This is a genomic window from Aeromonas sp. 84A (assembly GCF_051919345.1).
GTDB classification, from domain to species: Bacteria; Pseudomonadota; Gammaproteobacteria; order Enterobacterales; family Aeromonadaceae; genus Aeromonas; species Aeromonas veronii.
On sequence record NZ_JBQBEW010000001.1, the window covers coordinates 230,001 to 287,292 of the forward strand.

At 58.7% G+C, this 57,292-nt stretch carries 51 protein-coding genes (1 of these 51 running past the window's edge); 28 read left to right on the top strand and 23 right to left on the bottom strand.

The window, feature by feature from the left end:
* Positions 1-373 precede the first annotated feature (373 nt).
* The 4 genes from hemG to pepQ are packed head-to-tail and all read right to left on the bottom strand — an operon-like array spanning position 374 to position 4,339.
* Entirely contained in the window at positions 374-898 is a 525-nt protein-coding gene (gene hemG, locus ACTG20_RS01125; RefSeq protein ID WP_005339483.1) for a menaquinone-dependent protoporphyrinogen IX dehydrogenase, read from the bottom strand.
* Between the two features lie 7 nt (positions 899-905).
* Positions 906-2,363 carry a TrkH family potassium uptake protein gene (locus tag ACTG20_RS01130; protein WP_005339482.1) on the bottom strand — a complete coding sequence of 486 codons (1,458 nt, stop codon included), beginning with the start codon at positions 2,361-2,363 and terminating at the stop codon, positions 906-908.
* 36 nt (positions 2,364-2,399) lie between these two features.
* The gene (locus ACTG20_RS01135) at positions 2,400-3,017 is read right to left on the bottom strand and encodes a YigZ family protein (protein ID WP_043825947.1); all 618 of its coding nucleotides are present in this window, start codon (positions 3,015-3,017) and stop codon (positions 2,400-2,402) included.
* Positions 3,017-4,339, bottom strand: coding sequence for a Xaa-Pro dipeptidase (gene pepQ, locus ACTG20_RS01140; protein ID WP_194494593.1), 1,323 nt, complete (start codon positions 4,337-4,339; stop codon positions 3,017-3,019). The genes ACTG20_RS01135 and pepQ overlap by 1 nt, the downstream gene beginning before the upstream one ends.
* A gap of 191 nt (positions 4,340-4,530) precedes the next feature.
* On the opposite strand from pepQ, the gene ACTG20_RS01145 reads away from it, so the two are divergent.
* The 6 genes from ACTG20_RS01145 (at position 4,531) to ACTG20_RS01170 (ending at position 13,691) form a co-directional block, all read left to right on the top strand.
* Positions 4,531-6,468, top strand: coding sequence for an acetoacetate--CoA ligase (locus tag ACTG20_RS01145; protein WP_194494592.1), 1,938 nt, complete (start codon positions 4,531-4,533; stop codon positions 6,466-6,468).
* 204 nt (positions 6,469-6,672) lie between these two features.
* Complete coding sequence (gene fadB, locus ACTG20_RS01150) at positions 6,673-8,820, top strand: fatty acid oxidation complex subunit alpha FadB (protein WP_194494591.1); 2,148 nt, start codon at positions 6,673-6,675, stop codon at positions 8,818-8,820.
* A 21-nt stretch (positions 8,821-8,841) separates the two neighbouring features.
* Positions 8,842-10,005, top strand: a complete 1,164-nt coding sequence (gene fadA / locus ACTG20_RS01155; protein WP_194494590.1) for an acetyl-CoA C-acyltransferase FadA — start codon at positions 8,842-8,844, stop codon at positions 10,003-10,005.
* Positions 10,006-10,283: 278 nt separating this feature from the next.
* The gene (locus ACTG20_RS01160) at positions 10,284-11,006 is read left to right on the top strand and encodes a response regulator (protein WP_005339475.1); all 723 of its coding nucleotides are present in this window, start codon (positions 10,284-10,286) and stop codon (positions 11,004-11,006) included.
* The gene (locus tag ACTG20_RS01165; protein WP_162518398.1) at positions 11,003-12,448 is read left to right on the top strand and encodes an ATP-binding protein; all 1,446 of its coding nucleotides are present in this window, start codon (positions 11,003-11,005) and stop codon (positions 12,446-12,448) included. The genes ACTG20_RS01160 and ACTG20_RS01165 overlap by 4 nt, the downstream gene beginning before the upstream one ends.
* 4 nt (positions 12,449-12,452) lie before the next feature.
* A complete protein-coding gene (locus tag ACTG20_RS01170) occupies positions 12,453-13,691 on the top strand; it encodes an ABC transporter substrate-binding protein (protein WP_194494589.1) in 1,239 nt (412 codons plus the stop codon).
* A 75-nt stretch (positions 13,692-13,766) separates the two neighbouring features.
* Here the strand turns inward: ACTG20_RS01170 and ACTG20_RS01175 are convergent, their stop codons facing one another.
* Positions 13,767-13,958 carry a hypothetical protein gene (locus ACTG20_RS01175; RefSeq protein WP_005339471.1) on the bottom strand — a complete coding sequence of 64 codons (192 nt, stop codon included), beginning with the start codon at positions 13,956-13,958 and terminating at the stop codon, positions 13,767-13,769.
* Between the two features lie 169 nt (positions 13,959-14,127).
* Between ACTG20_RS01175 and tusA the strand changes: the two genes are divergently transcribed.
* Together tusA and ACTG20_RS01185 are read left to right on the top strand one after the other, a co-directional pair.
* Positions 14,128-14,373 (top strand): sulfurtransferase TusA, encoded by a 246-nt coding sequence (gene tusA / locus ACTG20_RS01180; protein ID WP_005339470.1) that lies wholly within the window; start codon positions 14,128-14,130, stop codon positions 14,371-14,373.
* Between the two features lie 21 nt (positions 14,374-14,394).
* Positions 14,395-14,742 (top strand): RidA family protein, encoded by a 348-nt coding sequence (locus tag ACTG20_RS01185; protein ID WP_005355943.1) that lies wholly within the window; start codon positions 14,395-14,397, stop codon positions 14,740-14,742.
* Between the two features lie 135 nt (positions 14,743-14,877).
* Here ACTG20_RS01185 and ACTG20_RS01190 read toward each other — a convergent pair whose 3' ends face one another.
* Both ACTG20_RS01190 and ACTG20_RS01195 read right to left on the bottom strand, forming a co-directional pair.
* On the bottom strand, positions 14,878-15,534 hold the full coding sequence (locus ACTG20_RS01190) for an OmpA family lipoprotein (protein ID WP_005339468.1): 657 nt from the start codon (positions 15,532-15,534) through the stop codon (positions 14,878-14,880).
* 129 nt (positions 15,535-15,663) lie between these two features.
* Complete coding sequence (locus ACTG20_RS01195; RefSeq protein WP_194494588.1) at positions 15,664-16,236, bottom strand: DNA-3-methyladenine glycosylase I; 573 nt, start codon at positions 16,234-16,236, stop codon at positions 15,664-15,666.
* 222 nt (positions 16,237-16,458) lie between these two features.
* Between ACTG20_RS01195 and glyQ the strand changes: the two genes are divergently transcribed.
* The 3 genes from glyQ (at position 16,459) to ACTG20_RS01210 (ending at position 20,242) form a co-directional block, all read left to right on the top strand.
* Positions 16,459-17,382 carry a glycine--tRNA ligase subunit alpha gene (glyQ, locus tag ACTG20_RS01200; protein WP_005339464.1) on the top strand — a complete coding sequence of 308 codons (924 nt, stop codon included), beginning with the start codon at positions 16,459-16,461 and terminating at the stop codon, positions 17,380-17,382.
* A 9-nt stretch (positions 17,383-17,391) separates the two neighbouring features.
* Positions 17,392-19,461 (top strand): glycine--tRNA ligase subunit beta, encoded by a 2,070-nt coding sequence (gene glyS, locus ACTG20_RS01205; protein WP_194494587.1) that lies wholly within the window; start codon positions 17,392-17,394, stop codon positions 19,459-19,461.
* A 127-nt stretch (positions 19,462-19,588) separates the two neighbouring features.
* A complete protein-coding gene (locus tag ACTG20_RS01210) occupies positions 19,589-20,242 on the top strand; it encodes a hypothetical protein (RefSeq protein ID WP_194494586.1) in 654 nt (217 codons plus the stop codon).
* On the opposite strand, the gene ACTG20_RS01215 is transcribed toward ACTG20_RS01210, so the two are convergent.
* Positions 20,186-20,797 carry a biosynthetic peptidoglycan transglycosylase gene (locus ACTG20_RS01215; RefSeq protein ID WP_194494585.1) on the bottom strand — a complete coding sequence of 204 codons (612 nt, stop codon included), beginning with the start codon at positions 20,795-20,797 and terminating at the stop codon, positions 20,186-20,188. The genes ACTG20_RS01210 and ACTG20_RS01215 overlap by 57 nt on opposite strands.
* A gap of 590 nt (positions 20,798-21,387) precedes the next feature.
* Here ACTG20_RS01215 and ACTG20_RS01220 point away from each other — a divergent pair.
* Both ACTG20_RS01220 and ACTG20_RS01225 read left to right on the top strand, forming a co-directional pair.
* A complete protein-coding gene (locus tag ACTG20_RS01220) occupies positions 21,388-22,275 on the top strand; it encodes an endonuclease/exonuclease/phosphatase family protein (protein ID WP_194494584.1) in 888 nt (295 codons plus the stop codon).
* Positions 22,276-22,756: 481 nt separating this feature from the next.
* Positions 22,757-23,251, top strand: coding sequence for a DM13 domain-containing protein (locus ACTG20_RS01225; protein WP_194494583.1), 495 nt, complete (start codon positions 22,757-22,759; stop codon positions 23,249-23,251).
* A gap of 74 nt (positions 23,252-23,325) precedes the next feature.
* Here the strand turns inward: ACTG20_RS01225 and ACTG20_RS01230 are convergent, their stop codons facing one another.
* Both ACTG20_RS01230 and ACTG20_RS01235 read right to left on the bottom strand, forming a co-directional pair.
* Positions 23,326-25,590: a methyl-accepting chemotaxis protein gene (locus ACTG20_RS01230; protein ID WP_439987418.1), complete on the bottom strand. Its 2,265-nt coding sequence runs from the start codon at positions 25,588-25,590 to the stop codon at positions 23,326-23,328.
* A 219-nt stretch (positions 25,591-25,809) separates the two neighbouring features.
* Positions 25,810-26,514, bottom strand: coding sequence for a GntR family transcriptional regulator (locus ACTG20_RS01235; RefSeq protein ID WP_005357335.1), 705 nt, complete (start codon positions 26,512-26,514; stop codon positions 25,810-25,812).
* A 282-nt stretch (positions 26,515-26,796) separates the two neighbouring features.
* On the opposite strand from ACTG20_RS01235, the gene ACTG20_RS01240 reads away from it, so the two are divergent.
* Together ACTG20_RS01240 and ACTG20_RS01245 are read left to right on the top strand one after the other, a co-directional pair.
* Positions 26,797-28,386 carry an alpha-glucoside-specific PTS transporter subunit IIBC gene (locus tag ACTG20_RS01240; protein ID WP_194494594.1) on the top strand — a complete coding sequence of 530 codons (1,590 nt, stop codon included), beginning with the start codon at positions 26,797-26,799 and terminating at the stop codon, positions 28,384-28,386.
* Positions 28,383-29,708, top strand: a complete 1,326-nt coding sequence (locus ACTG20_RS01245; RefSeq protein ID WP_206692012.1) for a 6-phospho-alpha-glucosidase — start codon at positions 28,383-28,385, stop codon at positions 29,706-29,708. Before ACTG20_RS01240 ends, ACTG20_RS01245 begins: the two co-directional genes overlap by 4 nt.
* A gap of 64 nt (positions 29,709-29,772) precedes the next feature.
* On the opposite strand, the gene ACTG20_RS01250 is transcribed toward ACTG20_RS01245, so the two are convergent.
* Positions 29,773-30,777, bottom strand: coding sequence for a substrate-binding domain-containing protein (locus ACTG20_RS01250; protein ID WP_005355925.1), 1,005 nt, complete (start codon positions 30,775-30,777; stop codon positions 29,773-29,775).
* Positions 30,778-31,211: 434 nt separating this feature from the next.
* Here ACTG20_RS01250 and ACTG20_RS01255 point away from each other — a divergent pair, with 434 nt between their 5' ends.
* From ACTG20_RS01255 to ACTG20_RS01280, 6 genes are all read left to right on the top strand, one after another.
* Complete coding sequence (locus ACTG20_RS01255) at positions 31,212-32,333, top strand: branched-chain amino acid ABC transporter substrate-binding protein (protein ID WP_005339442.1); 1,122 nt, start codon at positions 31,212-31,214, stop codon at positions 32,331-32,333.
* A gap of 66 nt (positions 32,334-32,399) precedes the next feature.
* Entirely contained in the window at positions 32,400-33,326 is a 927-nt protein-coding gene (gene livH / locus ACTG20_RS01260; RefSeq protein ID WP_194494582.1) for a high-affinity branched-chain amino acid ABC transporter permease LivH, read from the top strand.
* Entirely contained in the window at positions 33,326-34,594 is a 1,269-nt protein-coding gene (locus ACTG20_RS01265; RefSeq protein ID WP_194494581.1) for a high-affinity branched-chain amino acid ABC transporter permease LivM, read from the top strand. The genes livH and ACTG20_RS01265 overlap by 1 nt, the downstream gene beginning before the upstream one ends.
* Entirely contained in the window at positions 34,591-35,364 is a 774-nt protein-coding gene (gene livG / locus ACTG20_RS01270; RefSeq protein WP_005357323.1) for a high-affinity branched-chain amino acid ABC transporter ATP-binding protein LivG, read from the top strand. Before ACTG20_RS01265 ends, livG begins: the two co-directional genes overlap by 4 nt.
* A 16-nt stretch (positions 35,365-35,380) precedes the next feature.
* Complete coding sequence (locus ACTG20_RS01275; protein WP_194494580.1) at positions 35,381-36,082, top strand: ABC transporter ATP-binding protein; 702 nt, start codon at positions 35,381-35,383, stop codon at positions 36,080-36,082.
* Between the two features lie 3 nt (positions 36,083-36,085).
* Entirely contained in the window at positions 36,086-36,931 is an 846-nt protein-coding gene (locus ACTG20_RS01280) for an AraC family transcriptional regulator (protein ID WP_194494579.1), read from the top strand.
* On the opposite strand, the gene ACTG20_RS01285 is transcribed toward ACTG20_RS01280, so the two are convergent.
* On the bottom strand, positions 36,910-37,602 hold the full coding sequence (locus tag ACTG20_RS01285) for a LysE family translocator (protein ID WP_194494578.1): 693 nt from the start codon (positions 37,600-37,602) through the stop codon (positions 36,910-36,912). The two genes, ACTG20_RS01280 and ACTG20_RS01285, sit on opposite strands and share 22 nt — an antisense overlap.
* A 71-nt stretch (positions 37,603-37,673) precedes the next feature.
* Between ACTG20_RS01285 and glpE the strand changes: the two genes are divergently transcribed.
* Positions 37,674-37,997: a thiosulfate sulfurtransferase GlpE gene (glpE, locus tag ACTG20_RS01290; RefSeq protein WP_005355913.1), complete on the top strand. Its 324-nt coding sequence runs from the start codon at positions 37,674-37,676 to the stop codon at positions 37,995-37,997.
* Positions 37,994-38,827: a rhomboid family intramembrane serine protease GlpG gene (glpG, locus tag ACTG20_RS01295; protein WP_194494577.1), complete on the top strand. Its 834-nt coding sequence runs from the start codon at positions 37,994-37,996 to the stop codon at positions 38,825-38,827. The genes glpE and glpG overlap by 4 nt, the downstream gene beginning before the upstream one ends.
* 66 nt (positions 38,828-38,893) lie before the next feature.
* Here the strand turns inward: glpG and ACTG20_RS01300 are convergent, their stop codons facing one another.
* Entirely contained in the window at positions 38,894-41,338 is a 2,445-nt protein-coding gene (locus ACTG20_RS01300; protein ID WP_194494576.1) for a VolA/Pla-1 family phospholipase, read from the bottom strand.
* Between the two features lie 300 nt (positions 41,339-41,638).
* On the opposite strand from ACTG20_RS01300, the gene ubiK reads away from it, so the two are divergent.
* Positions 41,639-41,896: a ubiquinone biosynthesis accessory factor UbiK gene (gene ubiK / locus ACTG20_RS01305; RefSeq protein WP_005339429.1), complete on the top strand. Its 258-nt coding sequence runs from the start codon at positions 41,639-41,641 to the stop codon at positions 41,894-41,896.
* A 54-nt stretch (positions 41,897-41,950) separates the two neighbouring features.
* Here the strand turns inward: ubiK and ACTG20_RS01310 are convergent, their stop codons facing one another.
* From ACTG20_RS01310 to trxA, 7 genes are all read right to left on the bottom strand, one after another.
* Complete coding sequence (locus ACTG20_RS01310; RefSeq protein WP_194494575.1) at positions 41,951-42,964, bottom strand: GGDEF domain-containing protein; 1,014 nt, start codon at positions 42,962-42,964, stop codon at positions 41,951-41,953.
* A gap of 71 nt (positions 42,965-43,035) precedes the next feature.
* Complete coding sequence (locus ACTG20_RS01315) at positions 43,036-43,167, bottom strand: hypothetical protein (RefSeq protein WP_257124013.1); 132 nt, start codon at positions 43,165-43,167, stop codon at positions 43,036-43,038.
* 16 nt (positions 43,168-43,183) lie between these two features.
* Positions 43,184-43,882, bottom strand: coding sequence for an NAD(P)H-flavin reductase (fre, locus tag ACTG20_RS01320; protein ID WP_005339423.1), 699 nt, complete (start codon positions 43,880-43,882; stop codon positions 43,184-43,186).
* Between the two features lie 146 nt (positions 43,883-44,028).
* On the bottom strand, positions 44,029-45,498 hold the full coding sequence (ubiD, locus tag ACTG20_RS01325; protein WP_005357294.1) for a 4-hydroxy-3-polyprenylbenzoate decarboxylase: 1,470 nt from the start codon (positions 45,496-45,498) through the stop codon (positions 44,029-44,031).
* A 33-nt stretch (positions 45,499-45,531) separates the two neighbouring features.
* Positions 45,532-46,524: a hypothetical protein gene (locus ACTG20_RS01330; RefSeq protein WP_194494574.1), complete on the bottom strand. Its 993-nt coding sequence runs from the start codon at positions 46,522-46,524 to the stop codon at positions 45,532-45,534.
* 108 nt (positions 46,525-46,632) lie between these two features.
* Positions 46,633-47,898 carry a transcription termination factor Rho gene (rho, locus tag ACTG20_RS01335; protein ID WP_005339417.1) on the bottom strand — a complete coding sequence of 422 codons (1,266 nt, stop codon included), beginning with the start codon at positions 47,896-47,898 and terminating at the stop codon, positions 46,633-46,635.
* 204 nt (positions 47,899-48,102) lie between these two features.
* A complete protein-coding gene (trxA, locus tag ACTG20_RS01340; RefSeq protein ID WP_005339416.1) occupies positions 48,103-48,429 on the bottom strand; it encodes a thioredoxin TrxA in 327 nt (108 codons plus the stop codon).
* A gap of 113 nt (positions 48,430-48,542) precedes the next feature.
* Between trxA and rhlB the strand changes: the two genes are divergently transcribed.
* From rhlB to ACTG20_RS01355, 3 genes are read left to right on the top strand one after another with little or no spacing between them, the layout of a single operon-like run.
* Positions 48,543-49,832: an ATP-dependent RNA helicase RhlB gene (rhlB, locus tag ACTG20_RS01345; RefSeq protein WP_139444416.1), complete on the top strand. Its 1,290-nt coding sequence runs from the start codon at positions 48,543-48,545 to the stop codon at positions 49,830-49,832.
* An 11-nt stretch (positions 49,833-49,843) separates the two neighbouring features.
* Entirely contained in the window at positions 49,844-51,334 is a 1,491-nt protein-coding gene (gene gppA / locus ACTG20_RS01350) for a guanosine-5'-triphosphate,3'-diphosphate diphosphatase (protein WP_005355894.1), read from the top strand.
* A 30-nt stretch (positions 51,335-51,364) separates the two neighbouring features.
* Positions 51,365-51,619 carry a Rho-binding antiterminator gene (locus ACTG20_RS01355; protein WP_194494573.1) on the top strand — a complete coding sequence of 85 codons (255 nt, stop codon included), beginning with the start codon at positions 51,365-51,367 and terminating at the stop codon, positions 51,617-51,619.
* A 71-nt stretch (positions 51,620-51,690) separates the two neighbouring features.
* Here ACTG20_RS01355 and ACTG20_RS01360 read toward each other — a convergent pair whose 3' ends face one another.
* Positions 51,691-52,440, bottom strand: a complete 750-nt coding sequence (locus tag ACTG20_RS01360; RefSeq protein ID WP_005355887.1) for a class I SAM-dependent methyltransferase — start codon at positions 52,438-52,440, stop codon at positions 51,691-51,693.
* A gap of 76 nt (positions 52,441-52,516) precedes the next feature.
* Between ACTG20_RS01360 and ACTG20_RS01365 the strand changes: the two genes are divergently transcribed.
* Positions 52,517-53,257, top strand: a complete 741-nt coding sequence (locus tag ACTG20_RS01365; RefSeq protein ID WP_150390054.1) for a substrate-binding periplasmic protein — start codon at positions 52,517-52,519, stop codon at positions 53,255-53,257.
* A 6-nt stretch (positions 53,258-53,263) separates the two neighbouring features.
* Here ACTG20_RS01365 and ACTG20_RS01370 read toward each other — a convergent pair whose 3' ends face one another.
* Both ACTG20_RS01370 and prlC read right to left on the bottom strand, forming a co-directional pair.
* A complete protein-coding gene (locus ACTG20_RS01370; protein ID WP_194494572.1) occupies positions 53,264-55,810 on the bottom strand; it encodes a putative bifunctional diguanylate cyclase/phosphodiesterase in 2,547 nt (848 codons plus the stop codon).
* Positions 55,811-56,017: 207 nt separating this feature from the next.
* A protein-coding gene (gene prlC / locus ACTG20_RS01375) for an oligopeptidase A (RefSeq protein WP_108613498.1) crosses the window boundary here: on the bottom strand, positions 56,018-57,292 show its 3' portion. Its footprint extends 768 nt past the window's final position; the window shows 1,275 of its 2,043 coding nt (coding positions 769-2,043); its start codon lies off the right edge, out of view — the gene reads right to left on this strand; the stop codon is at positions 56,018-56,020.

The window sequence follows — 57,292 nt, forward strand, 5'->3', positions numbered from 1 at the left end:
CATTGAAAATCAAAAATTGTTTTTGATGTTCGATGCTGTGAGTGCCCACACAGATTGCTTGATTCAAATTGTTAAAGAGCGTCACGCTTGTCGCGTTGAGGAGGCGCATATTACGCTTCTCACTTCGAAAGTCAAGCGATTGTTTTCGCTTTTCTTTCGGCGCCCACTTCACCAAGAAGGTGGCTCATCAGTTCGGCGTGTTCCGCCGTGCTGGTAGGGGCGCATTATAGGGAGCCGCGCCGGGATGACAAGAGGAAAACTGCAAAAAATGGCACTTTTTACAGTTTTTCGGTTCAACCGTTGCTTTATTAAACAAAAGCCCCGCATCGGCGGGGCTGTTTCGGGCAAGAAACCCTGAATTCACATCATGCTGCTACCTTTTTGACCAGAATTCGCGGGCAAAGCTGCGCACCTTTTCCCAATCGGTAAATTCAATGTCCTTACTGGTGTCGGTACTGCCACCGGTAATCTTCATGATCAGCTGGATGATGCGCGTCTGCCACCAGTTATAGCGGGAGTACTGCAGCGCACCGGCAAAGACGCCCAGGGTTTTCGGCTTCCAGGGAGAGAGGCGCAGGAACTTCTTCATATAAGCATTGGTTTGCGGCGTCTGCTTCTCTGGCTTGCGGGCCGTCAGGTTGACACAGAAGAAGGCCGCATTGGCCACCTCCAGCTGCTCCTGATGAGCGTGAATAAAGCTGAACAGGCTGGGGTGGAAGTTGCCATAACGGATAGAGGCGCCGATCAAGACCTTGGCATACTTGCTGAGGTTGCACATCGGCAAGGTGTGCAGGTCGTGCATCACCACTTCGCATCCCGGCATCTGCTCCAGCATGACATCGACTATTTTGCGGGTTTGGCCATCCCGAGAGGAATAAAGCACCAGAATCTTGTCCATAACAACCTCAACTACGCCAGAATGCAGGAGTAAACAGTACCAGAAGCGTGAAAATTTCCAATCGGCCAAACAACATGGCCAACACCAGTACCCACTGGGCCGCTGGCGAGATATTGCCGAAGTTGGCTGATACCTCTCCCAGCCCCGGGCCTACGTTGGTGAAAGCCGCAGCCACAGCGGTGAATGCGGTCACTTCGTTCAGCCCCGTCATCAGCAACAGCAGCATGAACATAAAGAAGAGAATAATATAGGTGGCGAAGTAGCCCCACACCGCCTCGACGATACGCTCGGGCACCGCCCGATTCCCCAGCTTCAAGGTATAGATGGCTCTGGGGTGAACCAACCGCTTCAACTCGCGCATCCCCTGCATGAACAGGATCATAAAACGCATCACCTTGATGCCGCCCCCAGTACTGCCCGCGCAACAGCCGATAAAGGCGGAGAACATCAGCAACATCGGCAGGAACGAGGGCCAGTCGGCATAGGTCGTGGTGCTATAGCCGGTGGTGGTACCCAGAGAGACCGCCTGGAAAAGGCCGTGGTTGAGCGCCTCTTGCCAGGTGGCGTAGTGTCCGTGGGTCAGCAAGGCGACAAAGCAGATCATCACCAGAGTCGCCTGAATGGCCAGGAACACCTTGAGCTCCGAATCATAGAGGTAGCGACCGAGCCGCACCGGGCGGTGAGAGAAAACGGTAAAGTGGAGCGCAAAGTTCACGCTGGCCAGCAGCAGGAACACCACGGTAATCAGGTTGATGACCGGACTGTTGAAGAAACCGATGCTAGCATCGTGAGTGGAGAAGCCACCGACCGACAGAGTCGAGAACGAATGGCAGACCGCATCGAACAGCGTCATCCCGGCGAGCCAGTAGGCCAGCGCACAGAGCGCGGTCAGCAGCAGATAGATGAACCAGAGCGCCTTGGCAGTTTCGGCGATGCGCGGCGTCACCTTGGTATCCTTTACCGGCCCCGGGATCTCGGCACGATAGAGCTGCATGCCCCCGATACCCAGCAGTGGCAGAATGGCCACCGCCAGTACGATGATCCCCATCCCCCCCAGCCACTGCAGCAGCTGGCGGTAGAACAGAAACGCCTTGGGCAGATTATCGAGCCCAGTCAGTACCGTTGCGCCAGTGGTGGTCAGGCCGGAAAAAGATTCGAAGAAGGCCTCCGAGACCGACATATCCGGCACATCGCTCATGATGAAGGGCACCGCCCCCACACTGCCCAACACGGTCCAGAACAGCACCACAATCAGAAAGCCCTCTTTCGAGCGCATCTCCTTCTTGTGATAGCGATTGGGAAACCAGAGCACCACGCCGAGCAGCAGGGCGATCAGAAAAGAGCTGACGAACTCGGCACCACCACCATCCCGATAGCCAAAGGCCACCAGTGCAGGCAACAGCATGGTCGAGCTGAACAGCGCAACCAGCAGGCCAACAATGCGAATAATGCTCAGAATGTGCATTACAGCTCCCTTTCCCCAATTAAAGAGCGATGGATTCTAGCCATCTAAGGGGCTGAGGGATACCCGCCCATGAGTCCGGTCGGTCAATTCACGGTCCACCTGAGCCCAAACCGAGGACTCCCACGCCACCTGCAAGGTGACCTGCTGACCGTAATCCGCCGCCAGCAATTCGCCATTATGGCTGCTGATCAGCGACTCGACCGTCCCCATGTCACCGTAATCGCAGTGAATGAGAGAGGGAGTGCGTGGCACCTTGAGCAGGGTGGGCAGTTGCTTGAGGGCGGCACCGACGCCGCCTCCATAGGCTTTGACCAGCCCACCGGTGCCAAGCTGGATGCCGCCGTAGTAACGCACCACCACGGCACAGATTTCACCGATCCCCGAACCCATCAGCTGGGCCAGGATCGGTTTGCCCGCGGTACCGGACGGTTCGCCATCATCGCTGAAGCCGTAAACCTGGCTATCTTGCGGCGCGCCCGCCACAAAGGCCCAGCAGTGGTGGCGAGCGGCCGGATGTTGGCGCTTGATCTCGTTGACCCACCCCTTGGCCGCCTCGACGGTCGGGGTGTGGGCGATCAGGGTAATGAAGCGACTCTTCTTTATCTCTTCGGTCAACTCCAGCGGGGCAGCCGGAATGGAGTACGCTGCCGCCATCAGAGTCCTGCTTGTCTGGTCATGTTTTCCACCCCGTTAGCGTGCAGCACCACGTTGTCTTCGATGCGGATGCCGCCGAACGGACGCAGCGCCTCCACCTTGTTCCAGTTGACCCGCTTGCCCTGTTCGCCCTGACGCAGCGGCTCCAGCAAACTGTCGATGAAGTAGAGGCCCGGCTCGATGGTGAACACCTGACCCACCTCCATCACCCGGGTGCAGCGCAGATAGGGGAACAGCTCGGGCGCCGCCAGGTGGGTGCCGCGCTCATCCTGCATGAAACCGCCCGCATCGTGCACCTGCAAACCGAGGAAGTGGCCGAGGCCGTGGGGGAAGAAGACGTTGGTCACCCCGGTGTTGATCATCTCGTCCACCGACATATCCACCAACTCGGTCGCTTGCAGCAGGCGCGCCAGCTTGTGGTGCATCTGCAGGTGCAGCTCGCTGTAGCGGCGACCCAGTTTGATCTCCTTGATGATTTCCTGCTGCTGCTCGTCGAGGGCTGCAATCAGATCGGCAAACTCACCGCGCCGCCACGCCCAGGTACGGGTGATGTCGGAGGCATAACCGTGGAAATCGACACCGGCATCGATCAGGAAGGAGTGGCGCTCCGCATCGGGCACCCGCACGGCAGACAAGTGGGTGTAGTGAAGGATGGCCGCATTGCGGTTGATGGCAACGATATTGCCGTAGGGCGCCTCATTGGCCCCCTGCCCGACCGCCTTCATGTAGGCCAGATTGATCTCGAACTCGCTCGCCCCCGCCATAAAGGAGTCCTTGGCGGCGATATGGCCGCGCACCCCAATCCGGTTCGCCTCGCGCAGACACTCCAGCTCGTAGGGGGTTTTGTAGGCGCGGTGATAGTGCAGGTAGTTGAGCACAGCCTCTGGATTGGGCTGGGTCAGCCCCAGCAGATCGGCCACTTCCAGATGCCCCCCCAGATAGGCCCACTCCTGCTTGTTGGCAGGTAGATGATCAGCCACCTGTTCCGGCCGGGTCAGGAAGCGGATATCGAAGAACTCGACCCAGAAAGCATTGGGCAACTCCGCCACCTTGTGCCAGAAATCCACTGGACGATAGAACAGCAGGATTGGTTTGTTCACCCCGTCCACCAGCAGCCAGCAGTGGGGATTGTCCAGTACCGGCAACCAGGCCTTGAAGTGCGGGTTTACCTTGAACGGATAATCCTGATCATCGAGGAAGATGCGGTGAGTCTGGCCGGAGTGGATGGCCAGTCCGCTGAGCCCCTGTTGTTGCAGAATGTCGCGGGTGCGCTGCTGCAAGGTATCGAGGTGCTGGGCAAAAAGTTGGCTGTAGCTGCTCATGGCGTCCTGCTCCGAGGTGAATGTGATTGCAGCATAACATCAAGCGCTTGGCGGCTCGACCCGTCAAGCTGCCGCTTCGTGAGGTAACGCATACGTTACAAACGTGTTTGTTATCAACACAAAACCAATCATTAACAAATCAAAAACAATTCAATACACTGCCGGTAGATACATGAAGTCAGGGATTACTCATGGACAACCTCTGCCTGTGGCAACCGGATCCGCTCGGGATGCAGCAATCCAACCTCTACCGTTTTATGGCGGAGGTGAACCGTTTCCACGGCTTGCAGTTGCAGAACTACCCGCAGCTTTATCAATGGTCGGTGGAGAAGACCACCCGTTTCTGGCCGCTGGTATGGCAGCACTGCGGCGTCAAGGGCGAGCTCGGCAACATAGTGGCGGAGAACCGTCAAGATATGCAGCGCACCCGCTGGTTCCCCGATAGCTGCCTCAACTTCGCCGAAAACCTGCTGCGCCGTCAGGACGAGAGCCCGGCCATCATCTCCCGCATCGAAGGGGGTCTAAGCCGTACTCTTAGCTGGGGTGAACTGAGTGATCAGGTGGCCCGGCTGGCTCAGTGGCTGCGTCATCAGGGGATTGGGCGTGGCGATGTGGTCGCCGCCTATCTGCCCAATATACCGGAAACCGTGGTTGCCATGCTGGCAACCACCAGCCTCGGAGCAATCTGGACCTCCACCAGCCCCGACTTTGGCGAGGCCAGTGTGGTGGAGCGCTTCGGCCAGACCCAACCACGAGTGCTGTTTGCGGTGGATGGCTATCGCTACAACGGCAAAGCTATCGACATTCAACAGAAGGTCGCCAGCGTGGTGAGCCAGATCGGCAGCATAGAGCAGACGGTGATGATCCCGCTGCTCGGCAACCCGCTGCAGCTTGGCCACGACTGGCAACAACTGCTGGCGAGCCAGCCGGACGCCGGCCTCCAGTTCGAGCCGATGGCTTTCAACGATCCGCTCTATATCCTCTACTCCTCCGGCACCACCGGCAAACCCAAGTGCATCGTGCACGGCATCGGCGGCACCCTGCTGCAACATCTGAAAGAGCACCAACTGCACTGCGACATCAAGCCGGGGGAGCGGATCTTCTACTTCACCACCTGTGGCTGGATGATGTGGAACTGGCTGGTGAGTGCCCTCGCCTCCGGTGCCACCCTGGTGCTCTATGACGGCTCGCCGTTTTATCCGGACGGCAACGTGCTGTGGGATCTCGCCCATGACGAGCAGGTCAGCTTGTTCGGTACCTCGGCCAAGTATCTCGACGCACTGCACAAGCAGGGTTACGCCCCCATCAAGAGCCACGACTTGCCGCACTTGCGGCTGATCTGCAGCACCGGATCTGTGCTGTCGCCGGAGGGATTTGACTACGTCTACCAGCAGATAAAGCAGGATGTGCAGCTCAGCTCCATCTCCGGCGGCACCGACATCTGCTCCTGCTTCGTCATCGGCAACCCGCTCAGCCCTGTCTATCGCGGCGAGAGCCAGGGGCGCGGCCTCGGCCTCGCGGTGCAGGTATTCAACGAAGCGGGCCAGCCGGTGCAGGGGGAGAAGGGCGAGCTGGTCTGCACCAAGCCGTTCCCGGCTCAGCCCATCTACTTCTGGGGTGACGAGAATGGCGACAAGTACCACGCCGCCTACTTCGAGCGGTTCGACAACATCTGGTGCCACGGCGACTGGATCGAGCTGACCCCGACCGGCGGCATTCTGTTCTACGGCCGCTCCGACGCCACCCTCAACCCGGGCGGCGTGCGCATCGGCACCAGCGAGATCTACCGCTATGTCGAACAGCTCGACGAAGTGGAAGAGAGCATCGTCATCGGCCAGCAGTGGCAGCAGGACGAACGGGTGGTGCTGTTCGTCAAGCTCAAGGCGGGTTGCAAGCTTGATGAGCCGCTGCGCGAGCGGATCCGCCAGCAAATAAAGCAGCACTGCACCGCCCGCCACGTGCCCGCCCGCATCCTGCAGGTGGATGCCATCCCCCGCACCAAGTCCGGCAAGATCGTCGAACTGGCGGTGCGGGAAGTCGTGCACAATCGGCCCGTCAACAATACTCATGCCCTCGCCGATCCCGATGTGCTGAACCAGTATCGAAACCGGCCTGAACTGGCCAGTTGATTACAAACTCACATCTATCCGAGGCGCCGCAAGGCGCCTCTCTTTCGCCCGTTTTGTGATGAAGAGCTTTTACTCGAGATCTGTTAAACAAATGTTTTAAATAGGTGTTGAAAATGTCTCCTTTTGGATCAATAGTGAGCCTCGCCCCCTGCTGGGGATTAAGGAGCACCACTCCCCACTGAGTGGGAACAAGGAGACACTCTCATGATCTACCAAGGCGAAACCCTGTCGGTCAGCTACCTCGAAAACGGCATCGCCGAGCTGAGGTTTGATGCCCCGGGTTCAGTCAACAAGCTGGATCGCGCTACCCTGCTCTCCCTGAGCGAAGCGATCGCCGCATTACAACAAGAACGTGAACTAAAAGGTCTGATCCTCACCTCCGGCAAAGACGCCTTTATCGTCGGTGCCGACATTACCGAATTCCTAGAACTGTTCGATCTGCCGCAAGAAGATCTGCTCGGCTGGCTGAAAAAGGCCAACGACATCTTCAATGCCATCGAAGATCTGCCGGTTCCGACCCTCTCTGCCATCAAGGGCCACGCCCTGGGCGGGGGCTGCGAGACCATCCTCTCCACCGACTTCCGTCTGGCTGACACCAGCGCCAAGATTGGCTTGCCCGAGACCAAACTCGGCATCATGCCGGGCTTTGGCGGCACAGTCCGTCTGCCGCGAGTGATCGGCGCCGACAACGCGCTCGAGTGGATCACCACCGGCAAGGATTACCGTGCCGATGACGCCCTCAAGGTGGGCGCCATCGACGCCGTGGTCGCCCCGGACGCACTGCAGAGCGCTGCGCTGCAGATGATCAAGGACGCCATCGCGGGCAAGCTGGACTGGCAGAGCCGTCGCGCCGCCAAAAAAGCGCCGCTGCGCCTCTCCAAACTGGAAGCCATGATGAGCTTCACCACCGCCGCCGGCATGGTTGCCGCCGTAGCGGGCAAACACTATCCGGCGCCGATGACCGCGGTGAAAACCGTCGAGGCCGCCGCAGGTATGGGCCGTGACGAGGCGCTGGCCGTTGAGGCACAGGGCTTTATCAAGCTGGCCAAGACCGATGTCGCCAAGGCACTGGTCGGCATCTTCCTCAACGATCAGCACATCAAGGCACTGGCCAAGAAGGCAGCCAAGCAAGCAAGCAAGGCCACTGGCCACGCCGCCGTACTGGGTGCCGGCATCATGGGTGGCGGCATCGCCTACCAGTCTGCCAGCAAGGGCATTCCGGCGGTGATGAAGGATATCAACGAGAAGGCGCTGGCACTTGGCATGGGCGAAGCCACCAAGCTGCTCAACGGCCAGCTCGAAAAGGGCCGCATCGATGGCATCAAGATGGGCCAGGTGCTCTCTGCCATCACTCCGACCCTCAGCTATGACAACGTCAAGCATGTGGATGTGGTGGTCGAAGCCGTGGTCGAGAATCCCAAGGTGAAAGCCGCCGTACTGGGTGAAGTGGAAGGGATCATTGGCGAAGACGCCGTGCTCGCCAGCAACACCTCCACCATTCCCATCTCCCTGCTGGCCAAGGGGCTGAAGCGCCCGCAGAACTTCTGCGGCATGCACTTCTTCAACCCGGTGCACCGCATGCCACTGGTGGAGATCATCCGCGGCGAGCAGACCTCCGATGAAACCATCAACCGCGTGGTGGCCTATGCCGCCGCCATGGGCAAGTCCCCTGTGGTGGTCAACGATTGCCCGGGCTTCTTCGTCAACCGGGTGCTGTTCCCCTACTTCTTCGGCTTCAACAAGCTGGTCGCCGATGGCGCCGACTTCGCCGCCGTCGACAAGGTGATGGAGAAAGAGTTCGGCTGGCCCATGGGCCCCGCTTACCTGCTGGATGTAGTCGGTATCGACACCGGTCACCATGCCGGTGACGTGATGGCGCAGGGCTTCCCGGCGCGCATGAGCAAGGAAGGTCGCACTGCCATCGACGTGATGTACGAAGTGAACCGCTTCGGTCAGAAGAACGGCAAGGGCTTCTACGCCTACGAGCAGGACAAGAAGGGCAAGCCGAAGAAGGTGGCTGACGCAGCTAGCTACGAGCTGCTGGCCCCCATCGCCAAGCCGAAACAGGATTTCGACAAGGACGCCATCATCGCCCGCATGATGATCCCGATGATCAACGAGGTGGTGCTCTGTCTGGAAGAGGGCATTGTCGCCACGCCAGCCGAAGCCGACATCGCGCTGGTCTACGGTCTGGGCTTCCCTCCCTTCCGCGGCGGCGTGTTCCGCTATCTGGACACCATTGGTCTGGATCGCTACGTGGCCATGGCCGACCAGTATGCCGACTTGGGCCCGCTCTACCGCGTCAGCGACCGCTTACGCGAGATGGCTGCCCAAGGCAAAACCTTCTACTGATTGCGGAAAGGAGATCCATTCATGAAAGACGTAGTCATTGTCGACTGTATCCGGACCCCGATGGGCCGGTCCAAGGGCGGCGCCTTCCGCAACGTGCGTGCAGAAGATCTGTCCGCGCACCTGATGAAATCCATCCTGCTGCGCAACCCCAACCTCGACCCGAACGAGATCGAGGATATCTACTGGGGCTGCGTGCAGCAGACCCTGGAGCAGGGCTTCAACATCGCCCGCAACGCCGCACTGCTGGCCGGTATTCCGAAGCAAGTGGGGGCGGTTACCGTCAACCGCCTGTGTGGCTCCTCCATGCAGGCGCTGCACGACGCCTCCCGCGCCATTCAGGTGGGTGATGGGGATATCTTCATCATCGGCGGCGTTGAGCACATGGGCCACGTGCCGATGAGCCACGGCGTTGACTTCCATCCCGGCATGGCCAAGTCGGTGGCGAAAGCCTCCGGCATGATGGGGCTGACCGCCGAAATGCTCGGCAAGCTGCACGGCATCAGCCGTCAGCAGCAGGACGAGTTTGCCGCCCGCTCCCACCGCCGCGCTCACGCCGCCACTGTGGAAGGACGCTTTGCCAAGGAGATCGTCGGGCTGGAAGGCCATGACGCCAGCGGCGCCCGCTTCTTCTACGACTATGACGAGGTGATCCGTCCGGAGACCACGGTCGAAACCCTGAGCCAACTGCGCCCAGTGTTTGACCCGGTCAACGGCACCGTCACCGCCGGCAGCTCCTCGGCCCTATCCGATGGCGCCGCCGCCATGCTGGTGATGAGCGCGGATCGCGCCAAGGCCCTCGGCCTCATACCGCGAGCCAAGGTACGTGCCATGGCCATCGCCGGCTGTGACGCCGCCATCATGGGTTACGGCCCGGTGCCGGCGACCCAGAAGGCGCTCAAACGTGCTGGCCTGACTGTTGGTGATATCGACCTGTTCGAGCTGAACGAGGCGTTTGCCGCCCAGTCTCTGCCCTGCGTGAAGGATCTGGGTCTGCAGGATCAGGTGGACGAGAAGGTAAACCTGAACGGCGGCGCCATTGCGCTGGGTCACCCCCTCGGCTGCTCCGGCGCCCGCATCTCCACCACCCTCATCAATCTGATGGAGGAGAAGGATGCCACCCTGGGGGTTGCCACCATGTGTATCGGTCTGGGTCAGGGCATCGCCACCGTGTTTGAACGGGTGTGATAACCAGCCGGATCGACGGGATGCACTACTGAGAGTTGTCCCTTTTCGGGGCCAGTCTGACTGGCCCCTTTTCAAGTCTGTGACGATCGCCACACGGGGTGCTCGTCAGTGGTCAGAAGCTGTCTGTTGGCCGTCCCGTTTGGGTCGGCCTTTTTTCGTTTTAATCTTATCAATAGGCTGTTATTGCCTTAAACCTCACATTAGATGGGGGGCTTGCTTGCTTTTTACTCCCCCGACAGGTTCAATCTGCACAAAAAAATGGGTGGATGCACATACATATGTCAATGAGCAAACAACTGCTGATCGTCGATGACGACCAAGAGATCCGCGAGCTGCTCAATGAGTACCTGACCCGGGCGGGCTTTCAGGTATTGACGGCAGCGGAGGGCAACGAGATGCGTCAGCAACTCGCCCAGCACAGCCCGGATCTGATTATTCTGGACATCATGATGCCCGGTGAGGACGGTTTTACCCTCTGCCAGCAGATCCGTCGTGACTCCCAGGTGCCCATCATCATGCTGACCGCCGCCTCCGACGAAGCGGATCGGGTGATCGGCCTGGAACTCGGCGCCGATGATTATATCGCCAAGCCGTTCAGCCCCCGTGAACTGCAGGCCCGCATCAAGGCGCTGCTGCGCCGCGCCGAATTCCGCCAGCCGGAAAAAGAGAAAGAGCCGAGCCGCCGCCTGCGTTTTGCCGAGTGGACCCTCGACACCCTGAGCCACCAGCTGACCCATGATGATGGCAGCCTGCTGGATCTCTCCGGCAGCGATGCCATGCTGCTCGGGATGTTCCTGCAACAGCCCGGCGTGGTGCTGGATCGCGACACCATCTCGGATGCCACCCGCGGCCGCGAAAGCCTGCCGATGGAGCGCGGCATCGACGTACAAATCAGCCGTCTGCGCCAGAAGCTGGGCGACAACGGCAAGAGCCCGCGCATCATCAAGACCATTCGCGGCAGTGGCTACATGCTGATTGCCGAGGTGCACGAGCTGCCATGAGCAACAAGTGGTCCTGGGGGGCGCTGGTGCCCCGCTCCCTGTTGTCACGGATGATCCTGCTGCTGTTGCTGGCCATCCTGCTCTCCCAGACCATTCTGACCGGCATCTGGATGCAGCAGATCCAGAAGCGGGAGCTGGAGGGGATGCTCAGCACCACCCGCAACCTCGCCATGTCTGCCGCCTCCACCGTCAACTTCTTCAAATCCCTGCCGCTGCAGTATCGCCATATCGCGCTGGACCAGCTGCGCAACATGGGGGGCAGCCGCTTCTTCGTCTCGCTCAACGAGGAAGAGATCCACATCAACGCCATCCCCGACAGCGAACGCAAGACGCAGGTGCTGGAGGAGGTGCAGGGAGTGCTGACCCGCAAGCTCTCCGACGCCATGGCGATCAAGGTGGATTTCTCCCGGCCCGACGACCTCCACGTCTTCAACAACGACACCCTGCTGGCGGATCTCCCCTCCTCCTGGGCCCGCTACACCCTGTCGCTGGAGCCGCTCAATCCACCGGTACTGGTGACCCAGATCGAGATTGAAAAGGGGGAGTGGCTCTATCTGGCGGCCCTGCTGCCCGCCCCCTACATGACCCTCGACGATACCGTGATGCCGAGCAACCAGGTGCGCTTCATCGCCCTGATGACGGTGTTCCTCTGCTTCTTCACCTTTATGCTGGTGCGCTGGCAGACCCGCCCGCTGCGCCGTCTCGCCAAGGCGGCGGTGAATCTCGGCAAGGATATCGATCAGCCTTCGCTCAAGGAGGAAGGAGCATCGGAAATCGTGGCGGCCACCCGCGCCTTCAACATCATGCAGCACCGCATTCGTCGCTATATCGACGATAGAGAGCGGCTGTTCAGCTCCATCTCCCACGACCTCAAGACCCCCATCACCCGACTGCGACTGCGGGTCGAGCTGCTCGATGACGAGGTACAGATCGCCAAGTTCAACAAGGATCTCGACGAACTGGAGCTGATGGTGAAAGGAGCGTTGCAGACGGTCAAAGAGACCGACATTCACGAGAATATCGAGGAGATCGACATCAACGCCCTGCTGGAGCAGATGGCGGAGTCGATGAACCTGCACGACGAGCGGCTGATCATCGAAGGGCACTGCAAGTGGCCCTATCGCGGCAAGCTGCTGGCGCTCAAACGCTGCATCGGCAATCTGGTAGACAACGGCATCAAGTACGGCCAGCGGGTACGCATCATCATCATGGATGACGAGGAGATGCTGATCCTCTTTATCATGGATGAAGGCCCCGGCCTGCCGGACGATCAGTTCGAGCGCATTTTCGAACCCTATTACCGGCTCAGTACCGATCAGGCTGGCACCGGCCTCGGCCTTGGCATCGCCCGCAACATAGCCCACGCCCACGGCGGCGATCTGGTGCTGGAAAACCGTCCGCAAGGTGGCCTGCAAGCCACGCTCTCCCTACCAAGGCAGTAACCTTATGAAGTGGTTGTCTTTTTCTGTCATCGCCCTGCTCTCAGCTCCCGTTGCCGCCTCCCAGGTGGAAGTGCTGCACTGGTGGACGTCCGGCGGCGAAGCGAAAGCGGTCGAAGTGCTCAAATCCGAGTGGACCAAACAGGGCAACCAGTGGAACGACTTTGCAGTGCAGGGCGGCGGCGGCAAGAGCGCCATGACGGTATTGAAGAGCCGGGCATTGGCGGCCAACCCGCCCGAAGCGGCCCACCTCAAGGGCTATGAGCTCAAGGAGTGGGCCGGACTCGGCTTCCTGCGCGATCTCAGCCCGATGGCCGAACACCTCGGCTGGTACAGTCAGATGCCGCCCATGGTGCGGGCCACCCTCAGCCAGAATGGCGCCCTGATGGCGGTGCCCACCGGCATCCACCGGGTCAACTGGCTGTGGCTCAACCGCAAGATCTTCGAGCGCAACAAGCTGACTCCACCCACCGACTGGGCCCAGTTTGTTACCGTCTCCGACCAGCTTAAAAAACGGGGCATCACTCCGCTCGCCATTGGCAACGAGCCCTGGCAGCTGGCAGTGTTGTTTGAAACGGTGGCACTCGGTGAGGGGGGCAAGGAGTTCTACCGCAAGGCGTTCCTCGAGCAGGACCGCGCCACCCTGACCGGCCCCGACATGGTGCGGGTGTTGACCCGTTTCCAGCAGCTGCGCGCCTATGTGCCGCAAAAATACGCCGGACTGAAATGGCATCAAGCCACCAATCTGCTGGAGAGCGGTGGCGCCGCCATGCAGGTGATGGGGGACTGGGTGAAGGGTGAACTTAGTGCCGGTAACTACCGGCCGGGTGAGGATATCGCCTGTCTGCCTAGCCCGGGCAGCGCCGGACTGTTCAGCTACAACCTCGACTCCATCGCCATGTTCAAACAGCGGGATCCGGCCCAGCTGCAGGCGCAGGGGGATCTGGCCCAACTGCTGATGACGCCGAAATTCCAGGAGGAGTTCAATCGGGTGAAAGGGTCTATCCCGGCGCTGACCAATCCCGACATGAGCAAGTTCGACCGCTGCGCCGTCCGCTCCTATCAGGATTTCCTGCTGGCGGAAAAGCAGGACAACCTGCTGCCCAGCATGGCGGAAGGGATGGCGACGCCGACCAATATGCGGCAGGCGATCCTCGATGTGCTGAGCAACTTCTTCAACGACCCCAAGGCCAACCCGGAGCAGACGGCGCTGCATCTGGAGCGGGCCATGCGCTCGACCCGCTGATCCGGGCACATTGCCAAACGGCAGAAATGACAAAGGCGGAATTGCTCCGCCTTTGTTGTTGAATCGTCATCCGATTCAGGATTGATCGTTCTCGTCCTCATCCTCGTCATAGTAATCGCTGAGCTCGATCCAGAGCCCCAACCCGACCATCACCATGGAGCCGAACCAAGTACCGGTATTCCCGATCGGGCTGCCCATCACTATCATGGCGAAGGACAAGAACCCCATGCCTGCATAGGCTTGTAATCTGCCGTAGGAGACCTGCATATTCACCTCCTTGTTGAATATGGTTCAATTTTTATATTACTCGTCCGGCGCAAGCTGGATAGGGCCGAATAACATTTCGGTTACATATGCTGGTGAATGGGTCGTTTGTTTGATTATTTTTTAGCCCTGAGTATCATTGGCAGCCGAATAGGTTGAAGGTTGATAATAGATGAGTGATTTATTCTGCGGCGCAACCCACGAGTTGGACGCAATCGGGCTTCGTTGCCCGGAACCCGTTATGATGGTTCGCAAGAAAGTGCGGCTGATGGCGGATGGCGAGACCCTGCTGGTCAGCGCCGACGATCCTTCAACCACCCGCGACATCCCCAGTTTCTGCCGCTTTATGGATCACACCCTGGTCGCCAGCGAGACAGAGCAGGCCCCCTACCGCTATCTGATCCGCAAGGGTCAATAAGCCCCCGTACCGGAGCACTCCATGACAACCATTACCCGAATCGGCACCACCCAGCGTTGGTCAGACGTGGTCATCCACAATGGCACCCTCTACGTGGTGGAAGTGCCCGTCAGCGAAGAGGCCGACATCCACCAGCAGACCCGCGAAGTGCTGGCAAGCCTGCAGCGCCTGCTGGAAGCCAACGGCTCCGGCGTAGACAAAATTCTGATGGCCAATATCTATCTCAAGGACATTCAGGACATCGCTGCCTTCAACGAGCAGTGGGATGCCTGGATCCCGGCTGGCACAGCACCGGTTAGAGCCTGCGTGCAAGCTCGCCTGGCCCACGAAGGCTACAAGGTGGAAGTGCAGCTGACTGCAGCTGTCTAAGAGGCGCTTATCCCCGCCCCTTCGCCCACGAGGGGAGAAGGGAGCAAACAACAAGGCGTCATTGCTCGCCACGGCGCCAATAGAAAGGCCCCGCCATCACTGGCGGGGCCTTTTCGTTACCGAAACCTGAACGACTTAGGCGGTCGGGGTCAGGGTAATGGTCACGCGGCGGTTTTGGGCTTTGCCAGCGGCGGTGCTGTTAGTAGCAACCGGCTGATCCGGGCCCACGCCGGTGGTGGAGATGCGGCTACCTGCTACGCCCTGACCAATCAGCTGGGCGGCAACGGCATCGGCACGATCGCGGGAGAGCTTCATGTTCAGATCGCGGGAACCGGTACTGTCGGTGTGACCGACCACGTTCAGGCGGGTCTTGTCGAACTCGGCAACGACCATGGCCACGCCGGAGAGGGTGTTGGCACCGGCCGCTTTCAGCTGGGAGCTGGAGCTGTCGAAGGTCACGTTGTTCGGCATGTTGAGGATCAGCTCATTGCCATTGCGGGTCACGCTGACGCCAGTGCCTTGCAGCTTCTCGCGCAGCTTGGCTTCCTGCACGTCCATGTAGTAGCCGATACCACCACCCAGCGCCGCGCCAGCAGCAACGCCGGTCAGGATGCCCTTCTTGCGGTCACCCTTGCTGGAGGAGAGCGCACCTACGGCCGCACCGGCAGCGGCGCCAGCCAGCGCGCCCCAGGCACCTTTGGAGGTCTGGGATTCACCTGTGTAGGGGTTGGTGGTACAGCCGCTCAGGGCAACGGTCAGTGCCAGAGCAGGCACCAGGATCTTGGCTCGCATGAAAAAACCTCTGTGAAAACAATCCGGCACCATGCCGGGGGCCGGATTGTAACGCGCTGGCACGCCATTGTCTGACGCAAGCCTGAACAGATGGCGAGAGTGGTGTTTTTTTGGGCAATCGGCGGGCTGTCAGCGCGGTAATTGACACTCGGCGTGGCAAGGACAGCTGACCAGATGATCGTTCACCATCCCCACCGCCTGCATAAAGGCGTAACAGATGGTGCTGCCAACGAAGTTGAAGCCGAGCTTCTTGAGCGCTTTCGACATGGCATCCGACTCCGGCGAGGTCGCCGGAATATCGCCGTTGCCCTGCCGCTGGTTGACGATGGGGGCGCCGCCCACAAAGCCCCACAGGTAGGCGGCGAAGTCGATCCCCTGCTCCTGCAACGCCAGATAAGCGCGGGCATTTCTGATGATCGACTGCACCTTGAGCCGGTTGCGGATGATGCCGGTGTCCTGCATCAACCGCTCTACATCCTGCTCGTCGAAGCGGGCAATCTGCACCGGATCAAAGTCGGCATAGGCGCGGTAGTAGCTCTCGGTACGCTTGAGGATGGTGATCCACGACAGCCCCGCCTGCTGGCCGTCGAGGCAGAGCTTGGCAAACAGCTCGCGGGCGTCATAGACCGGCCTGCCCCACTGTTTGTCATGGTATTCAATGTATTCCGGGTCCTTGGTCACCCAGGCGCAGCGCAGTTCCATTTCCTCTCCCTCGTTATTTCAGCGGTTTGCCCGACCCAGCCCACTCTGCAGGCGGCACTGCTCACATCATATACCGGACATCCCGCCCGACCAGCCAGAGCGCAGCACCATCCCGCGAATCCGCTGCAATTTCGCCTATTATCCGACCATGCCAGACGGTATACTCCCTCGGTTCACATTCAGCAAATCTTGCTCTGATTTTCACTTCGCGCGAAAAAAATTATGCAAAAATTCGATGTCAAAACCTTTCAGGGCCTGATCCTGCAGCTGCAGGACTATTGGTCCCGCCAGGGCTGTACCATCATTCAGCCGCTGGATATGGAAGTGGGTGCCGGTACTTCCCACCCCATGACCTGTCTGCGTGCCCTGGGCCCGGAGCCCATCGCCTGCGCTTACGTGCAACCGTCCCGCCGTCCGACTGACGGCCGCTACGGTGAAAACCCGAACCGCCTGCAGCACTACTACCAGTTCCAGGTGATCATCAAGCCTTCCCCCGACAACATTCAGGAACTCTATCTGGGCTCCCTGAAAGAGCTGGGCATGGATCCTGAAATCCATGACATCCGCTTCGTGGAAGACAACTGGGAAAACCCGACTCTGGGTGCCTGGGGTCTGGGTTGGGAAGTGTGGCTGAACGGCATGGAAGTGACCCAGTTCACCTACTTCCAGCAGGTTGGCGGCCTCGAGTGCAAGCCGGTCACCGGCGAGATCACCTACGGTCTCGAGCGTCTGGCCATGTACATTCAGGGCGTGGACAGCGTCTACGATCTGGTCTGGTCTGACGGCCCGCTGGGCAAGACCACCTACGGCGACGTGTTCCACCAGAACGAAGTGGAGCAATCCACCTACAACTTCGAACACGCCGATGTGGAGTTCCTGTTCCACTGCTTCGAGCAGTACGAGAAGGAAGCCCAGAATCTGCTGGCACTGGAAAAACCGCTGCCGCTGCCTGCCTACGAGCGCATCCTCAAAGCCGCTCACTCCTTCAACCTGCTGGATGCCCGCAAGGCCATCTCGGTCACCGAGCGTCAGCGCTACATCCTGCGCATTCGCACCCTGACCAAGGCCGTGGCAGAGGCATACTACGCCTCCCGCGAAGCGCTGGGCTTCCCGATGTGTCAGCGCAGTGAGAACAAGCAAGGTTAAGGAACGGACATGGCACAACATACATTTCTGGTAGAGATCGGTACTGCTGAGCTGCCGCCCAAAGCCCTGCGCTCCCTGGCCGAAGCCTTTGCCGACAACTTCAAAGCCGAACTGACCAAGGCCGATCTGGCCTTCGGCGACGTCGAGTGGTTTGCTTCACCGCGCCGTCTGGCGCTGAAGGTAAGCGAGCTGGCTGGCGAACAGCCGAGCAAGAGCGTCGAGAAGCGCGGCCCGGCCGTGGCTCAGGCATTCGATGCCGAAGGCAAGCCGACCAAGGCTGCCGAAGGCTGGGCCCGTGGCAACGGCATCACCGTTGAGCAGGCCGAGCGTCTGGTCACCGACAAGGGCGAATGGCTGGTTCACACCGCCAAGGTCGAAGGCCGTCCGGCCGTCGATCTGCTGGGTGAACTGGTCGCCTCTGCGCTGGCCAAGCTGCCGATCCCGAAGATGATGCGCTGGGGCGACAAGACCATCCAGTTCGTGCGTCCGGTCTTCACCGTGACCCTGCTGCTGGATGGCGAGCTGGTTCCTGCCCACATTCTGGGTATCGACTCTGCCCGCACCATCCGCGGCCACCGCTTTATGGGCGAGAGCGAGTTCACCATCGACAACGCCAGCCAGTACCCGCAGATCCTGCAGGAGCGCGGCATGGTGATTGCCGACTTTATGGCGCGCAAGGCCAAGATCAAGGCTGACGTCGAAGCGGCCGCTGCCGCCTTCGGTGGCGTGGCCGATCTGGACGACGCCCTGCTGGAAGAGGTCACCGCACTGGTCGAGTGGCCTGTGGTGCTGACCGCCAACTTCGAAGAGAAGTTCCTGGCCGTGCCGGCTGAAGCACTGGTTCACACCATGAAGGGTGACCAGAAGTACTTCCCGGTCTACGACAAGAACGGCAAGCTGCTGCCGAAGTTCATCTTCGTCACCAACATCGAGTCCAAAGACCCGAGCCAGATCATCAGCGGCAACGAGAAGGTGGTTCGCCCCCGTCTCTCTGACGCCGAGTTCTTCTTCAAGACCGACCTCAAGCAGCCCCTGGCCTCCCGCCTGCCGCGCCTTGAAACCGTGCTGTTCCAGCAACAGCTGGGCACCGTCAAGGCCAAGGTCGAGCGCATCGAGACTGTCGCCGGCTTTATCGCCGAGCGTATCGGCGCCGACGTGGCTCAGGCCAAGCGTGCCGGTCTGCTCTCCAAGTGTGACCTGATGACCAACATGGTCGGCGAGTTCACCGACACCCAGGGTGTCATGGGGATGCACTACGCCCGTCACGATGGCGAAGACGAAGCAGTGGCCGTGGCCCTCAACGAGCAGTACATGCCGCGCTTTGCCGGTGATGCCCTGCCGTCCGGTCTGGTTGCCTGCGCCGTCGCGCTGGCCGACAAGTTCGACACTCTGGCCGGTATCTTCGGCATCGGCATGCTGCCGAAGGGTGATAAAGACCCGTTCGCCCTGCGTCGCGCCGCCATCGGTGCCCTGCGCATCATGACCGAGAAGCAGCTGGATCTGGATCTGGTTGAACTGGTTGAAGAAGCGGTACGCGTCTACGGCGACAAGCTGACCAACAAAACCGTCGTTACCGACGTGGTCGACTTTATGCTGGGCCGCTTCCGCGCCGCCTATCAGGACGAAGGCATCGGTGCCGACGTGGTGCTGGCCGTGCTGGCCCGCCGCCCGACCCGTCCGCTCGACTTCGATCGTCGCGTCAAGGCCGTCAGCCACTTCCGCACGCTGGATGCCGCACTGGCACTGGCTGCCGCCAACAAGCGCGTGAGCAACATTCTGGCCAAGGTCGAAGGCGAACTGCCGACTGCCGTCAAACCGGAACTGCTGGTCGATGCCGCCGAGAAGGCGCTGGCCACCCAGGTTGCCGAACTGCAAGCCGAACTGGCCCCGCTGTTCGCTGCCGGTGACTATCAGGCAGCCCTCACCCGTCTGGCCGCCCTGCGCGAGCCGGTCGATACCTTCTTCAACGAAGTGATGGTGATGGCCGACGATGAAGCTCTCAAGGCCAACCGTCTGGCGCTGCTGAACAACCTGCGCAACCTGTTCCTGCAAGTAGCGGATATCTCCCTGTTGCAGTGATGTTGGTTGGGTAGGTGATATTAAAAAAGGCGCCGTTAAGGCGCCTTTTTTTGAACACTTTATGATATTGAATATACGTTTAACTAAAGATATAGTGTTCGAAATATAATTAGGATGAGCCGTAAAGATGGAACTAGCAAATATAATCGTGAGCTTTTTTCTAACCGGTGTCGTTGGTCTATATGTATCAAGTCGCTTCCAAGAGAAGAACTTTCTACATCAAATAAAGACTAATCGTTCAGAGCGAGAAATTGATAAGCTGCGTGAAATAGCTAAGTCATTAGAAAAAATGTCTGGCGAGCGTATTTATTATAGCCGCCTGCTTCTCGACTCTCTGGCTGATAAAGAATTTAAAAAAGATAGTAATACATTACAACAAGCTAGGGAAGAATATAAAAAGGCTAAAGACAATTGGAATGAAAACTTAAACCCTTTATTCATAGAGCTTTACAGCATTGATATGTATGACTACGCTAGAGATATTGAAAGTAATATTCATGATAACTTTAGATATGCTCACAATTCGATTTACAAATTAATAAAAGACGGTCACTCTATAGACTCTATAATTTCGGGTAAAAGACATCTTGATTCTGCTTTTACAGAAACCAGAAGAATATCTTCAGAAATAATTAAACACTCCAATAGTCGTTGGAAACAGATTATGGATGGCGATACTGAAGCTTTGGCCGAGCATAATCTAACAAAAGCTTCAACTTGGACTCTATTTCGAGCCCTCTTCAACAAGAACCCGAACGCTCTGCGCATAAGACGCTCTTGATTTAACAATTTCAAACCATTCATTTTTTGGATTTAAAGGCTTTGGTCTCAATAACATAGCCGCAATAAATGCACTTTCATCCTTTTCTAGCATAGACAGATTTTTATTAAATAGTGCATTTGCTACATTTTCTGCACCTATGAGACGAGAGCCAAAAAAAGCATTTTTTAAGTAGCAGCGTATTATTTGTTTTTTTGTGAAATGAAAATTGACCAGCCAAGAAAGTAGCGTTTCATATAACTTTCTATATATAGTCATATCTTTAAATCCGGTAATGGTTCTAACCATTTGCATATCTATAGTACTAGCACCTCCATGTTTTTTTCTTCGTATTTTCTTGATCAGCTCTCTTGCAGATGCCTTGATATCAAAACCACAATGATTCACAAATCGACGGTCTTCCAAGGCCATCACATAACGCTCTAGTTCGGTAAACTCCCCATACTTATCTGACTCGCACATTTTATGTGAAATAGATAACAGGTCTCTGTTTAAATCAATTAATAGATTTCTGAATTTTCTATAATGTCGAGTATTAAATGGTTGGGCAGTCATATTTATAACCTGTTATAACACGCATGATATAAATGAGTCTTATATTACTTCACAGATTTATTAAAAACAATCCGTTACACCTCATAGAGATAGAGTTAACCATCACATAAACTATGTTTGTATAACTCATAGAATCACGAAACCTATAGGTTCGATTAGCCGTCAGGCGTAATCGGACGTTCTCGTAAATAGACTCTCCCGCTATAACCGCCAGCCGAATTTCCACCTCCGGCTGGCCGACGCTGTTGCACGGCAACAACCGCAATCAAAGCTTCTCGTTCGTCCGATTACGCTGAGCTAATCGCACCTACAGAAAGTGGTAGCTTGTGGTATGTCTGCCTGACGCCGATCAACTATGGCTGGCACCATTCACACTGCTATTATTTTCTTTATAAATACCTGTTTAATAATGGGGCAGTTGAAACTCCTGAATAGTGGGCTGCATCACAATAACAGCAAAAACAACTTGGTTAATTCTCATCGAAAACTTAGTGTATAAAAATCAGAGGTTGAATATAAAAACCTCCATAAAACCATTCCTTTTCCGATAAAAAATAACGCAAAAGATAGCATTTTCTATAGAGATATTTATGAACAAACTATACAATCTTTTTTTCATTGGGGCGCTAACACTTCCACTCTGTGCCAATGCTCAGGATGGGCGAGCCAACAACAACCAGAACAGCCGTGAAGTGGCCAGCGCCATGAACGGGTTACCCAACAAGGTGTTTGCACAAAATAAAGGCCCATCCATCACTGTTGCCACGTTCAATATTGGTGCGGCAAAAGTGTCAAATATCAGCTCTATTGCAGCAGCAATAAAGGCTAGTTCAGCTGATATTGTTGCATTGCAGGAAGTTGATCAACTAACAAAGCGCAGTGGTAATATCGATCACTTGGCTGAATTAAAAAAACTCACCGGCATGAACGGTGTGTTTGGTGCAGCAATTGACTTTGATGGTGGTAAATATGGTTTGGCATTCTTGTCAAAATATCCGATCAAAACCAAAGAAATTGTACAACTGCCATCCGGTAACAGAGAACAACGAATAGCGCTGATCACCGAAGTTTCCGTGCCGGGCTTCCCGGCCACTATTACCGCAATCAACACCCATCTGGATACCAAGGAGAATCCAGAAATACGGATTGGCCAAATCCAGGAGCTTAATGACCGGACAATTGAAATTCGTGGCATAAAAGTGCTCATGGGTGATTTTAATGACACGCCAGAAACCACCAGCATCAAGGAAGTCACAAAATACTGGAACTCGATCACCCCACTAAATCGGGAGCATCGTACATGGCCTGCAAATAATCCTGAAATCGGGGTTGATTACATTTTTACCAGCAATGCGCAGCGCTGGAATATCAAAAATGTCACCATTCCAGCCAAGACTGGTGTTTATGCTGGTATCAATTGGCCAACCGTCAGCGATCATTTGCCAATTATGGCGACACTGCAATTAACCGAACAGTAATTTGGTGGTCAATTCCTGAGGCTTTTTGCTTTTATAGCATACTCTTCTGGATATCACGCCCCGAGAGGAAAATACTCTCGGGGCTATGACATATCCCTCTTGCCAACCCATAGCCATTGATTAGCTGAAGATCTAACTTGTTGTATATCGCTCTTTCCTCTACAGCTATCCCCGATTTCCCCCCTCCGGCTGGCCGCAACTTACTCACTGAAACAGCCGAGACAACCCCCCTAGCGAGTCCGATTTCGCTGCACTAAGCGAACCTACAGGCCTGCGGAGTATGCAACTTGGTACTGATTGGTCATTGTCGAATCCATCATGGCCCCGGCTTCGAAACCCTGCCCGAGGTGGATTTCGCCAGCCTGTAAGCCATATCAACCGCAGCTGCGCAAACATCCGGCTCCATTGCGCTGGATGACAAGCGGTTTAGCCTGCGCCACTGCTATGATGCTGGCACCTGTTCATCAACGACCGAGATATCATGAAACGCAAAACCATGGCCCTGCTGCTGGGCACCCATCTGCTGGTCGCGGCGGCAGGCTTTGCCGCCGGTGTCTACACCCTGCCGATCCTGATCGCGCCACCCGCCCCTGAAACCGAGCAGGTCGCGGCCAGCCAGCAGCAAGCGAGATTCCACGGCACCTTTCGCCGGGATCTGAAAGACAGCGATCGGCTGCACTGGGGGGAAGGCAAGGTGAGCATAGGGCCGGATGCCGTCAGCCTGATGGGCAAGCTGGCCCCCGGGCCGGACTACCAGCTCTACCTCTCCCCCGAGTTTGTCGAGACCGAAGCCGATTTTGCCCGCCTCAAGGATCAGATGGTGCGAGTCGGGCCGGTGAAGACCTTCGACAACTTTATCGTGCCGCTGCCCGCCACGATCGATCCGGCCCGCTACAGCAGCGTGATCGTCTGGTGTGAAACCTTCAGCCAGTTCATCACCGCCGCCCGTTATCAGGATGAGAGTCAGGAGCAGTAACCTCGCCCCAGACCCGCACCATGAAAAAGGGCTGACATCGCTGCCAGCCCTTTGGCTATCCGATCCGCTCGTCATTAACGCTCCGGCGTGGTCATCTCCCGCAGCAGCTGATCGATGCAGCCCACTACCTGCTCTGAGTTCTGCTCGATCTCGCGGTAGAGCGCCTCCGCCTCTTCATGCTTGTGCTGATTTTTCAGCTCGATAACCTGCTGGATCACCTGATGCAGTCTGGCGTGGGGGGCGGCCATCGCCCTGAAGGCGGATTGATCGCCACAGCATGCCTGCCCTTCGCTGAAGTACCAGTGACCAAGGCGGCATTCCTTGTCACTGACCGCCTCGCTGCGCGACAGCCCCTCCTGCCCATCCAGATAGGCACGCACCCGAGTCTTCCAGCCCATGTGAGCGGCGCGGGCGCGACTCAGCACCATCCGCACGTTGGAACCATCCTGGAACTGCCCGGCCAGATCCCCCAGCTTGTCCACCAGGGTCGCCACATGGCTGGCGATATGAGCGGTATCCCGCGCCACCAGCGTGGTGGCTTGGGAGATCTCGTGGACGCTGACGATATTGCGGGTAATCTCGTCGCTCACCGAGGATTGCTCCTCCGAGGCAGCGGCGATCTGGGTATTCATGTCGCGAATGCTGTTGACCGCCCCCTTGATCCGGCCGAGGGCTTCCCCCGCCTGATTGGCCCGCTCCACCGACTCCCCCGCCCGCGAGACGCTGTGTTCGATCATGGTCACCGTGGTGCCCACCGCCCGCTGCAACTGCTCGATGGTGCCGCGGATCTCGGCGGTGGAGTGCTGGGTGCGCCCGGCCAACGAGCGCACCTCGTCGGCCACCACCGCAAAACCACGCCCCTGTTCACCGGCCCGGGCCGCCTCGATAGCGGCGTTGAGGGCCAGCAGGTTGGTCTGCTCGGCGATGGACTGGATCACCGCCAGCACAGAGCCAATCTGCTCGCTGGCCTTGGCGACCTCTTTCACTGTGTTGCCCGCGCTGGCGATCTCCTCCGCCAGCTGTTCGATCATGTTGACGCTCTGCTGCACCACCTCATCACCGGTGACCGCCTGATTGTCCGCTTCGTTGGCCGCTTCGGCCGCCTGTGCCGTGTTGTTGGCCACCTCGTGTACCGTGCTGGTCATCTCGGTCATGGCGGTGGCGAGCTGGGTGGTCTGTTCCTGCTGGCGCGTCATGCTGCCAAGGTTGCCTGCCGCACTGCGCGACAACCGCTCACTCTCGCCAGCCAGTTCGCCCAACGTGGTGGTGAGCTGGCTGATGGTGTCGCGGATCTTGGCAACAAAGCCATTGAACGCCGACCCGAGGCGGCGGATCTCCTCCGGCCCCGCCACCGGCAGCTTGCTGCCGAGATCGCCGGAGCCATTGGCCAGCGCCTCCAGCGCCTTGACGCTGTCGAGCAGCGGTCGATTGATGCGATTGAGTGCGAACGCCATCACCATGGCAATCACCAGAGCTCCTACCAGAGAGATGATCGCCATCTGCCAGCCCTGACGCGCCAGATCGGCCGCGACCAGACTGTGATCCCGGGTCAACTCGATGATACCGACCGCCTTGCCGGAGTAATCGCGCAGGGGTGCCGCCATCACCAGCAAATCACTCCCCTGTTGCGTCATATTGACGAAACGTTCCTCACCGGCCAGTACCGGCTGATACCACTCCATCGCCTCACCAAGCCGGGATGTGCCAACCAGCGTCACCAGCTTGCCCTGCTCAAACAAATAGATGGCGAGCTGCACCTGCTTGTCCAGCAGTTGGCCAAACAGCTTTTCATCCAGAGCACGACCGAACTCCACCGAACCGACCGGCTGCCCGTTGAAGGTGACCGGCACGACCCCGCGCAAACCGGTACCAGCCACGCCAATCTCCAGCCCGCCAACGGCATGATGCTCTCGATTCACCTCAACCACAGTGGGGCGAATGGCAGAGAGGTCATCACCGTGTTTTTCTGGCTTATGTACCCGATAGAGGGAAGTGGCTGGCGGCAGGTGGAACTGGAACTGCTCGATCCCCTGCGCCTTGATGGCGGGCCAGAGCGGATCAAACAGATTGGCGAGGGTCTGCCAATCCTTGTCGGCCACCGCCTCGGCTGCATCCGGCCGCTGGGCGATCAGAGTCGCCGCCAGCACGGTTTCATGGCTGGTGTTTTTGATCACCGCTTCCACATTCTGGAGCTGGCTACGCAGTGCAGCCTGCTCGGCCGCGAGCGCCCGCTGGCGATTTTCAAACAGATTAAAGGTAAGCAGCACCACGGCGAGCAATACGATGCCGCCGATTGCCAGCAGCGTGATCTGGTGACCCAGCTTGCGAGGGGGGAACATAAGACACCATCCTTGACAGTCATACCCAACCTACAGGATGGAACGGTTAAGTCGGGAGTCCATCAGAACTTAACCCTTTGTTGATATTGATCAAACGATTAACAAGCAAAATGCGAGGTGGGTCAAACGGGGGGAATATCCACCAGATAGAGGGCCATTCCCTGCTTCGTGAAAGGCCCGGCATCCAGCCAATAACCAACCCGCAGGCTGGCGAGCGGATTAACGAAAACGGTGCAGGTGGTAGTCGACATGGTAGTCGTTACCATTGCGGAACATGATGGAGTAGTTGAGGAACTCTCCGCTCTCGCTGTATGAGAGCGAGGTGAGCCGCAGGATAGGGGCCCCCTGCTCGATATGGAGCAGCTCGGCAGTAACCCGATCCGCCAGCACGGCACTGAAGCACTCATAGTTACCCGCAATCGCGATGCCGCACTCCCGTTCGATGTAGTCGAATTTGGACCCTTCCAGATGGGCGACCGACAGATTGCGAAACAGTCTGACCGGCATATAGCTCTCTTCCAGCAGCAGAGCCCGACCATCCACCGAGCGGATCCGGCTGGAGTAATAGACGGGTTCATTCACCTTCACCCTCAGCTGACTGGCGATGGCCGGTGGCGCAGGCATGGTGCGAAATTCCAACACCTGGCTGGTCAAAGTGCGCCCCTGCTCGCGCATCAGTTCGGTAAACCCGCTCAGCCCTTTGGTCTCATGCTGGACATCCTTTTTCGTCACATAGGTGCCGCTGCCGTGGCGCCGCTCGACCAATCCCCACTCGATCAACATGTCTACCGCTTTGCGAATGGTCATGCGGGAGACACCATACTGTTCTGCCAGCGCTTTTTCGCCCGGCAACACATCTCCCACCCGGCACTCGGCACCGTTTACCCTGATCCTGAGTCGATCAGCCACCGATTTATAGATCACTGCTAGACATCTCCTGTGGTCACAACGCCAACCACCTTATTCTGAATCAAGTGGCTAAATTGCTTAAAAACAATAACTTAACTTTCAACTAAAGCTGCAAGAACATCACGAAACCAAGAGGTACAACAATATCGCAAAAGTTAGACATCTTTGTCTAAATAACTGCATGCGTCAGATCACATTATTCCAAGATATTTCATGAGGTCTCTTTTTATCGTTGCTAATTTTCATCTGGCAACACCGGCAAGGATTCGATTAGCTATTTCAACCAAGGGACAATATATGCTCAGTCAAATTCAACGTTTTGGCGGAGCAATGTTCACTCCTGTACTGCTTTTTCCTTTTGCAGGTATGGTAGTAGGCATTGCAATTATGCTGAAAAACCCGATGTTTGTCGGTGAATCACTGGCAAACCCACAAGGATTATTCTTCCAGATCATCCATATTATTGAAGAGGGTGGCTGGACAGTATTCAGGAATATGCCGCTGATATTTGCCATTGGCCTGCCAATCGGTCTGGCAAATAAGGCTCAAGCCAGAGCTTGTCTGGCTGTATTGGTCAGTTTCATGACCTGGAACTATTTTATCAACGCCATGGGAATGACCTGGGGCAGTTATTTCGGGGTCGACTTCAGTCAGGATGTGGGGGGTGAAAGTGGCCTCGCCATGGTGGCGGGGATCAAAACCCTGGATACCAGCATCATAGGGGCCATCGTCATCTCCGGCATCGTGACGGCACTGCACAACCGCCTGTTTGATCGCCAACTGCCGGTCTTTCTCGGCATCTTTCAGGGCAGCTCCTTTGTCACCATTGTCGCCTTCTTCGTGATGATCCCCTGCGCCTGGCTGACCCTGCTTGGCTGGCCAAAAGTACAGATGGGCATCGCCTCCCTGCAGAATTTCATGCTGGTCTCGGGTCCGGTCGGGGTGTGGGTATACACCTTCCTCGAGCGGATTTTGATCCCGACCGGCCTGCATCACTTTATCTACGGCCCCTTCATCTTCGGTCCAGCGGCAGTAGAGGGGGGCATTCAGCTCTATTGGGCACAGCACATGCTGGAGTTCAGCCAGAGCACTCGCCCGCTGATTGAACAGTTCCCTCAGGGTGGCTTTGCCCTGCACGGCAACTCGAAGATTTTCGGTGCCATGGGGATTGCTCTGGCCATCTATGCCACGGCAGCCAAAGAGAACAAGGCCAAGGTGGCAGGCCTGCTGATCCCGGCCACCCTGACCGCCATTCTGGTCGGTATCACCGAGCCGCTGGAGTTCACCTTCCTCTTCATCTCGCCGCTGCTGTTTGCCATCCACGCCCTGCTGGCAGCCACCATGTCGACTGTGATGTACCTGTTTGGTGTGGTCGGCAACATGGGTGGAGGTCTGCTCGACCAGTTCCTGCCGCAGAACTGGATACCCATGTTCCACAACCATGCGGGAATGATGTTCACCCAAATCGCTATCGGGTTGGTCTTTACCGGAATCTGGTTCCTGATATTCCGCGCGATGATTATCAGACTCAATCTTAAAACACCGGGGCGGGAAGACAGTGAAATAAAGCTTTATTCCAAGTCAGATTATCAGGCAGCCAAAAACCAGCGTGGCAGTGATAGTGCAACACAAATTATCGAAGCGCTTGGCGGAGTCAAAAATATACGCAGTCTGAATAATTGTGCCACCCGCTTAAGAATATCGCTGGTTAACAGCAAGCTAGCCGCTGCAGATGAGGAGTTTATTAAATTAGGGGCCCATGGTGTCGTCCGCCATGGCGATAGTATCCAGGTAATTATCGGTCTGCATGTACCTCAGGTACGTGAAAATATGGAATCGATTATGAACAACAGTCATCAACAATCGTCTTTAGTAATGGAGTCATGATCATGAAAAAATTCTCTGTAGTCATTGCCGGTGGTGGCAGCACTTTTACTCCTGGTATCGTTCTGATGTTGCTGGAAAATCAACATCGCTTCCCGCTCAAGGAGATCAAATTCTACGACAACGATGGTGCCCGTCAGGAGATCATCGCCGAAGCCTGCAAAATCCTGCTGAAAGAGAAGGCTCCCGAGATCGCCTTCAGCTATGGCACCGACCCCAAAGCAGCGTTTAGCGATGTAGATTTCGTCATGGCCCATATCCGGGTTGGCAAATATCCGATGCGCGAGCTGGACGAGAAGATCCCGCTGCGTCATGGCGTGGTCGGTCAGGAGACCTGCGGCCCGGGCGGTATCGCCTACGGCATGCGCTCCATCGGCGGAGTGCTGGAGCTGGTCGACTATATGGAGCAGTACTCACCCAATGCCTGGATGCTCAACTACTCCAACCCGGCCGCCATTGTGGCCGAAGCGACCCGTCGCCTGCGTCCCAACGCCAAAATCCTCAACATCTGCGACATGCCGATCGGGATCGAGGGGCGCATGGCCCAGATTGCCGGTCTCAAATCCCGCAAAGAGATGCGGGTACGCTACTACGGCCTCAACCACTTTGGCTGGTGGACCCGCATCGAGGATCTGGAAGGTAACGACCTGATGCCGAAGATCAAGGAGCACGTCGCCCGCCACGGCTATGTGCCCAATAGCGCCAGCCATGCCGAAGCAAGCTGGAACGATACCTTCGCCAAGGCAAAGGATGTATGGGCGCTCGACCCGGATACCCTGCCCAACACCTATCTGAAGTACTACCTCTACCCGGACTATGTGGTGGCCCACTCCAACCCGGAACACACCCGCGCCAACGAGGTGATGGAGCACCGCGAGAAGCAGGTCTTCACCGCCTGTACCGACATCGTCAAGGCAGGCAATTCAGCAGCGGGCGAGCTGGAGATCGATGAACACGCCTCCTATATCGTTGACCTGGCAACCGCCATTGCCTTCAACACCCAAGAGCGGATGTTGCTGATCGTTCCCAATCGCGGCGCCATCCCCAACTTTGACCCGGAAGCCATGGTAGAGATCCCCTGCCTGGTCGGCAGCAGCGGACCTGAGCCGCTGCAGGTGGGCAGCATCCCGCTGTTCCAGCAGGGCATGATGGGCCAGCAGGTCGCGGTCGAGAAACTGGTGGTCGAAGCCTGGGTTGAGCACTCTTACCAGAAACTGTGGCAAGCCATCACCCTCTCCAAGACAGTGCCCAGTGCATCGGTGGCCAAGTCCATTCTCGATGACTTGATAGAGGCCAACAAAGCCTACTGGCCGGAACTGAAATAAACCGCCCATAAACAAAAACCCCCTCGTGACAGAGGGGGTTTTTCGTGTTGGCAACGGGTGCGGATTAACGCAGCGGTTTGACCGAGCGACGAACGATCAGCTCGGGCTGTACCGTCATCGATTCCACTTCCAGCTCCTTGTTGCGGATCCGGCTGACCAGATGCTTCACCGCCAGCTGGCCCAGTTCGGCCTTCGGGTGGCGGATGGTGGTCAGCGGCGGGCTGGAGAAGCGCGCCATCTCCACATCGTCGTAGCCGATGATGGAGATATCGTCCGGCACCTTGACTCCCGCTTCCCAGGCAGCGCAAATAGCGCCGATCGCCATGGGATCGTCGAAGGCAAAGACCGCGGTCGGACGAGGCTGCAGGGCCAGGATGCGCTGCATGGCATCGAAGCCGCTCTGGCTCTCGTAGTCCCCTTCAAAGACCTGTTCATCTTTAAGGGTCAGACCGTGCTCGCCCAGCGCATCACGCACCCCGTCCAGTCGCTGCTGGGTGGTCGGCTTGGAGAGCTGGCCAGTGATGCAGACGATGTCACGGTGCCCCAGCTCCAGCAGATGGCGTACGGCCATGCGGGCGCCGATGCGGGCGTTGTCGTTGATGACGTTGGCGAAATCGCACTCCGTGCCCCAATCCAGTACCACCTGCGGCACGTTCTTGTGGATGCGCAGCATGTCGCGCAACGGGGTGTCGATATCGGTACCCAATACCAGCAGGCCATCCACCCGTTTTTCCATCAGCATTCTCAGGTAATGCTGTTGGCGAGGCGGCTGGTTTTCGGTGTTGCAGAGGATCAGGCTGTAGCCCTGTTCGAAGCAGTACGCTTCAACCCCTTGCACCACTTCTGCGAAGAAGGGGTTTACGCTGGTGGTCACCAGCATACCAATGGTCTTGGTCGAATTTATTTTAAGACTGCGCGCTACCGAGTTGGGCGCGTAGTTGAGTTCTGCCACCGCCTCAATCACTTTCTGGGTCGCGTCTTCGCTGACCCGCCGAGTGTGGTTGAGCACATGTGAGACGGTGGAGATGGATACGCCTGCGCGCGAGGCGACATCCTTGATAGTGGCCATCTCTGTCTCCTGACTGTCAAAGGCGGAACATTAGCAGATTTCCCGAATAAAGGCTTGGTTTTAACGAGCTCTGCCACGGAATTGTCAATGCCGGCTAATTTAGGCGCTCATTTCTGTTTGCGCAAATGGATTCTGGTCAAAATGGGAGCGTTGTCAGAGTAAAATATCGCCAGATTAATCCTCTGGCGTTTGTCAGAATCGCCTCTCGTTACCAAGATGTTAAGTCAACAAATCAAAATTAAACTCTGATTAGCGGAAAATAACAGGTCATTTATTTCAGAATCCGCCCATCCAACCCCCTCTGGTTAGTATCTTTAACAGCTTGTTATTGCCCCGTGAGGAATGATAGAACCATACCTATAGCCGGATGCACGGGATGTAGATCCGGAATGGCACACGGAAATGAAACAATCCACTGATTAAGGGACGAATCAATGCATAAGTTGAGCAAAATCACAGTTGGCGCAGCGGTTTCTTTGGCTCTGTTTGGATCGATCTCCATCGCCCACGCGGCAGACACCATCAAGATAGGTATCGCAGGCCCGGTTACCGGCCCGGTTGCCCAGTACGGGGACATGCAGTTCACCGGCGGCAAGATGGCGGTCGAGCAGATCAACAAGGCTGGCGGCATCAATGGCAAGCAGATCGAAGCGGTCGTCTATGACGATGCCTGCGATCCCAAACAGGCGGTGGCCGTCGCGAACAAGGTGGTGAATGACGGCGTCAAGTTCGTGGTCGGCCACCTCTGCTCCGACAACACCCTGCCCGCCTCCGACATCTATGAAGACGAGGGGATCCTGATGGTCACCCCTGCCTCCACCAACCCCAAGATCACCGAGCGCGGTTACCAGCTGACCCTGCGCACCATCGGCCTGGATAGCGATCAGGGCCCGACTGCCGCCAAGTACATCATCGAGCAGGTCAAACCCCAGCGCGTGGCCGTTATCCACGACAAGAAGCAGTACGGTGAAGGGATCGCCTCCAGCGTCAAAGCGGCGCTCGACAAGGCTGGCGTGAAAGTGGTGGCCTTTGAAGGGATCACCGCCGGTGACAAGGACTTCTCCGCCCTGATCGCCAAGCTGCAGAAAGAGAACGTCGATTTCGTCTACTACGGCGGCTATCACCCTGAGCTGGGCCTGATCCTGCGTCAGGCTGGCGAGAAGGGACTGAAAGCCAAGTTCATGGGCCCGGAAGGGGTGGGTAACAAGGATATCTCCGCCATCGGCGGCCCGGCTTCCGAAGGCCTGCTGGTGACCCTGCCGAACAAATACGATCTGGTGCCTGCCAACGCCCCGCTGGTGGCGGCGTTCAAGGCCAAGGGTCAGGACTCCTCCGGCCCGTTCGTCTGGACCACCTATGCCGCGGTGCAAACCCTGGCCGCCGGTATCGCCAAGGCGGGTGAAGATGACCCGGCCGCCGTTGCCGCCGCCATCAAGGCCGCACCGATCGATACCGTGATGGGCCCCCTGACCTGGGCACCGAACGGTGACCTGAAAGGCTTCGAATTCGGTGTGTTCCAGTGGCACGCTGACGGTACTTCCAGCCAAGTCAAATAATCTGCCGATCGGGGGTGAGTACACTCACCCCCTCCTCTCTTTGCGGGCAAGTACAGGGAACGCAGTATGTCCGAACACCTCCTCTATCTGGTTCAGCAACTGCTGAACGGATTAACCATAGGCAGCACCTATGCGTTGATCGCCATTGGCTACACCATGGTCTATGGCATCATCGGCATGATCAACTTCGCCCACGGCGAGGTGTACATGATCGGCTCCTATGTCGCTTTTATGGTGATGGCGGGGCTCATGATGATGGGCATCGACAGCACCTTTCTACTGCTGGGGGGCGCCTTCCTGGTCAGTATTATCATCACCGGCACCTATGGCTGGAGCATCGAGCGGGTCGCCTACCGGCCGCTGCGCGGCGGCAACCGGCTGATCCCCCTCATCTCCGCCATCGGTATGTCGATCTTCCTTCAGAACATGATGCGGATGGCACAGGGCTCGCGGGATATCGCCATGCCCAGCCTGATCTCCGGTGGCTGGACCCTGGGGGGGGAGGATGGTTTTCAGGCCAGCCTCTCCTATATGCAGCTGATTATCTTCGTGGTGACTTTCATCACCATGCTGGCGCTGACCCAGTTCATCGGCCGCTCCCGCATGGGTCGCGCCTGCCGCGCCTGTTCGGAAGATATCAAGATGGCCAACCTGTTAGGGATAGACACCCACGTGGTCATCTCCATCACCTTCGTGCTGGGAGCCGCGCTGGCCGCCATCGCCGGGGTGCTGCTCGGCATGTATTACGGCGTCATCAACCCCTACCTCGGCTTTATGGCCGGTCTGAAGGCCTTCACTGCCGCTGTATTGGGCGGTATCGGCAGCATTCCGGGCGCCGTACTGGGCGGCCTGCTGCTCGGTGTGGTTGAAGCCCTCACCGCCGGTTATCTCAGCACCGAGTACAAGGATGTGATGGCGTTTGCCCTGCTCATTTTTGTGCTGCTCTTTATGCCTACTGGCATCCTGGGTCGTCCGGAAGTGGAGAAAGTGTGATGAAACATCAATTTATCCACGCCTGTATCGCCAGCCTGCTGCTGCTGGTGCTCTCTTTCTGGCTGCTCGGCTTCAAGCTGGAGACCGATGGCTCCAGCCTGCAGGTAGTGAGCCGCCTCGATGTGTCGCTGGCCTGGCTGCTGGGGGGAGCCACCCTTGTTTTCTGGTTCCAGATGCTGCGCGGCCAGATCGCCAAGCTGTTTCAGGCCTCCATCAGCGGCTTCTCGGTCGGCTTCACCAAGCTGGTGCTGCCGAGCCCGGAAGAGGCGCCCAAGCTCTATAACCTCACCGCCGTGCTGGTGCTGCTGTTCGCGGTGAGCTGGCCCTTTATGGCTTCTCGCGGCGCCATCGATCTCGCCACCCTCACCCTGATTTACATCATGCTGGGGCTGGGGCTGAACGTGGTGGTCGGCCTCGCCGGCCTGCTCGATCTCGGCTATGTCGGCTTCTACGCGGTCGGCGCCTATAGCTATGCCCTGCTCAACACCTACTTCGGACTGAGCTTCTGGGAGTGCCTGCCCATCGCCGGGCTGATGGCCGCTACCTTCGGCTTTCTGCTCGGTTTCCCGGTGCTGCGGCTGCGGGGGGACTATCTGGCCATCGTCACCCTGGGTTTTGGCGAGATCATCCGCATCCTGCTCAACAACATGACCACCCTGACCGGTGGCCCGAACGGCATATCCGGCATTCCCAAGCCGACGCTGGGGGGTCTGGAGTTCAACCGCACCGTCAAGGATGGCGGCTTTGATACCTTCCACAACTTCTTCGGCATTACCTACAACGCCAACCACAAGGTGATCTTCCTCTACCTGATGGCGCTGGTGCTGGTGGTGGTGACCCTGTTCGTCATCAACCGCCTGCTGCGCATGCCCCTTGGCCGCGCCTGGGAAGCGCTGCGGGAGGACGAAATCGCCTGCAAATCGCTGGGGCTCAACCCCACCATCATCAAGCTGACCGCCTTCACCATAGGCGCCACCTTTGCCGGTTTCGCAGGCAGCTTCTTTGCCTCCCGGCAGGGCTTTATCAGCCCGGAATCCTTCGTCTTTATCGAGTCGGCCATTGTGCTGGCGATTGTGGTGCTGGGTGGTATGGGCTCCCAGATCGGGGTGGTGCTGGCCGCTATCGTGATGACGGTTCTGCCGGAGCTGGCCCGCGAATTCAACGAGTACCGCATGCTGATGTTCGGCCTCTTGATGGTGTTCATGATGATCTGGCGGCCACAGGGATTGCTGCCGATGACCCGTCCGCATCTGGAGTTGAAGAAATGAGTACACATCAGAAGTTAATGGAAGTCTCTGATTTGTCGATGCGCTTCGGGGGCCTGCTGGCCGTCAACGGGGTCAAGCTGGATATCGACAAGGGTGAGGTGATCTCCATCATCGGCCCCAACGGCGCAGGCAAGACCACCATCTTCAACTGCCTGACCGGCTTCTACAGCCCGAGCGGCGGCACCATCCGCTACAAGGGTGAGGAGATCCAGGGGCTGCCCGGCCACCTCATCGCCCGCAAGGGGATTGTGCGTACCTTCCAGCACGTGCGGCTGTTCAAGGAGATGACAGCGGTGGAGAACCTGCTGGTTGCCCAGCACCAGCACCTCAACACCAGCTTTATCGCCGGTCTGTTCAAGACCCCGGCCTTCCGCCGTGCCGAGCAGGAGGGGCTGGAGCGGGCCGCCTTCTGGCTGGATAAAGTGGGGCTCAAGGATCTTGCCAACCGCGCCGCCGGCAACCTGGCCTACGGTCAGCAGCGCCGCCTCGAGATCGCCCGCTGCATGGCGACCCGTCCCGAGCTGCTGATGCTGGATGAACCGGCCGCCGGCCTCAACCCGAAGGAGACCGACGAGCTGGATGAGCTGATCATGAGCCTGCGGGACGAGTTCGGGGTCTCGGTGCTGCTGATCGAGCACGATATGAAGCTGGTGATGGGCATCTCCAACCGTATCTTCGTGGTCAGCCAGGGCACCCCGCTGGCCCATGGCAAGCCGGATGAGATCCGTAACAACCCGGCAGTGATCAAGGCCTATCTGGGCGAATCGTAGGACCCAAGGAGTCACGATGTTAGAACTTCGCAACGTATCGACCCACTACGGCAAAATTCAGGCGCTGCACGATGTCAGCGTCGAGGTGAAAGAGGGTGAAATCGTCACCCTGATCGGTGCCAACGGCGCTGGCAAAACCACCCTGCTGATGACCCTCTGCGGCGAACCCAAGCCCAGCAGCGGCTCCATCTTGTTTGAGGGGGAACAGATCAGCTCCCTCACCACCGCCCGCATCATGCGCAAGGATATCGCCGTGGTGCCGGAGGGGCGCCGCATCTTCGCCCGCCTGACGGTGGAGGAGAACCTGCTGATGGGTGCCTTCTTCGTCGACAAGGCCGAGCAGCATGGCCTGCTGGATCAGGTATTCACCCTGTTCCCGCGGCTGCACGAACGGCTGGAGCAGCGGGCAGGCACCATGTCCGGCGGCGAGCAGCAGATGCTGGCCATCGGCCGCGCCCTGATGAGCAAACCGCGCCTGCTGCTGCTGGATGAACCCTCGCTGGGGCTGGCCCCCATCGTCATCCAGCAGATCTTCGACACCATTGAGCAGCTGCGCCAGAAGGGGATGACCATCTTTCTGGTGGAGCAAAACGCCAACCAGGCGCTCAAGCTGGCCGACCGCGGCTATGTGCTGGAGAACGGCCACGTGGTGCTGCAAGACACGGGCGCCGCCCTGCTGGCCAACCCGGCGGTACGGCAAGCCTATCTCGGCGGCTGACCCATGAGCAGGACAAACACAACGCCGGATCACCACAGTTTCTGGCACGATCCGGCGCTGCCTTTCATTGAAGCGCGGGCAGTGCAGGATGGCCGCTACGTCTGTTATGACAAGCACAGCCACCCCCACTTCTCCATCGGAGCCATCACTGGCGGCTACAGCCATTACCTCAACCAGCGCAGCCAGCAAGAAGTCGGCCGCGGCAGTCTGGTGCTGATGAACCCAGAAGAGGTGCACGCTTGCAATCCCATTGCCAACCAGCCCTGGTCCTATCTGATGTTCTACATCGACAACCTCTGGTTGCAGCGCCAACAGGAAGAAGCGGGGTTGGGCGATGCGTTTCGTCCCTTCGACATGACCGCAAGCCGGGATCCCCTGCTCTACCAGGGACTGTGCCGGCTCCATCGACAGCTGTCGCAGGAGTCAGAGCCGCTCGCGCGCGAGGTGGCCTGCCACCAGTTCAGTCGCCAGCTGCTGACCAGGCTCACTCCGGCCGGCTGGGACGATCGGCCGCCGCAGCACCTGCAGCGGGCCGCCGAACTGATGCAGGACGACTGCGCCAGCGCCCTCACCCTGGCCCAGCTAAGCGCAGTGGCCGGGCTCACCCCCTCCCACTTCGTGCGCAGCTTCAACCGACATTACGGCATGACACCCCATGCCTACCTGCTTGATCAGCGCATCCGCCATGCTCGCACCCTGCTCAGGTCGGGAGTGCCGCTGGCGGAGGTGGCACTGGCCAGCGGTTTTGCCGATCAGGCCCACTTCCAGCGCCAGTTCAAACGACGGGTGGCCGCCACCCCAGGCCAGTACAGAGCACAACTTGCCATTCAGGACGAGCGCATCAGATAAGTGGCGCTGAGCAACAGCAACAGCGCCATCGCCCGGTTGAACCAGCGCAACCGGTGGGGAGAGATCAGCCATACCTGCAATCGACTGCCCGCATAGGCCCAGCAGGCGATGGAGCCGAGGCAGATCACCAGATAGATGCTGGCAAAGAGGGCAATCTGACCCATCCCCCCCGCGACCCCATAGGCCCCCATCCCCATACTGGCGGCCAGCCAAGCCTTGGGATTAAGCCACTGCATCAAGGCCCCATACCAGAAGGATGGAGCCACCCCGTCGACCCCTTCCACCCGGCAGCTGTCCACCAGCAGCTGCCAGGCCATCCAGCCGAGAAAGATCACCCCGGCCCAGCGCAGTGCATCCGCCGCCAGCGGCCATTGCAGCAGGGTGGCGCCCAACCCCAGCCCCATCAACAGCAGCAACAGAATGAACCCCAGGGTGGCCCCGACAACATGGCGCAAGCTGGCCGCAAAACCGTGACTGGCGCCACTGCCGAGGGCGACCAGGTTGACCGGCCCTGGGGTAATAGACATGGCCAGGGCAAACCCAGCCATAGATAACAGCAGACTCGTCTCCATAAATAGCGCTCGTATCAGCAAAAGGAGCCCCCAGCCTAGCTGGCCCCCCGCCCCGGGTATTGAAGGAAATTGCGATCGGCCGCAGCAATAACCGTACACATTGCGGGCTTAGCTCCAGCATCGGCTTGCGGTACACTGGCCCGTAATCAACCTATTCGCAGGACATCCCGATGGACCAGTTTGCCCATATCAATGCCCATGATGCCCACCAGAAACTGAGCGCGGGTGAAGCCCGTCTGGTGGATATTCGCGACCCGCAGTCCTTTGAAGCGGCCCACGCGGTCGGCGCCTTCCACCTCACCAACGGCACGCTGGTGCGCTTTATGAATGAAGTGGATTTCGATACCCCGGTCATCGTGATGTGCTACCACGGCAACAGCAGTCAGGGGGCGGCCCAATACCTGCTGCAACAGGGTTATGACGAGGTCTACAGTCTGGATGGCGGCTTCGAAGCGTGGCGCCGGGAGTTTCCCATCGAGGCAGGCGAGGCATGATCCAGCTGCTGGTGCTCGACAACGCCCGCATGGCGCAGGCGCTGGTGGACTATCTGGCGACCCTGGGCATCTCCTGCGAGCTGACCCAGTCCGAGCTGGGGGTCACCATCTGGCTGGCGGACGAGCTACGCCTTGCCCAGGCCCAGCTGGAGGTGAAGCGCTTTCTGGCCGAGCCGGGCCACCCGCGCTACATGGAGGCCTCCTGGCAATCCGGCCGCGCCGATGCCCGCATCGACTACAGCAAGGGGATGACGGATCCCATCACCGACTTCCTCCATCAGGCAGGGCCACTGACGCTGGTGGTCATCATCGCCTGTCTCGCCATCTACGGGATCGAGGCCATCGGCCTGCCCATTTTTGATCAACTGGCATTCCACCCGACGCTGGCCCAGTTCACCGACTGGCAGGCATGGCGCTATTTCACCCCCGCCCTGATCCACTTCTCGGTGCTCCATCTGGTGTTCAACTTGCTCTGGTGGTGGTATCTGGGAGGCCAGATCGAGCAGCGCCTCGGCAGCGGCAAGCTGCTGATCCTGCTGCTGGTGGGCGCCGCCCTGCCCAATATCGCCGAGTTTTTTGCCAGCGGCCCGCTGTTTGGCGGCCTCTCCGGCGTGGTCTATGCCCTGCTCGGCTACTGCTGGCTGCGCAGCAAGCTGCAACCCGCCTGTGGCCTCACTCTGCCACCGGCATTGATGGGTTTTATGCTGTTCTGGATGGTGCTCGGCTTCTTCGACATGCTCGGCACCAGCACCGCCAATATCGCCCACCTGACCGGCCTGCTGGTCGGCCTGCTGCAAGGCTGGCTGGATCGCAACCACCAGCCGGGCTGATTTTTCAGCAGCCGCAGAAACGAGAACGCCGCCCCGAAGGGCGGCGTTTTTTTACGCGATGGGCAGTTACTGCTTGATCAGGGTGTCGTCAGTCACCTTGACCGCCGCACCGCCACTCATAAAGAAGCTGGCGAACTGGGTCTGGATCTCGGTGGTGACCGCGCCAGCCTGATCGAAGTTCTCGTCAGGAGCCAGCAGCGAGCTATGGCCCCCTTTCAGGAAGCGCGCAGCATGGTGACCCGCCGGGAGCACGCCGGACCCCTTCAGCTCTTGCAAACCCAGCACCCGGAACAGCGGCTCGGTGCCACCCAACGGTGCAGAGGCGATGCTGTTGGGGATCACCTGATCCGGCAGATTGAGGGCGCCATCACCCACAATTTCGGTGGCGAACAGCGGGAAGCTCTTGGCGACGCCACTGCCCAGATTGATCGGATCCGCAGAGTCCAGCACTGACTGGGCGGCAAAGGTATAGCTCTGCAAGGTGCTCGCCGCACCCGCCTGCGTGGCCGCATCCAGACTGGGCAGGAACTCGTTGACGAAGCAAGTGGCGGCAGCCGTTTTGCAATTCGGTGCATAGGCGGTAAAGCCCGCTTTCAGCGCCGGACTGCCCGAGGTAAGCACGCTCATCTTGATGGTCGGCCCGAAGCTCGGCGAGTTGAGCAACAGCGGCGCGATGCCGCCACCCGGCATCGCCAGACCACCGGTATCGAACTTGAACAGGGCATCAGCCTGAGCACTGCCGGTGGTCTGATTGGCGACAGCCAGCAGATTGGCCCCGGTAATGGCACCGAGTGAGTGACCGAGGAAGTGAACTTTCAGACCGGCACCACCCAATTGGCCACCCAATCCCTGGGTATTGGCCAGACCGACAGCCAGGCGAAGGCCAAGCAGATCGGCCACGCTCTGCTTCAGGTTGTCCCGCGCCACCGTCAGATAGCCCAGATTCAGGTAGGGAGTCGGGTTCTCGGAGGTGGTGACGGTATCCATGCTGCCGCTCAGGCCGTAGCCACGTTCGCCGTGCAGCGGGTGATCGATCACCACCACAGCAACCACCTTGTTCACTGATGGGTCTAACCCGGCACCTATCTGGCCCAGCGCCAGCGCATAGGCGTTCTCCTTGATGGAGGTGACGCCGTGCTGATAGATGATCACATCAGTGACAGTGCTCAAGTTGGTCGTCGGTGCGAAGATCCGCAGCGGTACCGATTGTACTTCGCTCAGGGTCGGCAACGGGTTGAAACGGCCGATATTGCGCTCGGCATCCAGCGGCTTGCCACCGGAGGTGAGAGTCACCCCGATCAGCTTGCTTGCCTCGGTCAGCAGTTCACTCTGACGGCTCGGGTCGGCGATCAGCTCACCCAGCAATGCCGGGTCCACGCCCGCCCCGACCAGTCCACCGATCACCTCGCTATCGCCCGCTTTCAGCGCGTTGGCGATGGCATAGAGGCTTGGAATGGCGCCGTGCCAGGATTGGGTCTTGGCCTTGTCCCAGGAGCCGGCTATCGCCGGGGTAGAGAGGAAGTAAGGGAGTTTGACGGTACCGGTATACACCTTGGTTAGCTGGGCAACCCCGTTAAGCGGCGTACCAACACCAAAGGCGGCTGTCAGTGCATCTTTCTGATCCTGCGGCAAGAATGGCTCATTTGCCAGCTGGGTCAGAAAATCCACCCCGCCATTAAGACCGTTAATGGTATAGGTTGCTGGCAGGCTGGTGTTGCCCTTGGCATCCTGTTTCCACAGCACCGCGGCGTCCAGGCTCGGGCTCTTCAGCACCGAAGCAGCGGCACTTTTCACTGCCAGCAGCACATCGGCACCAGATTGGGTGGCAAACCAGTCGGAGAAGATCACCCGATCGCTGGTGATCCCGGTGGCCGCTTTGAACAGACCTTCCTGCAGCGAGATCAGGCCGTTGATGGTCTGCTCCTGAGTAGTTGCGCCAGCTGTCGATTTGAAGCTGCTGTAATCGCCGCCCGCCTTGAGCGGTGTACCACGACTGTCCTTGAGGGCATCGGTCGCCACGATCATGTAGTAAGAAGAGGGATTGAGCGGCTTGAGCGGAACCAGATTGAGCTTGCCGTCCCCGCCAGTGACCACAAAGTCGGTCCCATAAACCAGTGGCTTGCCGCCCTTGACTCCGTTGGGTTGCAGAGTGACCGGATCCAGCGTGAGCTCGAGCAGGTAGAGGGGCGCAACGGCAGAAGTATACTCGCTGGCCGCCGGTGCCGGCACTGAGACACCGGTCACGGTCGCCGGTACCAGCTGGACGGGTTGGGTGGTTGACCAGCCATCCAGGGTGGAGAGGGCAGATACTGGGTTCGACAGATCAGCCGTTTCTGTCGAAAACTTCAGGGTACCGTCGCTGGCACGGGGGGCCAGCACGCTCGGGCGCACCCCGTTGGCACCACTCAGGACGTAGTCGAGGGAGCTGGTGGTGTCTCCCTTGTTATCATCTCCACCACATCCGGCCAGCAGGGCGCTGACAACAGCTGCATAAATTAGCTTCTTCTTCATTTTTTATTCTCTTTTTATAAGGTTGTTATCCATCACAAGCCAACGGGGTCATCACGACCTCGACTGCAAAACGTTAACATAAAACCAACACCAAATAAGACTCATGCCGGACAGTTCTGGCTCAGCTTTGTGGTGCATGTCATGGTTTCAGGTTAACAAAGGGGCGCAAGGGTAGCAGTTGTAGCCCCATCACCAGACCCGACCAGCCAGCAGGCACCATCACGACTAAAAAGCCGCCGCGATCTCGGTAAAGTGAGGGAATTGTCGGTAGAATGTCCGCCAACGCTTAAGGAGGACATCATGATCGACCCGAAGAAACTGGAAGAGATCGCCAAGCAGGTGCACAACTCCCTGCCGCCCGGCATTCGCAGCATGGGTGAAGAGGCCGAGAAGAAGATGCGTCAGGTACTGCAAGCCCAGCTGGGCAAGCTGGATCTGGTCAGCCGCGAAGAGTTCGACGTGCAGACCAAGGTGCTGCTGCGTACCCGTGAAAAACTGGCCGCCCTCGAAAGCAAGCTGGCTCAGCTCGAGCAGCAGCTCGGCGCCAAAGGCGAATAACGAAAACCCCAGCTCGGCTGGGGTTTTTGCTTTGAATTGAACCTGTAAAAAGCATCACACCTGAAGCAGATACCAGGCCCGCTTGCCGCGTGCCTTGGCCTCATACATGGCACGGTCGGCCACCTCCAATGCCTGCCGGAAGCTCAATGGCTCCTCCTCCCACAGGGCGATGCCGATACTCAGCCCCACCCGTTGCGGGCAACCGGGTTTGGGCACATAGCCGTGCATCCGGCTGATCAGGGCGTCAGCCAGTTGCGCCAGGCCATGGCTCGACACATCCCGGTGCAGATGCACCACAAACTCGTCGCCGCCGTAACGGCCACATAGCGCCGAGCCAGGCATAATAAGGCGCAGCCAGTCCGCCATCTGCTGCAACACCAGATCGCCGCAGGCGTGGCCCAGCTGGTCGTTGATCCCCTTGAAATCATCCAGATCGATAAAGAGCAGCGCCCCCGCTCCTTGCGGCTGCAGCTGGGCAAACGCCTTGCCAAACCCCTGCCGGTTGAGCAAGCCGGTCAGCGCGTCGCTGTTGGCACGCTCCGCCAATCGCTGCTCATAAGCCTTGCGCTGGGTGATATCGATATGGGAGCCCATGATCCGCAGCGGCTTGCCATCGCCATCCCGATCAACGACCCGGCCCCGATCCCACAGCCAGGTGATCTCCCCGGCCGGGCTGATGGTGCGGTATTCGGCTTCGTAGAAGGGGGTTTTGCCCTCAAGGTGAGCAAAGTAGTTGCCCATGGCATGGGCGCGATCGTCGGGATGGAGCTTGGCGCTCCACTGATCGAAATGAGGGGCCATGTCACCGGCCTGAAAGTTCTGCAGATTGAAGACCCGCAGCTCGCCGGTGGGAATGGTGCCCTGCCAGAGACAGATGCCGGTGCCATCGAGGGCGGCATTGAGCTTCTCCTGCAACAGGCCGTTTTCATGCTGCAAAGAAGCGATCTCTGCCTGCAAACGGGCCATTTCACCGCCATGAGGGGACGGGATCAGCGTTGCGACCCGCTCGATAGAGCCGGTCTCTCCCCTGTCATCCTCCGCAGAAGCCCTGCCCTCTTCACTCAACACTGCGCCTCCTTGTGCTTGCTCTATGGATGCTCTTGTCAATCCTCCACAAAGATGCCATCAGCTAGGCTCGATTAGTAGCCATTCATAGCCAAAATATTGAAAAATAATGGGATAACGCCGCGATAATCCAACCATTCGGTACGATCAGGTACTGCGGCAGCCACAAAAACAAAAGCCCCCGGCAAAACCGGGGGCTGCGTCATCCAAGCGGGGATCCCGTCAGATAAATTCGTAGGCGTCACCGAAGATGCGCTCCGGCTCGGCGCCGAGGATCTTGAACTCCTCACGCGCGGCCCCCGCCATCTCGAAACGGCCGGCGACATAGATGTCGTAGTCGTGGAGGCTGACGAAGTCATCCATGATCGCCTTGTGCACCAGCCCGCTCTTGCCGGTCCAGTCAGCCTCAGGCTCCTGCACCACCGGGATAAAGGTGAGCGGCGCATAGTCACGCTCCCACTGCTGCATCTGCTCCAGCTCATAGAGCCAGTGAGCCTGACGCACACCCCAGTAGAAGAACACCGGGCGCTTGCTGCCCGTGTCGATCAGGTACTCCAAAATGGAGCGGGCGTAAGAGAAACCGGTGCCGCCCGCCATCAGGATCAGCGGACGGGGGGATTCATCGCGCAGGAACGCCTTGCCAGCCGGCAATTCGACCTCGATCTCCCCCTGCTCGCGCATGCGGGCCAGCACCTGACCGGCGTAGGCGTTCTCGGGAGTGGCACCAATTTGCAGCTCCAGCACGCCCGGGCGGGTCGGCGAGTTGGCGATGGAGAAGGGGCGCTTGTCCGAATCGCTCATCACCACCAGCAGATACTGGCCCGGCTTGAAGCTGATCGCTTGCTGCGGCGTCAGGGCCACATGCCAGATGGTGTCGACATATTCGCGCAGTTCCTCTACGCGGCATTTGATACGTTGCATTCTTGTCCTTGTGGCGGGCTCGCTCGGCCCGCTTCGCTCATTGTTTCACTATGGAGTGACGACCAGCAGCCCTGGCCCCGTCAGTCGAGAATACTCAAATCAGTGCGGATCGCATCACTTTTTGCAGCAAAGCTGTCATGTTTGCCTCATCCGAGGATATTGAGCTCATCCCAGATGGCATCGACCTTCTGCTTCACCGCCTCATCCTGAACTATGGGCTGACCCCACTCCCGATTGGTCTCGCCCGGCCACTTGTTGGTGGCATCCAGCCCCATTTTGGAGCCGAGGCCGGAGACCGGCGAGGCGAAGTCCAGATAGTCGATCGGGGTGTGCTCGATCAAGGTGGTGTCCCGTGCCGGGTCCATCCGGGTGGTGATGGCCCAGATCACATCCTTCCAGTCGCGGGCGTTGACGTCGTCGTCACACACCACCACGAACTTGGTGTACATGAACTGGCGCAGGAAGGACCAGACCCCCAGCATCACCCGCTTGGCGTGGCCCGGGTAACGCTTCTTGATGGTCACCACCGCCATCCGGTAGGAGCACCCCTCCGGCGGCAGATAGAAGTCCACAATCTCGGGAAACTGCTTCTGCAGCAGCGGCACGAACACCTCGTTCAGCGCCAGACCCAGCACCGCCGGTTCATCGGGCGGACGGCCGGTGTAGGTGCTGTGATAGATGGCATCGCGCCGCTTGGTGATGTGGGTGATGGTGAAGACTGGGAACTCGTCCACCTCGTTGTAGTAACCGGTGTGGTCGCCATAGGGGCCTTCCGGCGCCATCTCACCCGGCTCCAGATACCCTTCCAGCACAATCTCGGCGCTGGCGGGTACCTCCAAATCGCAGCTGATGGCCTTGATCACTTCGGTACGGCTGCCGCGCAGCAGACCGGCAAAGGCATATTCGGAGAGAGTATCCGGCACCGGCGTCACCGCGCCGAGAATGGTCGCCGGATCGGCACCGAGCGCCACCACCACCGGGAATCGCTCACCGGGATGGGCCTCCTGCCACTCGCGAAAATCGATGGCACCGCCACGGTGATCCAGCCAGCGCATGATCAGCTTGTTTTTGGCGATCTTCTGCTGGCGATAGATGCCGAGGTTCTGGCGCTTCTTGTAGGGGCCGCGGGTGATGGTGAGGCCCCAGGTGACCAGCGGCGCCACATCGCCGGGCCAGCAGTGCTGGATCGGGATCTGGTCGAGATCGACCGCCTCTCCCTCCTGCACCACCTGCTGGCAGGGGGCGGAAGAGAGGCGCTTGGTCGGCATGTTGAGCACCTGCTTGAAGATCGGCAGCTTCTCCATCAGCTCCTTGAATCCCTTGGGCGGCTCGGGCTCCTTGAGATAGGAGAGCCAGACCCCGACCTGACGCAGAGCGCCCACATCGGGCTGGCCCATGCCCATGGCAACCCGATCCGGGGTACCGAACAGGTTGGTCAGCACCGGCATGGTGTAGCCTTTGGGATTTTCGAACAGCAGAGCCGGGCCACCCGCACGCAGGGTGCGATCGCTGATCTCGGTCATCTCCAGATAGGGATCTATCTCGCGGGTGATGCGCTTGAGTTGTCCGTTTTGTTCCAGCTGCGCGATGAAATCACGCAAATCCTTGTATTTCATGCAAGTTCCCAACCGGGTTCAGGAGGTCACGCATTATAACCCTGGCTGCCCATCGGGTGTACCCGAATCGGGTAGCAGACTCGGTGCAATGGGTGGCATGTCACGCTGGCCGAGGCGTCTGGCTAGCGCAGAGAGCAGCTGGGGCTCGTCCACCTCCATCAACAGACCGGCCACCAGCGCCCCGTATTGACGGTTGGAGAGTTCCGCCAGCAGGTATTTTTGGGCCTGCGGCGGCAAGGGGGAGAGCGCGCTCAGCTGACGCAGGGCGGCCCCCTTCAATCCCTCGTTGCCACTGGCGGCAATCAGCAGATCGCTGGCAGCACTGCCGTGATGGAAGCGGTTGATGGTAGAGAGTGCACGCAGCGCATCCTGATCTGCCGGCCGCCGCCACAGCATGCTATAGAGCGCCGGTTCCCCGGTGCGCTGCAACAGATGGAACAACAGATGATTGTCGGGCAGATAGATATTCTGGCTGGCCAGCGCTTGCGCCTCCCGCATCCAGATCGGTTGCGGCAAGGTATCGAGGGCCAGCAACAGGGCTTGCTGCTGCATGGCGAGATCGGGGTTACTGCTGTAGTAGATGGACTTTAGCTGGAAGCTGCCCTGGGCAAGCTGCTGCCGATAGCGCTGCATCAGTGATTGCAGCTGCCACTCCCCCAGCAACTGACGGGCCTGCGCGGCAAAATCATAGACAGGTTGCTGCACCAGAAAACCGTCGACCTGCTGCTCCATGAGCCACTCGGGGGCCTTGTCGGCCTGAGCCTCGACCCATTGTTGCAACGCAGGGGATGCAGGGGTGGTAGCTGGAATATCCCGCAGCAGCTGCAACAGCAGGAACTCCCGCCGCTCGCGACTCAGGGTCGCCAACAGGGAGTCGATGGCTGCAAATTGCCCCTCCTGCAGACGGCCCGCCAGATAGCGCTGGTGAGTCTGCAACGTCTCGGCTGCCACCGCGACCTGTGCACTTTGCGCGCAGGCTGGCATTGCACTCAGCAACCCCAGCAATAACCAGAAAACAGGCTTCATGACGTCTCCATCCATGTGACATCGGGATCTCATACTACTAGGGCGACCGGAAAACAGATAAACAAAAACCGCGACCAGGGCCGCGGTTTCGTCATTTTCTGACCGGACTTACTTCTGCTGGCGCCGCATGGCGTCAAAGAACTCGTCGTTGGTCTTGGTCATCGCCAGCTTGTCGATGAGGAATTCGATACCGTCGATCTCGCCCATCGGGTGGACAATCTTGCGCAGGATCCACATCTTCTGCAGCTCGTCACCTGAGGTGAGCAGCTCTTCTTTACGGGTGCCTGAGCGGGTGATGTCGATAGCCGGGTAGACACGCTTCTCGGCAATCTTGCGCGAGAGGTGCAGTTCCATGTTGCCGGTACCCTTGAACTCTTCGTAGATAACCTCATCCATCTTGGAACCGGTATCGATCAGCGCGGTGGCGATGATGGTCAGGCTGCCGCCCTCTTCAACATTACGCGCGGCGCCGAAGAAGCGCTTGGGACGGTGCAGGGCGTTGGCGTCCACACCACCGGTCAGTACCTTGCCGGATGACGGGATAACGGTGTTGTAGGCACGGGCCAGACGGGTGATGGAGTCCAGCAGGATCACTACGTCTTTCTTGTGCTCGACCAGACGCTTGGCCTTCTCGATCACCATTTCGGCAACCTGAACGTGACGGGAAGCAGGTTCGTCAAAGGTGGAAGCGATCACTTCACCTTTCACCATCCGCTGCATCTCGGTCACTTCTTCCGGACGCTCGTCGATCAGCAGAACGATCAGTTCACAGTCCGGGTGGTTGTAGGCGATGCTCTGGGCGATGTTCTGCAGCAGCATGGTCTTACCGGCCTTGGGCGGCGCCACGATCAGGCCACGCTGGCCTTTACCGATGGGGGAAGCCAGGTCCAGTACACGGGCGGTGATATCTTCGGTAGAGCCGTTACCCCGTTCCATACGCAGACGTTCGTTGGCATGCAGGGGGGTAAGGTTTTCAAACAGGATCTTGTTGCGGGAGTTTTCCGGGCGGTCGTAGTTGACCTCGTTGACCTTGAGCAGTGCGAAGTAGCGTTCGCCCTCTTTCGGTGGCCGGATCTTGCCGGAGATGGTATCGCCGGTACGCAGGTTGAAACGGCGGATCTGGCTCGGGGAGACGTAGATATCGTCAGGGCCTGCCAGATAGGAGCCGTCTGCACTGCGCAGGAAGCCGAAACCATCGGTCAGGATTTCCAGCACACCGTCGCCAAAGATATCTTCACCACCCTTGGCGTGCGCCTTGAGGATTGCAAAAATAATATCTTTCTTGTGCGCCCGAGCCAGATTTTCCAACCCCATGGATTCGCCAAGCTTGACCAGCTCGGACACAGGAGTGTTCTTTAATTCAGTCAGATTCATAGTGGTGAAAGTCTGTAAGCAAGGATTGAAATGAGGAGACAGTCTGCTGGATTGATGCTGATCGGATTTGATTGCCAGGCTGTGGTTAGCAAAGAGTCAGGCAAAAAGGTTAGCAAACGAGCGATAAACTAGCACCAATCGGGATGAGCGTCTAGGTGATAAAACACAAGGAGCGCATTATTGCAATGCGCTCCTCTTTAATTATTACAGGTTGCCGTCCAGGAACTCTTTCAGCTGAGTCTTGGACAGTGCACCGACCTTGGTCGCTGCCACTTCGCCATTCTTGAACAGCAAGAGGGTCGGGATACCACGAATGCCGTACTTGGGCGGAGTATCAGAGTTATGGTCGATGTTCAGTTTGGCTACGGTCACGCGACCTTCGTACTCTTGGGCAACTTCTTCCAGGATCGGGGCAATCATCTTGCACGGACCACACCACTCGGCCCAGAAGTCGACCAGAACGGCGCCATCGGCTTTGATTACATCTGCCTCGAAGCTGGCATCGCTCAGCTGAACAATCTTGTCACTCATCTCCAACTCCAGTCAGTAATTAAGGCTTTATTGACATATCAACAAAGGCAATAGTTGCCCTATTTGAAATGATCCTGTTTATTATTGCAAGCCTAACCTGATAACCTACCGCCATGAGCAAAACACACTTAACGACCGACAAATTCGCCCAAATGGGCCTCGAACCCGAAGTTCTGGCTGGTCTGGAATCAAAGGGATTTCACTATTGCACGCCCATCCAGGCACTGTCTCTGCCACTGCTGGTAGAAGGTCATGACCTCGCCGGTCAGGCCCAGACAGGAACCGGCAAGACCATTGCCTTCCTGGCCGCGACATTCAACTATTTGCTGACTCACCCGCTGACTAAGCCCCGTCTGGTTAATCAACCCAGAGCCATCATCATGGCACCCACCCGGGAACTGGCAGTACAGATCTATAACGATGCCGACAGCATCGCCGCTTCTACCGGCCTGAAACTCGGCCTCGCCTACGGTGGCGAAGGTTACGACAAGCAGCTGGCCGTGCTGGAGCAGGGCGTCGACATCCTGATCGGCACCACCGGCCGCATCATCGACTACTTCAAGTCCAAGGTGATCGATCTCGGCAACATTCAGGTCGTGGTTCTGGACGAAGCGGATCGCATGTTCGATCTGGGCTTCATCAAGGACATCCGCTTCCTGTTTCGCCGCATGCCGCCCGCGACCGAGCGTCTGAGCATGCTTTTCTCCGCCACCCTCTCCCTGCGTGTGCAGGAGTTGGCCTACGAACACATGAACCACCCGGAACATGTGCAGGTAGAGCCGGAGCAGATGACCGGCGTGCGGATCAAGGAGGAGCTGTTCTACCCCTCCAATGAAGACAAGATGTTGCTGCTGCTCTCCCTGATGGAAGAGGAGTGGCCGGAAAAAGCGATCGTCTTCGCCAACACCAAGCACGTCTGTGAAGACGTCCATGCCTGGCTGGAGAATGACGGCCACCGCGTCGGTCTGCTGACCGGTGATGTGCCGCAGAAAAAGCGGATGAAGATCCTCGAGGATTTCACCAAGGGTGCGCTCGATATTCTGGTCGCCACCGACGTGGCCGCCCGTGGTCTGCACATCCCTGACGTGACCCACGTCTTCAACTATGACCTGCCCGACGACGCCGAAGACTATGTACACCGTATCGGTCGTACCGGTCGTGCCGGCAAGAGCGGTCACTCCATCAGCCTGGCCTGTGAAGACTATGCCTTCAATCTGCCGGCCATCGAGGAGTACATCCACCACGCCATTCCGGTCAGCAAGTACGACCGTGAAGCGCTGCTGGATGACGTGACCCCGCCGAAACGGGTGTTCCGCAACCGTCAGCCGGTGAACCGCAACATGCGGGATCGTCAGGGCGGTGGCAACAGCAACAACCGTCGTCGTCCGCCGCGCAAGAGCTAAGGACAGGCCCGTTGCACAACTCGCCTCTCTATGCCGCTATCGACCTCGGCTCCAACAGCTTTCATATGCTGGTGGTGCGCGAGGTCGCCGGTGCCCTGCGCACCGTCGCCAAGGTCAAGCGCAAGGTTCGCCTTGCCGCCGGGCTCGATCCGGAATTTCGTCTCAGCCGTGCCGCCATGGAGCGGGGCTGGGACTGTTTGCGTCTCTTCTCCGAACAGTTGCAGGACATTCCGGCCGACAATATCCGGGTGGTGGGCACCGCAACCTTGCGGCTTGCCACCAACGTCGACGAGTTCCTCAGCGAAGCGGAACGGGTACTCAACCACAGCATCGAGATCATCTCGGGCGAGGAAGAGGCCAAGACCATCTATGAAGGGGTCTCCTGGACCTCTGCCGGGGAAGGCAACCGGCTGGTGATCGACATCGGCGGTGCCAGTACCGAACTGGTGATCGGCGAACATAGCGAAGCAAAACTGCTCAACAGCCTGCACATGGGCTGTGTCACCTGGCTCAACAATCACTTCGGTGATGGCGAGCTCTCCGAAGCCCGTTTCGAGCAGGCGATTGCCGCCGCCAAGGCGGTGCTGGAGAAGGTGGCGGAAGATTACCGCGCCCTCGGCTGGCGCACCTGCGTTGGCGCCTCCGGCACGGTACAGGCGCTGCAAGAGATCATGCTGGCGCAAGGGAAGAGCGAGCGGGTCACCCTGCCGAAGTTGCAGGAGCTGATGGGTCAGGCCATCGCCTGTGGCAAGCTGGACAGACTACAGCTGGAAGGGCTGGCGGCCGAGCGGCTGACCGTGTTCCCCTCCGGCCTCGCCATCCTGATTGCCATCTTCGAAACCCTCGATATCGAGAGCATGACCCTCGCGGGTGGCGCCCTGCGTGAAGGACTGATCTACGGTCTGCTGGGCAACAATCACGACTGTGATGCCCGGGATCGTACCGCCGACAGCCTGATCAGCCGCTATCAGCTGGATAAAGAGCACGCCGAACGGGTGCGCGATACCGCCGTCGAGGCGTTCAACCAGCTGCAACCGGCCTGGCGACTCTCCAAACGCTACGGTCGCCCGATCTTGCGTTATGCCGCCCTGCTGCACGAGATTGGCCTCTGTATCGAGTACAAGAAGGCGCCGCAACACGCCGCCTACATCATCGACAACATCGACATGCCGGGCTTTACCCCTGCGCAAAAGAAGCTGTTGTCGGCCCTGCTGTTCAACCAGCGGGACGAATTCAAGCTGGAACCACTGGAGAAACAGGGTGCAGTCACCGGTCGTCAGGCGATCCGGCTGGCCCGTATCCTGCGCATCGCGCTGATCCTCTGCATGCGCCGTACTCAGGGCACAGTGCCCAGCTTCACCCTGCAGGCAGAAGAGGAGTCACTGACCCTGACACTGCCCAAGGGCTGGATGGATGAACACTACCTGCGTGCCAGCGAGCTGCGCTTTGAAGTGGAACGCCAGCAAAAGATGGGCTGGCCGACCCGCGTACAGGAAGCCTGACTCAGTAACTAGCCTGTTTTGGAGCCGATCATGCCGGATTATCAACCCATCAGCTGCGATCTCTACGACTGGCTCGAAATTGCTGCCAGCTGGCAACTGCCGGTAACCCTCACCAGCCGCGATGATCGCCAATGGGATGACAAGATCAGCACTATCGAAGCCAGCGAAGGGGTCGAGTATCTGCTGCTGCACAGTGGCGAGCGGCTCAGTCTGGCAGAACTGGCAACCTTGCGCCTGAACTGGCAAGGGGAAGAGAAGCTGATCCGCTTCGCGCCAACCAACTGAATCCAATACGAAAAAGGAGGGCCAACATGACGTAGGCCCTCCTTTTTTGCATCCGCAACTCGCACCGACCGTTAACTCGCCGCCAGCGCCGCCATCACATAGACATCGAAGCGGTTGCTCTTGGTCTCGATAGCCATGCTGGGCTTCTGTTCGTTGAGCCAGCCGGCGTAGTCGGGGCGTTTCACCACCACCCGCTTGTTCGCCATCTTGAGCGCGGCAGGCAACAAGGCATCCGCATCGAGATCCGGACCCACCAGCGACTGGAACACCCGCATCTCCTTTTTCACCAGCGCCGACTTCTGCTTGTGGGGGAACATGGGGTCGAGGTAGATCACCTCGGGCCGCTCCGGCAGCGCCAGCAGATTGTCCACCGCCGGGCCTTGCAGCAGGTGCATCCGCTCACTGACCCAGGGGCCAATCTCGGGATCCTGTGCCGCCCGCGCCAGCCCATCCTGCAACAGAGCGGCCACCACGGGGCTGCGTTCGATCAGGGTCACCTTGCAACCGAGAGAGGCGAGCACGAAGGCGTCGCGCCCCAGACCGGCAGTGGCATCCACCACGGTCGGTGTGGCACCGGCCTTGAGCCCCACCGCCTTGGCGATGGACTGGCCGCGACCACCACCAAACTTGCGACGATGCGCCACCGCCCCTTCCACGAAGTCCACATAGACGGCTCCCAGCTTGGGCTCGTCCAGCTTGCGCAGTTCCAACCGTTCCGGGGTAAACACCAGGGCAAACTGGGGAAGGTCGAGCTGGGCAAGCTGGCTGGCCAGCGCGTCTGCCTGCGCGGCCTTGGCGGGGTCTTCGAGGAGGATTTGCATGGTCTTTGGATGCGTTCTAAGTTCAGTGAACCGAGTGTACCACAGCCCCTTCAAGTCGCTGTAGGGAGGAAATCCCATGAACCTGTTCATTGCCCTGCTCCTCGCCGCCCAGAGCGGCACAAACCTGAAGGTCTGCGGCGTAGACTGGCCTCCCTTTTCCTATGCCGAACAGGGCAACCTGAAAGAGGGCATTTCGGTGGAGATCCATCAAGAGGTGGCGCGCCGCCTTGGCATGAACCTCACCCTGCTTGAACTGCCTTGGGGGCGCTGCGAGCAGTATGTCAGCACCCAGCTGGCGGATGGCATTCTCGACAATGCCCCTCTCCCCGGTTGCTATCACTCTGACCTTGCCACCGCCTTCTATCCTCTGGCCGCCTATGTGCGTACCGACAGTCCGTTACAGAACTTCTCGTGGGAGATGGCCAAGGGGCTGAAAGTAGGAATTGTCAGGGGGTATGACTACACGGCCAAGATCAGGAACTTCACCGGCTGGGAGCCCATCAAGGTTCACTCCGACAAACAGCTGCTACTGATGCTGGAAAAGAGCCGGGTCGATATGATCATCCTGGACTACTTCTCTGCCCCCATTCTGTCGAGGGAGCAGGACGTCAGGATCCGCGCCCTCACCCCCTTTATCGATTCGACGCCGCTCTACCTCTGTTTTGGCAAACAGAAGGCTGACCTGCTGCCTGCCTACAACAAGGCGCTGCAACAGATGCAGGATGAGGGAGTACTGGATCGCATCTATTTGCGCTATCTCGGCGAGGATTACCGGACATTGAAAACCAAACAGGAACAGATGACATCGAAGGAGTAAGCGCCACTAGCTGATCTGCAGAAACATCCCTTTGTCATTGAGCTGCAGATATTCGGTGAGATCGTCATAGGCCAGCGGGCGGCTGAGCAGATAACCCTGAGTGAAGGCGCACCCTTTCTGGCAGAGGAAGTTGAGCTGCTCGCGGGTCTCTACCCCCTCGATCACCACCTGCATGCCGAGGTTGTGCACTATGTTGATGATGCCGTCGAGCAGCATCCGATCCTGCTCATTGAAGGGGATATGGCGCACGAAGGAGCGGTCGATCTTGACCAGATCGACCGGGAAGGTGCGCAGATAGTTGAGGGCCGAGTAGCCGGTACCGAAATCGTCGATGGCCAGCTTGCAGCCCGCCTCGCGCAGGGCATCGATCCGCACTCTGTGCTGATCGCTGCTCTCCATCAGCAGAGATTCGGTGATTTCGATGACGATGTCGGCAGGATCGAGTCCGAAATGCTGGATCACCTTGAGCCACTCACTCGCCTCGGGGTCGATGGTCTGGAACTCCATGGTGGAACGATTGATCGACATCTGCAGATCAGGGAAGCCGGATTGCTGCAACCGCGCCAGATCCCGGCACGATTGCCACAATACCAGCGCACCCAGCCCCTGAATCAATCCCGCCTCTTCCGCCAGCGGAATAAACTCGGCAGGGGATACCTGTCCCCAGTGGGGGTGATACCAGCGCACCAGCGCCTCCAGCTTGGCGACCCGTCCGCTGCGATTGTCCCAGATCGGCTGGTAGGCCATGGTCAGCTGCTCCAGCTTGATCGCTTCGGCCAGATCCTGTTGCATCTGGTGGCGCTGGCGCACCTCTTCCCGCATGGATGAGCAGTAGGCACCGAGCAACCGTCCCTGCCGCTTGGCCGCAAACAGCGCCTGTTCGGCGTTGCGCAGCAACTCGTCGCTCTCGCTGCCATCGACCGGGCAGAGGGTCATGCCGATGGTCGCGGTCACATAGAGATGCTGGTTGGCCAGCATAAAGGGCCGGGCGAAACTGCCGATCACCTGCTTGGCAAACACCTCGGCCTGACGGCGGGTGACGATGCCGGGCACCAGGAACGCGAACTCGTCGCCACCGATACGGGCCACCAGATCTTCGGTGCGCACCCGGCTCACCAGTCGATCCGAGACCTCCCGCAGCAGGGCATCGCCAGCATGGTGATCCATGCTGTTATTGACCGCCTTGAAGTTGTTGAGGTCGAGCACCATGAGCGCGAAGCGCTCTCCCCGCTCGCAGAAGCGGGTGAGGCAGCGGCCAAACAGCCAGCGGTTGGGCAGGCTGGTGAGGTTGTCGTAGTTGGCCTGGGTCGCAATCTTCTGCTCGGCCACTTTTGTCTGAGAAAGATCGCTGAAAATGGCGATATATTGCTGAATTTTGCCAGCTTCGCGCAGGGTGCTGATCATCAGCTGCTGCGGATAGAGCTTGCCGTTCTTGCGCTTGTTCCACACCTCGCCACGCCACACCCCCACCCGCTCCAGCGCATGGTACATGTCAGCATAGAAGGTCTGGTCGTGCAGCCCGGACTTGAGCATGCTGGGACGTTGGCCCCGCACCTCGTCGCTGCTGTAGCCGGTGATCTGCTCGAAGGCCGGGTTGACCGAGATGATGCGGCTGTCGGCATCGCACACCAGAATCGCTTCGGAGAGGTTGTCGTAGACCCGGTGAGAGAGCTTGAGCTGCTCCGCATGACGCTTGAGGGGATCGATATTCTCCAGCAGCACCATCAGGTAGTCCGGCTGCTGCTGCTCGTCGCGGATCAGGGTGACAGTTACCCGCCCCCACAGGATCTCGCCCCCCTTGCAGAAGTAGCGCTTCTCCTGGGTGAAACTGCTGCGCTCGCCGCGCCGGATCTCTTCGTAGCACTCAAGGCTGCGCTGCCAATCCTCCGGGTGATTGATGTCGGAGATGGAGCGATGAAGCAGCTCGTCGAGGGGATATCCCAACATCTTCTCGATAGCCGGATTGGCCCAGAGAATGCGGCTGGTGAGATCGAGCTTGCCGATCCCCACCGGGGCCTGAAACAGCATGCTCTGCAGCACATGAGGGGTATCAGGCAAGAGTTGCGGCAGCTGGCGTTGCAGCATCAGCGCCAGTTCGCGACCGGCCAGCGGCCCCAGCAACCGGAGCAGCCCCATCACCTTGGTCATATTGGCCTGCGGCTGACGATAGAGCAGGCAGCAGATGCCTATGGTCTCGCCATCCGCATCCTTGAGGGCGATCCCGGCGTAGGCCTGGGCTTGCCACGCATCGGCAAGCGGCATCGCGGGGAACAGCTGCAACAGACGATCGCTGAACCAGGCTTCCCCCTCCTGCCAGGTAATGGCATCGGGAGAATCAGTGATTGGCAGCGTCAGGGTATCGGGGTCAAGAGAGGAGGGATGGGCAGCCTGAACCGTAAGATGGGAAGCATTTGATTCCCTGCTGGCGATCAGGACGACATCAGCCATCACAGCAGCGGCGATTTCACTCACAAAGGTATCGAAATATCCCTGGCCGCTCGAATGAGCCAGACTGGAGATGATTTGATAGACGGAATCGAGTGCTCGCCTCATGGCAAGTGGCTTTCTCTCCTTGAAGGTTAGAACACGACTCTACTGAAGAGCTGTGAGCAGTGCAAATATGCAATCAGCAAGATATTAAAAAGCCTTGAAAAAAGGGACCAAAAGGTCCCTTTTTGTCGCAGAAATCACGACTTGATCCCACTATGCCGCAAAACAGTGTACCTGCTTGAAGCTCACACAGGCGGCGGGTCAGGAATCTCAGGCAGCGATCCCGCTGTGTCGCAACAGCGCATCCACCTTGGGCTCACGACCACGGAAGGCTCGGAACAGCTCCATCGGCTCCTTCGAGCCACCCTTCTCCAGAATATTCTTCAGGAAGGATTGGCCGGTCGCCGGGTTGAAGATCCCCTCCTCCTCGAAGCGGGAGAAGGCATCGGCAGAGAGCACCTCGGCCCACTTGTAGCTGTAGTAGCCCGCCGCATAGCCGCCCGCAAAGATGTGGGAGAAGCTGTGCTGGAAGCGGTTGAACGCTGGCGGCGTCATCACTGCTACCTGACTGCGCACCTCATCCAGCAGCGCCGGGAGCTGTGCCGGATTGGCCGGATCAAACTCCTGATGGAGACGGAAGTCGAACAGGGCGAACTCCAGCTGGCGCAGCATCTGCATCGCAGCCTGGAAGTTGCGGGCGGTCAGCATCTTCTCCAGCAGCTCGGCAGGCAGCGGCTCGCCGGTCTCGTAGTGGCCGGAGATAAAGGCCAGCGCCTCGGACTCCCAGCACCAGTTCTCGAGGAACTGGCTCGGCAGCTCTACCGCATCCCAGGCCACGCCGTTGATACCGGCGACACCGGCCACATCGATGCGGGTCAGCATGTGGTGGATGCCGTGGCCAAACTCATGGAACAGGGTGACCACTTCGTTGTGGGTGAACAGCGCTGGCTTGCCATCCACCGGGCCGTTGAAGTTGCAAGTCAGGTAGGCCACCGGCTTTTGCAGCGAGCCATCCTGACGGTAGCGACGACCCAGACAGACATCCATCCAGGCCCCGCCTTGCTTGTGCTCGCGGGCGTAGAGGTCGAGGTAGAAGCTGCCGCGCAGCTCGTCGTCGGCATCGAAGATGTCGTAGAAACGCACATCAGGGTGCCAGGTGTCGATGCCGAGACGCTCGCGCACCTTCATGCCGAACACCCGCTTCACCACCTCGAACAGCCCCTTCACCACCTTGCTGGCGGGGAAGTAGGGGCGCAGCTGCTCATCGGAGATGGAGAACTTGTGCTGCTTGAGCTTCTCGGCGTAGTAGGCGAGATCCCAGGCTGCCAGCTCGCTCTGACCATGCTGCTCGGCGGCGAAGGCGCGGATCTCCTCCAGCTCGGCCTTGCCTTGCGGCAGGGATTTGGCCGCCAGATCGGTGAGGAAGCTCACCACCTGTTCGGTCTTGTCCGCCATCTTGGTGGCCAGGGAGAGCTCGGCATAGTTGGCGAACCCCAGCAACTGAGCCAGTTCGCGGCGCAGGGTGAGCAGCTCGCTCATGATGGC

What these genes read in the sequence shown, in the direction of transcription:
- ACTG20_RS01370 (WP_194494572.1), bottom strand. Translation starts at nt 55,810, where the DNA reads ATGAGGCGAGCACTCGATTCCGTCTATCAAATCATCTCCAGTCTGGCT.
- ACTG20_RS01365 (WP_150390054.1), top strand. Translation starts at nt 52,517, where the DNA reads ATGAACCTGTTCATTGCCCTGCTCCTCGCCGCCCAGAGCGGCACAAAC.
- rhlB (WP_139444416.1), top strand. Translation starts at nt 48,543, where the DNA reads ATGAGCAAAACACACTTAACGACCGACAAATTCGCCCAAATGGGCCTC.
- glyS (WP_194494587.1), top strand. Translation starts at nt 17,392, where the DNA reads ATGGCACAACATACATTTCTGGTAGAGATCGGTACTGCTGAGCTGCCG.
- glpE (WP_005355913.1), top strand. Translation starts at nt 37,674, where the DNA reads ATGGACCAGTTTGCCCATATCAATGCCCATGATGCCCACCAGAAACTG.
- ACTG20_RS01190 (WP_005339468.1), bottom strand. Translation starts at nt 15,534, where the DNA reads ATGCGAGCCAAGATCCTGGTGCCTGCTCTGGCACTGACCGTTGCCCTG.
- ACTG20_RS01175 (WP_005339471.1), bottom strand. Translation starts at nt 13,958, where the DNA reads ATGCAGGTCTCCTACGGCAGATTACAAGCCTATGCAGGCATGGGGTTC.
- ACTG20_RS01145 (WP_194494592.1), top strand. Translation starts at nt 4,531, where the DNA reads ATGGACAACCTCTGCCTGTGGCAACCGGATCCGCTCGGGATGCAGCAA.
- ACTG20_RS01275 (WP_194494580.1), top strand. Translation starts at nt 35,381, where the DNA reads ATGTTAGAACTTCGCAACGTATCGACCCACTACGGCAAAATTCAGGCG.
- fadA (WP_194494590.1), top strand. Translation starts at nt 8,842, where the DNA reads ATGAAAGACGTAGTCATTGTCGACTGTATCCGGACCCCGATGGGCCGG.
- ubiK (WP_005339429.1), top strand. Translation starts at nt 41,639, where the DNA reads ATGATCGACCCGAAGAAACTGGAAGAGATCGCCAAGCAGGTGCACAAC.
- ACTG20_RS01315 (WP_257124013.1), bottom strand. Translation starts at nt 43,167, where the DNA reads ATGACGCAGCCCCCGGTTTTGCCGGGGGCTTTTGTTTTTGTGGCTGCC.
- trxA (WP_005339416.1), bottom strand. Translation starts at nt 48,429, where the DNA reads ATGAGTGACAAGATTGTTCAGCTGAGCGATGCCAGCTTCGAGGCAGAT.
- rho (WP_005339417.1), bottom strand. Translation starts at nt 47,898, where the DNA reads ATGAATCTGACTGAATTAAAGAACACTCCTGTGTCCGAGCTGGTCAAG.
- fre (WP_005339423.1), bottom strand. Translation starts at nt 43,882, where the DNA reads ATGCAACGTATCAAATGCCGCGTAGAGGAACTGCGCGAATATGTCGAC.
- ACTG20_RS01245 (WP_206692012.1), top strand. Translation starts at nt 28,383, where the DNA reads ATGATCATGAAAAAATTCTCTGTAGTCATTGCCGGTGGTGGCAGCACT.
- ACTG20_RS01135 (WP_043825947.1), bottom strand. Translation starts at nt 3,017, where the DNA reads ATGGCGGCAGCGTACTCCATTCCGGCTGCCCCGCTGGAGTTGACCGAA.
- ACTG20_RS01300 (WP_194494576.1), bottom strand. Translation starts at nt 41,338, where the DNA reads ATGAAGAAGAAGCTAATTTATGCAGCTGTTGTCAGCGCCCTGCTGGCC.
- glpG (WP_194494577.1), top strand. Translation starts at nt 37,994, where the DNA reads ATGATCCAGCTGCTGGTGCTCGACAACGCCCGCATGGCGCAGGCGCTG.
- livG (WP_005357323.1), top strand. Translation starts at nt 34,591, where the DNA reads ATGAGTACACATCAGAAGTTAATGGAAGTCTCTGATTTGTCGATGCGC.
- hemG (WP_005339483.1), bottom strand. Translation starts at nt 898, where the DNA reads ATGGACAAGATTCTGGTGCTTTATTCCTCTCGGGATGGCCAAACCCGC.
- tusA (WP_005339470.1), top strand. Translation starts at nt 14,128, where the DNA reads ATGAGTGATTTATTCTGCGGCGCAACCCACGAGTTGGACGCAATCGGG.
- ACTG20_RS01165 (WP_162518398.1), top strand. Translation starts at nt 11,003, where the DNA reads ATGAGCAACAAGTGGTCCTGGGGGGCGCTGGTGCCCCGCTCCCTGTTG.
- ACTG20_RS01220 (WP_194494584.1), top strand. Translation starts at nt 21,388, where the DNA reads ATGAACAAACTATACAATCTTTTTTTCATTGGGGCGCTAACACTTCCA.
- ACTG20_RS01210 (WP_194494586.1), top strand. Translation starts at nt 19,589, where the DNA reads ATGGAACTAGCAAATATAATCGTGAGCTTTTTTCTAACCGGTGTCGTT.
- pepQ (WP_194494593.1), bottom strand. Translation starts at nt 4,339, where the DNA reads ATGAGCAGCTACAGCCAACTTTTTGCCCAGCACCTCGATACCTTGCAG.
- ACTG20_RS01355 (WP_194494573.1), top strand. Translation starts at nt 51,365, where the DNA reads ATGCCGGATTATCAACCCATCAGCTGCGATCTCTACGACTGGCTCGAA.
- ACTG20_RS01195 (WP_194494588.1), bottom strand. Translation starts at nt 16,236, where the DNA reads ATGGAACTGCGCTGCGCCTGGGTGACCAAGGACCCGGAATACATTGAA.
- ACTG20_RS01185 (WP_005355943.1), top strand. Translation starts at nt 14,395, where the DNA reads ATGACAACCATTACCCGAATCGGCACCACCCAGCGTTGGTCAGACGTG.
- ACTG20_RS01330 (WP_194494574.1), bottom strand. Translation starts at nt 46,524, where the DNA reads ATGAAGCCTGTTTTCTGGTTATTGCTGGGGTTGCTGAGTGCAATGCCA.
- ACTG20_RS01255 (WP_005339442.1), top strand. Translation starts at nt 31,212, where the DNA reads ATGCATAAGTTGAGCAAAATCACAGTTGGCGCAGCGGTTTCTTTGGCT.
- ACTG20_RS01280 (WP_194494579.1), top strand. Translation starts at nt 36,086, where the DNA reads ATGAGCAGGACAAACACAACGCCGGATCACCACAGTTTCTGGCACGAT.
- ubiD (WP_005357294.1), bottom strand. Translation starts at nt 45,498, where the DNA reads ATGAAATACAAGGATTTGCGTGATTTCATCGCGCAGCTGGAACAAAAC.
- ACTG20_RS01360 (WP_005355887.1), bottom strand. Translation starts at nt 52,440, where the DNA reads ATGCAAATCCTCCTCGAAGACCCCGCCAAGGCCGCGCAGGCAGACGCG.
- ACTG20_RS01170 (WP_194494589.1), top strand. Translation starts at nt 12,453, where the DNA reads ATGAAGTGGTTGTCTTTTTCTGTCATCGCCCTGCTCTCAGCTCCCGTT.
- ACTG20_RS01250 (WP_005355925.1), bottom strand. Translation starts at nt 30,777, where the DNA reads ATGGCCACTATCAAGGATGTCGCCTCGCGCGCAGGCGTATCCATCTCC.
- glyQ (WP_005339464.1), top strand. Translation starts at nt 16,459, where the DNA reads ATGCAAAAATTCGATGTCAAAACCTTTCAGGGCCTGATCCTGCAGCTG.
- livH (WP_194494582.1), top strand. Translation starts at nt 32,400, where the DNA reads ATGTCCGAACACCTCCTCTATCTGGTTCAGCAACTGCTGAACGGATTA.
- ACTG20_RS01215 (WP_194494585.1), bottom strand. Translation starts at nt 20,797, where the DNA reads ATGACTGCCCAACCATTTAATACTCGACATTATAGAAAATTCAGAAAT.
- ACTG20_RS01240 (WP_194494594.1), top strand. Translation starts at nt 26,797, where the DNA reads ATGCTCAGTCAAATTCAACGTTTTGGCGGAGCAATGTTCACTCCTGTA.
- ACTG20_RS01130 (WP_005339482.1), bottom strand. Translation starts at nt 2,363, where the DNA reads ATGCACATTCTGAGCATTATTCGCATTGTTGGCCTGCTGGTTGCGCTG.
- ACTG20_RS01230 (WP_439987418.1), bottom strand. Translation starts at nt 25,590, where the DNA reads ATGTTCCCCCCTCGCAAGCTGGGTCACCAGATCACGCTGCTGGCAATC.
- ACTG20_RS01265 (WP_194494581.1), top strand. Translation starts at nt 33,326, where the DNA reads ATGAAACATCAATTTATCCACGCCTGTATCGCCAGCCTGCTGCTGCTG.
- ACTG20_RS01160 (WP_005339475.1), top strand. Translation starts at nt 10,284, where the DNA reads ATGTCAATGAGCAAACAACTGCTGATCGTCGATGACGACCAAGAGATC.
- fadB (WP_194494591.1), top strand. Translation starts at nt 6,673, where the DNA reads ATGATCTACCAAGGCGAAACCCTGTCGGTCAGCTACCTCGAAAACGGC.
- ACTG20_RS01225 (WP_194494583.1), top strand. Translation starts at nt 22,757, where the DNA reads ATGAAACGCAAAACCATGGCCCTGCTGCTGGGCACCCATCTGCTGGTC.